Source organism: Paraburkholderia sp. RAU2J, from assembly GCF_003634845.1.
Lineage (GTDB): Bacteria > Pseudomonadota > Gammaproteobacteria > Burkholderiales > Burkholderiaceae > Paraburkholderia > Paraburkholderia fynbosensis.
The window spans coordinates 112,560-167,746 of sequence record NZ_RBXG01000004.1 but is presented as its reverse complement, the minus strand read 5'-3'; the positions used below and the strand labels follow the sequence as shown (position 1 = coordinate 167,746).

General features: G+C 61.7%; 56 protein-coding genes and 12 pseudogenes (2 of these 68 cut by a window edge). 46 read left to right on the top strand and 22 right to left on the bottom strand.

Translation table 11 applies throughout. The features are described from left to right. Positions 1–177: pseudogene (locus B0G69_RS38475) on the bottom strand (reverse transcriptase domain-containing protein); its annotated part reaches 48 nt to the left of the window's first position; the annotation flags it as partial. Between the two features lie 225 nt (positions 178–402). On the opposite strand from B0G69_RS38475, the gene nifA reads away from it, so the two are divergent. Continuing rightward, a complete protein-coding gene (gene nifA, locus B0G69_RS38470; protein ID WP_121325277.1) occupies positions 403–2,238 on the top strand; it encodes a nif-specific transcriptional activator NifA in 1,836 nt (611 codons plus the stop codon). An 853-nt stretch (positions 2,239–3,091) separates the two neighbouring features. Here the strand turns inward: nifA and B0G69_RS38465 are convergent. From B0G69_RS38465 to B0G69_RS38420, 11 genes and pseudogenes are all read right to left on the bottom strand, one after another. Beyond that, complete coding sequence (locus tag B0G69_RS38465) at positions 3,092–3,340, bottom strand: (2Fe-2S) ferredoxin domain-containing protein (protein ID WP_241991730.1); 249 nt, start codon at positions 3,338–3,340, stop codon at positions 3,092–3,094. Between the two features lie 11 nt (positions 3,341–3,351). Further along, a complete protein-coding gene (locus tag B0G69_RS38460; protein ID WP_018423212.1) occupies positions 3,352–3,651 on the bottom strand; it encodes a ferredoxin family protein in 300 nt (99 codons plus the stop codon). Further along, on the bottom strand, positions 3,648–4,958 hold the full coding sequence (locus B0G69_RS38455) for an FAD-dependent oxidoreductase (protein ID WP_121325276.1): 1,311 nt from the start codon (positions 4,956–4,958) through the stop codon (positions 3,648–3,650). The genes B0G69_RS38460 and B0G69_RS38455 overlap by 4 nt, the downstream gene beginning before the upstream one ends. 11 nt (positions 4,959–4,969) lie before the next feature. Continuing rightward, positions 4,970–6,073, bottom strand: a complete 1,104-nt coding sequence (locus B0G69_RS38450; protein WP_121325275.1) for an electron transfer flavoprotein subunit alpha/FixB family protein — start codon at positions 6,071–6,073, stop codon at positions 4,970–4,972. Next, positions 6,070–6,918, bottom strand: a complete 849-nt coding sequence (locus tag B0G69_RS38445) for an electron transfer flavoprotein subunit beta/FixA family protein (RefSeq protein WP_121325639.1) — start codon at positions 6,916–6,918, stop codon at positions 6,070–6,072. Before B0G69_RS38445 ends, B0G69_RS38450 begins: the two co-directional genes overlap by 4 nt. 34 nt (positions 6,919–6,952) lie before the next feature. Then, a complete protein-coding gene (gene nifW / locus B0G69_RS38440) occupies positions 6,953–7,291 on the bottom strand; it encodes a nitrogenase stabilizing/protective protein NifW (RefSeq protein WP_121325274.1) in 339 nt (112 codons plus the stop codon). Positions 7,292–7,314: 23 nt separating this feature from the next. Then, on the bottom strand, positions 7,315–7,449 hold the full coding sequence (locus B0G69_RS42915; RefSeq protein WP_277873622.1) for a hypothetical protein: 135 nt from the start codon (positions 7,447–7,449) through the stop codon (positions 7,315–7,317). Further along, the gene (gene nifV, locus B0G69_RS38435; protein ID WP_121325273.1) at positions 7,446–8,582 is read right to left on the bottom strand and encodes a homocitrate synthase; all 1,137 of its coding nucleotides are present in this window, start codon (positions 8,580–8,582) and stop codon (positions 7,446–7,448) included. The genes B0G69_RS42915 and nifV overlap by 4 nt, the downstream gene beginning before the upstream one ends. Before the next feature lie 396 nt (positions 8,583–8,978). Beyond that, positions 8,979–9,129: pseudogene (locus tag B0G69_RS42600) on the bottom strand (2Fe-2S ferredoxin); the annotation flags it as partial. Between the two features lie 23 nt (positions 9,130–9,152). Next, positions 9,153–9,527, bottom strand: a complete 375-nt coding sequence (erpA, locus tag B0G69_RS38425; RefSeq protein ID WP_121325272.1) for an iron-sulfur cluster insertion protein ErpA — start codon at positions 9,525–9,527, stop codon at positions 9,153–9,155. A 192-nt stretch (positions 9,528–9,719) separates the two neighbouring features. Next, a pseudogene (locus tag B0G69_RS38420) lies at positions 9,720–10,503 on the bottom strand (aminotransferase class V-fold PLP-dependent enzyme); the annotation flags it as partial. Between the two features lie 562 nt (positions 10,504–11,065). On the opposite strand from B0G69_RS38420, the gene B0G69_RS42595 reads away from it, so the two are divergent. The 18 genes and pseudogenes from B0G69_RS42595 to B0G69_RS42580 all read left to right on the top strand — a co-directional run bounded on the left by B0G69_RS42595 (position 11,066) and on the right by B0G69_RS42580 (position 20,145). Next, positions 11,066–11,287 (top strand): hypothetical protein, encoded by a 222-nt coding sequence (locus B0G69_RS42595; RefSeq protein WP_241991729.1) that lies wholly within the window; start codon positions 11,066–11,068, stop codon positions 11,285–11,287. A 554-nt stretch (positions 11,288–11,841) separates the two neighbouring features. Next, positions 11,842–13,437, top strand: a complete 1,596-nt coding sequence (nifB, locus tag B0G69_RS38405; protein ID WP_121325270.1) for a nitrogenase cofactor biosynthesis protein NifB — start codon at positions 11,842–11,844, stop codon at positions 13,435–13,437. Between the two features lie 40 nt (positions 13,438–13,477). Continuing rightward, positions 13,478–13,672 carry a 4Fe-4S binding protein gene (locus B0G69_RS38400; protein ID WP_026226294.1) on the top strand — a complete coding sequence of 65 codons (195 nt, stop codon included), beginning with the start codon at positions 13,478–13,480 and terminating at the stop codon, positions 13,670–13,672. 50 nt (positions 13,673–13,722) lie between these two features. Next, positions 13,723–14,130 (top strand): iron-sulfur cluster assembly accessory protein, encoded by a 408-nt coding sequence (locus B0G69_RS38395; protein ID WP_121325269.1) that lies wholly within the window; start codon positions 13,723–13,725, stop codon positions 14,128–14,130. A gap of 15 nt (positions 14,131–14,145) precedes the next feature. After that, positions 14,146–14,727: a hypothetical protein gene (locus B0G69_RS38390; protein WP_121325268.1), complete on the top strand. Its 582-nt coding sequence runs from the start codon at positions 14,146–14,148 to the stop codon at positions 14,725–14,727. Then, a complete protein-coding gene (locus B0G69_RS38385) occupies positions 14,724–15,560 on the top strand; it encodes a 4Fe4S-binding leucine-rich repeat protein (protein ID WP_121325267.1) in 837 nt (278 codons plus the stop codon). Before B0G69_RS38390 ends, B0G69_RS38385 begins: the two co-directional genes overlap by 4 nt. Beyond that, the gene (locus B0G69_RS38380) at positions 15,553–15,933 is read left to right on the top strand and encodes a nitrogen fixation protein NifZ (RefSeq protein WP_121325266.1); all 381 of its coding nucleotides are present in this window, start codon (positions 15,553–15,555) and stop codon (positions 15,931–15,933) included. The genes B0G69_RS38385 and B0G69_RS38380 overlap by 8 nt, the downstream gene beginning before the upstream one ends. After that, positions 15,930–16,205: a nitrogen fixation protein NifZ gene (locus B0G69_RS38375; RefSeq protein ID WP_121325265.1), complete on the top strand. Its 276-nt coding sequence runs from the start codon at positions 15,930–15,932 to the stop codon at positions 16,203–16,205. Before B0G69_RS38380 ends, B0G69_RS38375 begins: the two co-directional genes overlap by 4 nt. Continuing rightward, positions 16,202–16,573, top strand: coding sequence for a hypothetical protein (locus B0G69_RS38370; protein WP_121325264.1), 372 nt, complete (start codon positions 16,202–16,204; stop codon positions 16,571–16,573). Before B0G69_RS38375 ends, B0G69_RS38370 begins: the two co-directional genes overlap by 4 nt. A 76-nt stretch (positions 16,574–16,649) precedes the next feature. Beyond that, on the top strand, positions 16,650–16,973 hold the full coding sequence (locus tag B0G69_RS38365; RefSeq protein WP_241991728.1) for an aminotransferase class V-fold PLP-dependent enzyme: 324 nt from the start codon (positions 16,650–16,652) through the stop codon (positions 16,971–16,973). A gap of 97 nt (positions 16,974–17,070) precedes the next feature. Further along, positions 17,071–17,289 (top strand): putative nitrogen fixation protein NifT, encoded by a 219-nt coding sequence (gene nifT, locus B0G69_RS38360; RefSeq protein WP_007177241.1) that lies wholly within the window; start codon positions 17,071–17,073, stop codon positions 17,287–17,289. 1 nt (position 17,290) lies between these two features. Beyond that, positions 17,291–17,569: a hypothetical protein gene (locus tag B0G69_RS38355; protein WP_102630868.1), complete on the top strand. Its 279-nt coding sequence runs from the start codon at positions 17,291–17,293 to the stop codon at positions 17,567–17,569. Next, positions 17,556–18,719 (top strand): DegT/DnrJ/EryC1/StrS family aminotransferase, encoded by a 1,164-nt coding sequence (locus B0G69_RS38350; RefSeq protein WP_121325263.1) that lies wholly within the window; start codon positions 17,556–17,558, stop codon positions 18,717–18,719. The genes B0G69_RS38355 and B0G69_RS38350 overlap by 14 nt, the downstream gene beginning before the upstream one ends. 67 nt (positions 18,720–18,786) lie before the next feature. Continuing rightward, positions 18,787–19,005, top strand: a pseudogene (locus B0G69_RS38345) (SIR2 family protein); the annotation flags it as partial. A gap of 55 nt (positions 19,006–19,060) precedes the next feature. After that, positions 19,061–19,348, top strand: a pseudogene (locus tag B0G69_RS38340) (2Fe-2S iron-sulfur cluster binding domain-containing protein); the annotation flags it as partial. Between the two features lie 16 nt (positions 19,349–19,364). Continuing rightward, a pseudogene (locus B0G69_RS42590) lies at positions 19,365–19,448 on the top strand (hypothetical protein); the annotation flags it as partial. Between the two features lie 46 nt (positions 19,449–19,494). After that, positions 19,495–19,827 carry a hypothetical protein gene (locus B0G69_RS42585; RefSeq protein WP_241991769.1) on the top strand — a complete coding sequence of 111 codons (333 nt, stop codon included), beginning with the start codon at positions 19,495–19,497 and terminating at the stop codon, positions 19,825–19,827. A 36-nt stretch (positions 19,828–19,863) separates the two neighbouring features. Then, a complete protein-coding gene (locus tag B0G69_RS42580; protein WP_147440837.1) occupies positions 19,864–20,145 on the top strand; it encodes a hypothetical protein in 282 nt (93 codons plus the stop codon). Between the two features lie 251 nt (positions 20,146–20,396). Here B0G69_RS42580 and B0G69_RS38325 read toward each other — a convergent pair whose 3' ends face one another. From B0G69_RS38325 to B0G69_RS38315, 3 genes and pseudogenes are all read right to left on the bottom strand, one after another. Further along, on the bottom strand, positions 20,397–20,633 hold the full coding sequence (locus tag B0G69_RS38325) for a zinc ribbon domain-containing protein (RefSeq protein ID WP_121325261.1): 237 nt from the start codon (positions 20,631–20,633) through the stop codon (positions 20,397–20,399). A gap of 18 nt (positions 20,634–20,651) precedes the next feature. Then, the gene (locus tag B0G69_RS38320) at positions 20,652–20,960 is read right to left on the bottom strand and encodes a hypothetical protein (RefSeq protein ID WP_347232545.1); all 309 of its coding nucleotides are present in this window, start codon (positions 20,958–20,960) and stop codon (positions 20,652–20,654) included. Positions 20,961–21,251: 291 nt separating this feature from the next. Next, positions 21,252–21,572 (bottom strand): annotated as a pseudogene (locus B0G69_RS38315) (OmpW family outer membrane protein); the annotation flags it as partial. A gap of 277 nt (positions 21,573–21,849) precedes the next feature. On the opposite strand from B0G69_RS38315, the pseudogene B0G69_RS38310 reads away from it, so the two are divergent. The 10 genes and pseudogenes from B0G69_RS38310 to istA all read left to right on the top strand — a co-directional run. Continuing rightward, positions 21,850–22,862: pseudogene (locus B0G69_RS38310) on the top strand (IS110 family transposase). A gap of 959 nt (positions 22,863–23,821) precedes the next feature. Beyond that, positions 23,822–25,219, top strand: a pseudogene (gene hemN, locus B0G69_RS38305) (oxygen-independent coproporphyrinogen III oxidase). Positions 25,220–25,692: 473 nt separating this feature from the next. Further along, a complete protein-coding gene (gene cyoA / locus B0G69_RS38300; RefSeq protein ID WP_241991727.1) occupies positions 25,693–26,589 on the top strand; it encodes a ubiquinol oxidase subunit II in 897 nt (298 codons plus the stop codon). Positions 26,590–26,592: 3 nt separating this feature from the next. After that, positions 26,593–28,599: a cytochrome o ubiquinol oxidase subunit I gene (gene cyoB, locus B0G69_RS38295; protein ID WP_121325259.1), complete on the top strand. Its 2,007-nt coding sequence runs from the start codon at positions 26,593–26,595 to the stop codon at positions 28,597–28,599. A gap of 3 nt (positions 28,600–28,602) precedes the next feature. Continuing rightward, positions 28,603–29,211, top strand: a complete 609-nt coding sequence (gene cyoC / locus B0G69_RS38290; RefSeq protein ID WP_121325258.1) for a cytochrome o ubiquinol oxidase subunit III — start codon at positions 28,603–28,605, stop codon at positions 29,209–29,211. Continuing rightward, positions 29,212–29,544 carry a cytochrome o ubiquinol oxidase subunit IV gene (gene cyoD, locus B0G69_RS38285; protein ID WP_121325257.1) on the top strand — a complete coding sequence of 111 codons (333 nt, stop codon included), beginning with the start codon at positions 29,212–29,214 and terminating at the stop codon, positions 29,542–29,544. It begins immediately after the preceding gene. A gap of 105 nt (positions 29,545–29,649) precedes the next feature. Next, complete coding sequence (locus B0G69_RS38280) at positions 29,650–30,729, top strand: fatty acid desaturase (RefSeq protein WP_241991726.1); 1,080 nt, start codon at positions 29,650–29,652, stop codon at positions 30,727–30,729. A gap of 274 nt (positions 30,730–31,003) precedes the next feature. Continuing rightward, positions 31,004–32,113 carry an HBL/NHE enterotoxin family protein gene (locus B0G69_RS38275; RefSeq protein WP_121325255.1) on the top strand — a complete coding sequence of 370 codons (1,110 nt, stop codon included), beginning with the start codon at positions 31,004–31,006 and terminating at the stop codon, positions 32,111–32,113. A gap of 89 nt (positions 32,114–32,202) precedes the next feature. Further along, positions 32,203–33,003 carry a hypothetical protein gene (locus tag B0G69_RS38270; RefSeq protein WP_121325254.1) on the top strand — a complete coding sequence of 267 codons (801 nt, stop codon included), beginning with the start codon at positions 32,203–32,205 and terminating at the stop codon, positions 33,001–33,003. A 232-nt stretch (positions 33,004–33,235) separates the two neighbouring features. Beyond that, positions 33,236–34,180, top strand: a pseudogene (gene istA / locus B0G69_RS38265) (IS21 family transposase); the annotation flags it as partial. An 18-nt stretch (positions 34,181–34,198) separates the two neighbouring features. Here the strand turns inward: istA and B0G69_RS38260 are convergent. The 3 genes from B0G69_RS38260 to B0G69_RS38250 form a co-directional block, all read right to left on the bottom strand. Further along, complete coding sequence (locus B0G69_RS38260; RefSeq protein ID WP_241991725.1) at positions 34,199–34,711, bottom strand: ankyrin repeat domain-containing protein; 513 nt, start codon at positions 34,709–34,711, stop codon at positions 34,199–34,201. Positions 34,712–34,787: 76 nt separating this feature from the next. After that, positions 34,788–35,396 (bottom strand): hypothetical protein, encoded by a 609-nt coding sequence (locus B0G69_RS38255; protein ID WP_121325252.1) that lies wholly within the window; start codon positions 35,394–35,396, stop codon positions 34,788–34,790. 36 nt (positions 35,397–35,432) lie between these two features. Continuing rightward, positions 35,433–35,852, bottom strand: coding sequence for a group II truncated hemoglobin (locus B0G69_RS38250; RefSeq protein WP_116117449.1), 420 nt, complete (start codon positions 35,850–35,852; stop codon positions 35,433–35,435). Between the two features lie 379 nt (positions 35,853–36,231). Between B0G69_RS38250 and nifH the strand changes: the two genes are divergently transcribed. From nifH to B0G69_RS38180, 13 genes and pseudogenes are all read left to right on the top strand, one after another. After that, positions 36,232–37,113, top strand: a complete 882-nt coding sequence (gene nifH, locus B0G69_RS38245; RefSeq protein WP_121325251.1) for a nitrogenase iron protein — start codon at positions 36,232–36,234, stop codon at positions 37,111–37,113. Between the two features lie 103 nt (positions 37,114–37,216). Next, entirely contained in the window at positions 37,217–38,680 is a 1,464-nt protein-coding gene (nifD, locus tag B0G69_RS38240; protein ID WP_121325250.1) for a nitrogenase molybdenum-iron protein alpha chain, read from the top strand. A gap of 62 nt (positions 38,681–38,742) precedes the next feature. Next, on the top strand, positions 38,743–40,302 hold the full coding sequence (gene nifK, locus B0G69_RS38235; protein WP_121325249.1) for a nitrogenase molybdenum-iron protein subunit beta: 1,560 nt from the start codon (positions 38,743–38,745) through the stop codon (positions 40,300–40,302). 16 nt (positions 40,303–40,318) lie between these two features. Beyond that, positions 40,319–40,668, top strand: a pseudogene (locus B0G69_RS38230) (hypothetical protein). A 598-nt stretch (positions 40,669–41,266) separates the two neighbouring features. Further along, positions 41,267–42,784: a nitrogenase iron-molybdenum cofactor biosynthesis protein NifE gene (nifE, locus tag B0G69_RS38220; RefSeq protein WP_241991724.1), complete on the top strand. Its 1,518-nt coding sequence runs from the start codon at positions 41,267–41,269 to the stop codon at positions 42,782–42,784. Between the two features lie 50 nt (positions 42,785–42,834). Then, positions 42,835–44,226, top strand: coding sequence for a nitrogenase iron-molybdenum cofactor biosynthesis protein NifN (nifN, locus tag B0G69_RS38215; protein WP_121325248.1), 1,392 nt, complete (start codon positions 42,835–42,837; stop codon positions 44,224–44,226). 22 nt (positions 44,227–44,248) lie between these two features. Continuing rightward, positions 44,249–44,662: a nitrogen fixation protein NifX gene (gene nifX / locus B0G69_RS38210; RefSeq protein ID WP_121325247.1), complete on the top strand. Its 414-nt coding sequence runs from the start codon at positions 44,249–44,251 to the stop codon at positions 44,660–44,662. Next, positions 44,655–45,140: a NifX-associated nitrogen fixation protein gene (locus tag B0G69_RS38205; protein WP_121325246.1), complete on the top strand. Its 486-nt coding sequence runs from the start codon at positions 44,655–44,657 to the stop codon at positions 45,138–45,140. The genes nifX and B0G69_RS38205 overlap by 8 nt, the downstream gene beginning before the upstream one ends. 24 nt (positions 45,141–45,164) lie before the next feature. Beyond that, positions 45,165–45,365 carry a CCE_0567 family metalloprotein gene (locus B0G69_RS38200; protein ID WP_121325245.1) on the top strand — a complete coding sequence of 67 codons (201 nt, stop codon included), beginning with the start codon at positions 45,165–45,167 and terminating at the stop codon, positions 45,363–45,365. A gap of 25 nt (positions 45,366–45,390) precedes the next feature. Then, complete coding sequence (gene fdxB / locus B0G69_RS38195; RefSeq protein WP_121325244.1) at positions 45,391–45,702, top strand: ferredoxin III, nif-specific; 312 nt, start codon at positions 45,391–45,393, stop codon at positions 45,700–45,702. A gap of 11 nt (positions 45,703–45,713) precedes the next feature. Beyond that, positions 45,714–46,274 carry a nitrogen fixation protein NifQ gene (locus tag B0G69_RS38190; protein ID WP_121325243.1) on the top strand — a complete coding sequence of 187 codons (561 nt, stop codon included), beginning with the start codon at positions 45,714–45,716 and terminating at the stop codon, positions 46,272–46,274. Positions 46,275–46,572: 298 nt separating this feature from the next. Beyond that, positions 46,573–47,076: a hypothetical protein gene (locus B0G69_RS38185; RefSeq protein ID WP_347232544.1), complete on the top strand. Its 504-nt coding sequence runs from the start codon at positions 46,573–46,575 to the stop codon at positions 47,074–47,076. A gap of 53 nt (positions 47,077–47,129) precedes the next feature. After that, positions 47,130–47,633: a DUF2325 domain-containing protein gene (locus tag B0G69_RS38180; protein WP_241991723.1), complete on the top strand. Its 504-nt coding sequence runs from the start codon at positions 47,130–47,132 to the stop codon at positions 47,631–47,633. A gap of 405 nt (positions 47,634–48,038) precedes the next feature. Here the strand turns inward: B0G69_RS38180 and B0G69_RS38170 are convergent, their stop codons facing one another. The 4 genes from B0G69_RS38170 to nodB form a co-directional block, all read right to left on the bottom strand. After that, a complete protein-coding gene (locus B0G69_RS38170) occupies positions 48,039–48,827 on the bottom strand; it encodes an ABC transporter permease (RefSeq protein WP_071336793.1) in 789 nt (262 codons plus the stop codon). Positions 48,828–48,830: 3 nt separating this feature from the next. Beyond that, a complete protein-coding gene (nodI, locus tag B0G69_RS38165) occupies positions 48,831–49,745 on the bottom strand; it encodes a nodulation factor ABC transporter ATP-binding protein NodI (RefSeq protein WP_071336792.1) in 915 nt (304 codons plus the stop codon). Positions 49,746–50,016: 271 nt separating this feature from the next. Continuing rightward, entirely contained in the window at positions 50,017–51,375 is a 1,359-nt protein-coding gene (gene nodC / locus B0G69_RS38160; protein ID WP_121325241.1) for a chitooligosaccharide synthase NodC, read from the bottom strand. Next, positions 51,372–52,049: a chitooligosaccharide deacetylase NodB gene (gene nodB, locus B0G69_RS38155; RefSeq protein ID WP_121325240.1), complete on the bottom strand. Its 678-nt coding sequence runs from the start codon at positions 52,047–52,049 to the stop codon at positions 51,372–51,374. Before nodB ends, nodC begins: the two co-directional genes overlap by 4 nt. A 490-nt stretch (positions 52,050–52,539) precedes the next feature. Between nodB and B0G69_RS38145 the strand changes: the two genes are divergently transcribed. The 4 genes and pseudogenes from B0G69_RS38145 to B0G69_RS38130 all read left to right on the top strand — a co-directional run. After that, complete coding sequence (locus tag B0G69_RS38145) at positions 52,540–52,878, top strand: reverse transcriptase domain-containing protein (protein WP_199731521.1); 339 nt, start codon at positions 52,540–52,542, stop codon at positions 52,876–52,878. Positions 52,879–52,926: 48 nt separating this feature from the next. Beyond that, positions 52,927–53,451 carry a group II intron maturase-specific domain-containing protein gene (locus B0G69_RS38140; protein WP_158609058.1) on the top strand — a complete coding sequence of 175 codons (525 nt, stop codon included), beginning with the start codon at positions 52,927–52,929 and terminating at the stop codon, positions 53,449–53,451. 79 nt (positions 53,452–53,530) lie between these two features. Continuing rightward, positions 53,531–54,456 (top strand): annotated as a pseudogene (locus B0G69_RS42575) (cytochrome P450); the annotation flags it as partial. A 92-nt stretch (positions 54,457–54,548) separates the two neighbouring features. Then, positions 54,549–55,187: the 5' portion of an IS110 family transposase gene (locus B0G69_RS38130; RefSeq protein ID WP_121325236.1), read on the top strand. 513 nt of this gene lie beyond the right edge of the window; the window shows 639 of its 1,152 coding nt (coding positions 1–639); it begins with the start codon at positions 54,549–54,551; the stop codon falls past the right edge of the window.

The following is a 55,187-nucleotide window of genomic DNA, read 5'->3' as shown; positions in this document are numbered from 1 at the left end:
GTTCTGCCCGAGGAAGTCGAACCCTTGCGAGATGTTTGTGATCCTGGTCTTTTCCGGGGAGAGCGTCAGTCCGCGTTCCTGCGGAAAGACCTCGACCACTGGCTTGACCTCGTCTTCCAGCAACTCTTTCGAGTAACCGGTGATCACAGAGTCATCGGCATAGCGAACCAGACTGAGGTAGCAATCAATGATGGACCACACCTGTAATCGGCTGCACCTGGAGTAGACAAATCGCAGTTGATCGGAGCGACATCAATAGGACTCGCATTCCTGGCGGAATCCGCGCGGCGAGATGGCAAAAGGAGAAAATAAGTAAATCAAGGCACTATAGTTTCACCGTCCTGCCATGAAAAGGCGTTATCTGTAGTCAGACGTGAAATTGGGCGCGAGATCGAGGATGATATGCAACACAATACTCGTAAATCCGAACAAGGTGACAGGGAGGATGGTCACAACAACGGAGACGTCGTCATGCTGCATATCGCTTCCGTATGCGAAAGGCCAAGCTCAAAGTCCGAGACGGACCACGCGGTCCCTATTGTGCAGTGGCACGAGAGCGTGCTTACCGGCATCTTCGAAATATCGAAGGTACTCACCGCCCCCTACCGGCTCGAAGTCACGTTGGCCAACGTCATCGATCTCCTGCAATCGTTTGTACAGATGCGGCTCGGTATCGTCTCTCTCTTCGACGATGATGGCGTACCGGACATTACCGTTGGCGCGGACTGGAGCGAAGGCAGCGATGAGCACTACCGGATGCGCCTGCCGCAGAACGCAATTGACCAGATCATGGCGACGGACAGGCCGCTCGTCGCCGAGAACATAGCGGTGCATTCGGGCTTCAGTGCCGCCGACATGGGCGTGCTCGGTGCTTCCGATAGCATGCGAGTGTCGTTCATCGGCGTTCCTATTCGCATCGACGCGAAAGTCGTGGGCACGCTGACCATCGACCGCATCCTGGATAATGGGGCGAACTTCCGGCTCGATTACGACGTGCGGCTGCTTACCATGATCGCCGACCTGGTGGGGCAGACGGTGAAGCTGCATCGCTTATTCAAGAGCGACCGCGAGCGACTGATGGCGGGGAGGGACGGGCTGCAAAAACAATTGTCCGAGCTCAAGTACCCTGCGCAGGAGCGTAAGAAGTTTCAGGTCGAGGGGATCATTGGCGACAGCCCGGCGCTGCGCGGCCTGCTCGAGAAGATCGCGGTGGTAGCCAAATCGAACAGCACAGTTCTGTTGCGCGGGGAATCCGGTACCGGGAAGGAGCTGGTCGCCAAGGCCCTTCACGAGCTCTCGCCGCGAGCCAAGCGGCCCTTCATCAAGCTCAATTGCGCGGCGCTCCCTGAGATGGTGCTGGAATCCGAATTGTTCGGTCACGAGAAGGGTGCGTTTACGAGCGCCTTCAATTCGCGCAAGGGGCGCTTCGAGCTCGCCGACAAGGGGACGCTGTTTCTGGACGAGATCGGCGAGATCTCGGCCTCGTTCCAGGCAAAGCTGCTGCGCGTCCTGCAGGAGCAAGAATTCGAGCGCGTCGGCAGCAACCAGACCATTAAGGTCGATGTTCGCGTGATTGCCGCCACGAATAAGAACCTGGAAGACGCGGTGGCAAGGAACGAGTTCCGCGCCGACCTTTATTATCGCATCAGCGTGGTTCCCTTGCTGCTGCCGCCGTTGCGTGAAAGGCGCAGTGATATTCCGCTGCTCGCCGTTGAGTTTCTCAAGAATTTCAACAGCGAGAACGGCCGTACGCTGACCTTCGATGCGAGTGCGATTGAAGTATTGATGAACTGCGGTTTTCCCGGCAATGTCCGCGAGCTCGAGAATTGCGTGCAGCGGACCGCGACCCTGGCGCCGGGACTATCGATCGTGAGAAACGACTTTGCCTGCTGCCACGGGCAGTGCCTTTCCGCGATGCTGTGGAAGAGCGGATCGGACGAGATGGCGCTGCAGCCTGGGCCGATCGTACCAGTGCAAGTGAAGCCGGGTACGCCCCCGGCTGAGGCTGCTACGTCGGGCGCAGTTGCGGTCCCGCCTGTCGGCAGCGAGCAGGCTCCGCTAGCGCCTGGCGGTGCAGCCCTCGGAAGTGGTGCGAAGATGACCAACCGCGAGCGTCTCATCGCCGCCATGGAAAGATCCGGCTGGGTGCAGGCAAGGGCGGCGCGACTGCTTGGACTGACGCCGCGCCAGATTGGCTACGCGCTAAGGAAATACGGTGTCGAGATCAAGCGTTTCTGAAAGCACTGTCGGACTTGCGGCGTGTCGGGGCCGCGACATCGCGACTGATGCGAATAGCTCGGACAAGTCAAGCCTGGGTTTGGCCGGACCTTGGCATGATCACGATCGGAAGCGGCCCCCGCGTCGGCGCCAATTCGGTAATCGTCGAGAACAGTCCGCCCGACCTCAGGGGCGGTCGGTATCTCGACTAAGGTGGTGCGAACGCGGCGCTGTCATCGCCGGGTCGACGGCCCTGTCGCGCTCGACCATCAGCTCACGCCGGATGCCGTCAGCGACACAAGCGGTGCTGTTCGATCGCGTTGAATTTCTGGAGACGCGCCCGGAGTCATATGCAGCGGCAGCTGCGCGATGCGGGCCTGCGAAGGGAATGCCGTCGCAAGCGATGGCAGCTCGCCGCAAGCTTGAGCGGGAGTTTTGATGATCACCTCCCGGTAACGAGATCACTTGACTGACATTCTCGGCCAGCTCAGCAAAGCCTCGCAGGCGAGGGCGGTTGAGTGCTCCTCGGTGTCGAGTAAAAACGGCTCTGTTGAAAGCGGAGTGGGGTGTGCCAAGAACGCGAGCATCAATCGACCGATGTTCGCGGAGCTTTACCAAAGATGAAGGAAGGCCCTTCGGAGTCGGCTTGCAGGAGCAGCAGTAAGGCTCGACGGTGGATCAAACTGATATTCGCCCTCAGGAAATCCAAACCCATCATGAACAGAATGTTGAAAGCCGGTCCCGATTGACATCCAGAGTCATATCAGCGAGGCGACTCTGTCGCGCGCCAACAAGATTGCGCGCCGTCTGGGCGCTGTGGGCAGATGACGGGGAGTTCCGGGCAGAAGACACATCTGCCGCTGCGGTTGCGTAGTCAGCCTGGCTGATAGCAAGACAGGAGCACCGCGTCGGGAAAGACGAGCACGTTCGCGCCCTGATCGCACGGGCCGAGACAGCCCGAATACGGGATCGGGACGGTATCGGGCGCCTGGCGTTTCTGCTGTTCCGCCCAGAAGGCCTTCAGCAGCGCGGTCGAGCCCTTGCCACCTGCGCAGGCGCCCCGCGGATGCGGCGGCGACCGGTTCTCGGTGCGAGCAAACACATGTCGTTCTGGTCTGGCCATGGCGTTGTTCCTCAACCGAACTTGAACAGGATGCCGTGACCACCGCGCGGGTAGTCCCACTCGATATTTTGGTGGTCGGTACAGAGGATGCGGCAACTGCCGCATTCGAGGCAGCCGTCGGTGATCAGCGTCACCGCGCCGTTGCCTTCGGCCTTGTAGCACGAGGCCGGGCAGACGAAGGTGCAACTCTTCGCGCTGCATTCGCTCTGGCAGACGTCGGCATCCTTGATGTGCACGTGCGGCCGTCCTGCATCGACGCGGTAACGGTTCTGGAACAGCTTTTCCTCTACGTTGACGGGTAGGGTGCTCATCGGAAGGCCCTCAGGAGTTTGTAGGCATCACTCACGATGCCGGAAAGCGAACGGGCTGTGCGGAAACTCGAAAAAATCTCGCGCTCCTTGCTTTTCTTGTCCTTACCGTCGACCGTGATCATCGTGCGCGCGGCGCGGGCCATGAGGTCGGGGTAGGTCGTGAAGAACTGCGGATTCTGGTGTAGCACGGCCGGCATGTCGCGGTACTTGTGCAGGTCTTTCATCACGAAGCTCTGATCGAGCGCGGCCTTGTAGGCCTTGAGCGTGCCGGCGCGGTAGCCGTGGCCCGCGGCTTTCGCGTGGATCACCGTTTCGGCGGCGAGGCGTCCCGTGGTCATCGCAAGATTCGATCCTTCTCGGTGCGCGGCGTTCACGAAACCGCCTGAATCGCCAACGATCATCCAGCCGTTGCCGTAGACCTGCGGGATTGCGTGAAAACCGCCTTCGGGAATCAGATGCGCGCAATACTCCTTCATCTCGCCGCCCGCAATCAGCGGTGCGATCGACGGGTGCTGCTTCATCTTTTCGAGGAGCACGTAGGGGCTCGTGCGGTTGGGGTTTTTCTTGAAGTCGCTCAGCATGCAGCCCACGCCTATGGTGAGCGATTCCTTGTTAGTATAGAGGAAGCCAGTGCCCATCATGCCGTCGGTGATCCTGCCGACCATCTCGATCACGACGCCGTCGTCCTCGCCGACGTTGAAGCGCTGGCGGATCGTCTCCTCTGGCATGAAGAGAATCTCCTTGACGGCGAGCGCAACGTTGCCGGCCCCGATCTCTCCATGAAAACCCGCCTTGCGCGCGAGCGTCGAATTCACGCCGTCGGCGAGCACCACCACGTCGGCATAGACATCGCCGTGCTCGCGGTCGCACTGCACGCCGACCACCCGGTCGCCATCCATGATCAGTTCCTTCACCGTGGTCTCGCAGAGCAGCAGTGCGCCGGCTTCGCGCACTTTCGATGAAAACCACCTGTCGAACTGCGCGCGGATGATCGTGTAGCGGTTATAGGGCGGCTTGTTGTAATCCTCGCTGCGCACATGTGTACCGACAAACGACGTATCGTCGAGCATCCACATCCGCTGCTCGATGATGTGGCGCTCCAGCGGCGCATCGTCGCGGAAGTCCGGGATGATCTCTTCGAGCGCCTTCGCGTACAGGATCGCACCCTGAACGTTTTTGCTGCCCGGATATTCGCCCCGCTCGATCTGCAGCACTTCCAGACCTGCCTTGGCCATCGTGTAAGCGGCAGCGTTGCCGGACGGACCGGCGCCGACCACAATCACATCGAACTGTGAAGGTTTTCTCATCGTGATTCTCCTCAGGCAGCCTGCTCGCGGCGCCGGGTCAAATGCTCCACAAAAGCCTGCTTCAGCGCGGGCAACACTTGCAACGCATTGCCGACAATCCCGTAGTGTGCAAAATCGAAGATGGGTGCGTTCGGATCGGTGTTGATCGCCACGATCACGTCTGCGCTTTCCATGCCCACGCGGTGCTGGATCGCGCCGGATATGCCGGCGGCGATGTAGAGCTTGGGCCGCACCGTCTTGCCGGTCTGTCCCACCTGGCGCTCCCCCTCAACCCAGCCGGCCTGCACGCATGGCCGGGTCGCACCCACTTCGCCGCCGAGCACGTTCGCCAGTTCGAACGCCAGCTGGAAGTTCTCCGGGCTCTTCAACCCCTTGCCGCCGCTCACGATCACATCGGCATAGGGCAGGTTGATCCGGTTGCTGCTCGCATCCGGGATAAAGTCGAGCAGCCTCGTGACGATGTCCGTCTCGATCATCCCCAGCGTTCCATGGACGATGTTGCCGGTGCGTTCGGCGTCGCGCAGCGGCATCGGCATCACGCGCGGGCGCACCGTCGCCATCTGCGGACGGTACGCGAGCGTCATGATCGTGCACAACAGCGAGCCGCCGAAGGTGGGGCGCGTCGCCGCCAGCGCCCGCGACGCGGGATCGATGTTGAGTTCGGTGCAATCGGCGGTCAGCCCGGTCAGCAAGGTCGTCGCTACGGAGCCGGCGAGGTCGCGGCCCATCGACGTCGCGCCCAGCAGCAGGATCTCGGGCTGATGCCGGTTGACGAGGTCGGTCAGCCCTTTCGTGAACGGCTCGTTGCGATAGCCTTGCAAGATCGGGTCGTGGACGATGTACGCATCGTCCGCGCCGTAAGTGAAGGCTTCTGCGGCGAACTGTTCGAGCGGTTCATTCGCGCCGCCGAGCACCGCGATGCCCACTCGGCTGCCGAGCGTGTCGGCCAATTTGCGCGCTTCACCGAGCAGTTCCCACGAGACGCTGTGCACGTGTCCACGGTCGTGCTCGATAAAGACCCAGACGCCTTTGTAGGCCTTCAGGTGTTCCGGCAGTTCGAGGTTGCGTCCTGCGCGGCCGGCGGGTTTCTTCGCGGGGGCGGCAGGTGCGTTCATGACCCCTCCTTCATCAGCAGGTCAGCTTCCAGGGTTGGATGGCGCGTGAAGATCTTTTGCAGCAGGTTCACCGACACGTCGCACAGACTCGATGCGTCGAGGTCGAGCATCTCCGCTTTCTCGCTGCGCGGCGTGGGTCCAAAGACTTTTCTGACCGCTGTCGGCGAGCCCTTCAGGCCGATCTTGCTGAGGTCTTCGATGCCGGCCTGTTCGCAGTTCCATTTGTGCACCGGATAGCCGGCCGCATGAATCATCGCGGGCAGCGTCGCAAAACGCAGTTCGTTGGTGTTCTCCAGCATTGTGATCAGGCACGGCAGCGCAGTCCTGAGCACCTGCACGCCGCCCTCAGCGCGTCGCTCGACAGTGATCGTGCGCGCATCGAGAACGGTCTCGACGATGCGCGACACGTAGGTCAGCAGTTGCAGCCCGAGGCGTTTCGCGATACCGGGGCCGACTTGCGCGGTGTCGCCGTCGATCGTCTGCTTGCCAGTGAACACGATGTCCACCGCCTGCTCCTTCGCGATCTGCTGGATACCCGCTGCCAGCGCGTACGACGTAGCGAGCGTATCCGCGCCAGCGAATGCACGGTCGGTGAGCAGCACGGCGTCGTCCGCGCCGAAGCTGATGCACTTGCGCAGCGCTTCCTCGGCCTGCGGCGGGCCCATGCAAAGCAACGTGACCTTGCCGCCGAAGCGGTCCTTCAGTCGCAGCGCCTCTTCGAGTGAAAACAGGTCATACGGGTTGACGATCGCCGGAACGCCCTGGCGCATGATCGTGTTGGTGACCGGATGAACGCGGATCTGCGTCGAGTCCGGGACCTGCTTGATGCAGACGACAATGTGCATGGTCTTAACGATGTGCATGGTCTTGCTCCGCCTGTCAGGCAAGGGTGCGCGCGGGCAGCGACGCGCGCAGACTGTCGAGTGAAACGTGCTGCCGCCCATTTGTGTCCCGGAACATCTTGAACACTTTTTCCTGCGCCGGCGTGGAGGTGACGAAGTCGCCGTAAGCCTTCAGCAGCAGCGCGTGATATGACGCGAACAGGGCGGTTTCGTCGCCTTCCGGCAGCGCGTCCTGTTGCTGGATGTACTGAAAGAAGCGCTTGAGGATGTGCAGTCGACTCACGTTGACGACCTTCTGGTCGAACGGAATGCCGAAGAACTGCAGGAAGTCCTCGGCTGAGGACAGCGCCTTGAGTTGCTGGATAAAGCTTTCCATCGCGTTTACTCCTTGCAAGCGGATCAGGATAGGTGTGGACAGAACGTCGGCTCGGCGAAGTACTTGTCGCAGGCGCCGCTGGTGGCGCACGGCGTCGTCGTGCCCGACTGTTCGGGTCGCGCGACGCACTTCGTGAAGCCGACCACAACGCCGCTCATGACAATTCTCCGACGGTGTAGCGCAACTCGATCAGGAAGCGATACAGGTCGGCGGCGCTGGGCGTTTGCTTGTGCTGGGTGGCATGGTGGCGGATACGGGTCAGCAGCAGCACGAGCAGCTTTTCACTGACGGCCAGGCCGAGCGCGTCATAAGCCCGGCGCACGCTTTGCGAACCCGAATGCTTGCCGAGCACGACCGAGCGTTCGCGACCGAGTTCGGCGGGATCGAAGCTCTCGTAGGTCGATGCATTCTTCGCGAGCCCGTCTGTGTGGATGCCGGACTCGTGCGTGAATACGCTGGCGCCGACAATGCTTTTGTTCAGCGCGACCGGGCGTCCTGACGCACGTTCGACAAGCCGCGAGATGCTCAACAGCGCGGTCGCGTCGACGCCGGTGTTGCGACCCATGATATGGCGCACGCCCATTACGATCTCCTCCAGCGCGGCATTTCCGGCGCGTTCGCCGAGACCATTGACAGTGGTGTTGGCGTGGGTTGCGCCGGCGCGCAGTGCGGCAAGGGTGTTCGCGGTCGCGAGTCCGAGGTCGTTGTGCGCGTGGATTTCGATTTCCAGATCGACTGCGTCGTGCAATCGCGCAATCGCTTCATAGGTCGAAAATGGATCGAGGACGCCGAGCGTGTCCGCAAAGCGGATGCGTTGCGCACCGCACTGTTGCGCGTGCCGCGCCACGTCGGCAAGGAACGAGGGGTCCGCGCGCGAGGCATCCTCCGCGCCCAGCGAAACCTTGCGGCCGCTTTTGACGGCGGCGCTGATCACGCGATTCACCTGCGCGAGCACCCACGAGCGCGGCTGGTGCAATTTGTGTTGAAGGTGGATATCGGACACGGGAATGGACAGGTGAATGATGTCGGGATTGCAGCACAAGGCCGACGCCAGGTCCGCGTCGGTGAGACGGCCCCAGACCATCAGATCGGCGTCGAGATTCAGCGCGACGATGGTCTGGATGCAATCGATTTCCTCGGCACCCATCGCGGGGATACCGATTTCCAGTTCGGGTACGCCGGCGCTTGAGAGCGCCTCGGCAATCGCGCATTTTTCGGCAACCGTGAATGCGACGCCAGCGGTCTGTTCGCCGTCGCGCAGTGTGGTGTCGTTGATGATCGGATTCGACACGGAAAGTTGTCCTTTAGGCATTTGATCATACGGTTTGCAAGTACTGTGCCATGCGCGGCTAGTGCGAATAGCCGCTTGCTGCGGGGCTTTCCGGTGTTCGCTGGCGCTGTGATGAAGCGGTTCCAACGAAGACCTGTCGCGAATGTCCTGTTTCGAACGGCCAGGTGTAGCGATGAATACGGCGCTGCAGAAAGCGATGCGCGATGCGATGGGCGTGGTCAGCCAGGATGTGCGGATGCGGTCGGCGCGATGCAAACGCTGTAGGGATTGGCTATCCATAGCGACCGCGATGCGGGAAGATAAACACAGGCGGCGGCTATCCGCGCGGCTATGCGCTCGCGGCGATTGACCGCTATGGCGCTTGAAGAGGCCGCACAGCGCTAAGGACGCATGCCCTCAATGCTCACGCGCGAGGTCGCGCGTATGTGGCGGCAGTTCGATCGTCAGGTCGGCGTCGCAGCTTCACGCAGCACGCGAGACGCGATTGCACGTCAACGCCCCACGCATTGTCGAACTGGTTGTTCTCCTCGTCGTCGGGAGGCGCCAGTCAGTGAGATTTTCATGATTGCCTCACACGGAAAACGAATTGCCGCAGCCACAGGTGCTCTGCGCATTGGGGTTGTGAATGACGAAGCGCGAACCTTCCAGGCCGTCTTCGTAGTCGACGCACGCGCCGGGCAGGTATTGCTGGCTCATCGAATCGACCAGCAGCGTGACGCCGTCCGTGACGGTCTGCATGTCGTCGTCCGCCACCTGGTCGTCGAACGCGAAGCCGTACTGCAAGCCCGAACAGCCGCCGCCGGACACGTATAGCCGCAGTTTCAGGTTGGGATTGCCTTCTTCCTCGATCAGCGAGGCCACTTTCGCAGCGGCCTGAGGCGTGAATTCGAGTAGGCCGGGCATGACGCCGGGTGTGGCGGAAGCCGGTTGGGTGAGCGTTTCCATGGAGGTTCCTCTCAGGCTTGAATGGACTCACTTCGGGTTAGACGAGCAGGTCGGTTGCTCGGCGAGTTACAGGTCGTCGGCTGCTGCGCCTCGAATCGTCTGGCGCGAGCGAAAGTCAGACACGGCCGCCTTGATCGCGTCCTCGGCAAGAACCGAGCATTGGATCTCGACCGGCGGCAATGGCAGTTCCTCGACGATCTGATGCGTGTACAACGTCCCCGAGCGCATGCTGCGCTCGTGGACGCCGCCGTGCATTTGGCACGCGATCCGCATGCGCGGCCGGAGCTCCGCGTACAGCGCGCCAATGCCTTTGGGGCCGTCGATCTTGTGAGCCGAGAACGACATCAGATCGACCGGCAAAGCGGCGAGATCGATCGGCACCTTGCTGGCGGCCTGCGCGGCACATGTGCGGCAGGATGCCCCGGGCGCGGCAGAGCGCGCCGATTGCGGCGATGTCCTGGATCACGCCCGTCTCGTTGTTGACGAACATCACCGACGCAAGCACGGCGCCCGGCTGGAGCGTTGCTTCGAACACGGCGAGGTCCACGAGACCGCTTTCTTGCACCGGCAACACTGTGATCTCCAAGCCATCGCGATCAAGTTCGAGCATCGCGCCGAGCACCGACTGGTGCTCGGTCGTGAGCGTCACCAGGGGATTGCCTTTGGCGCGATGAAGGTGCGCGGCACCCTTGATCGCGAGGTTATTCGATTCCGTCGCTCCGGAGGTCCAGACAATCTCGTGCGGGTCCCCGTTGACGAGCGAGCTGACCTGCTCGCGGGCCGGTTCCACCGCTTCTTCGCCGACCCAGCCGTAGGCATGCGAACGGCTGGCGGAATTGCCGTACATCTCGGTCCGGTAAGGCAGCATGCGTCTGATCACGCGCGGATCGACCGGCGTGGTGGCGACATGATCCAGATGCACCGGGTTGGCGCCGCGCGGATGCAGGCCGGTACTGACGCGTTGGAAATCCGACATCGCAGGCTCCTGAAAGCGGGTAATGCGACCTTCATGGCAACTTCCATGCCAGTGGATTTTCACGCTGTAGTGGCCTCTTTCAGCTGGGCCGCTGTTGTTTCGCTGTTGTTTTTGTGTCGATGCGCCCGACGAGCGAAGATTGCCGCCGTTCCTTTTGTCTGATTTGTCGTTACGCGCGCGGGATTCACATGTGTCTTTGCATCGATCGTGCGCCTTGCGCTGGTACATCGAAAGCGCGCAGCGCACGAAGGGGAAGATAATGGTGAACATTCAGGCAAGCGTTGCCCGGCAAGCGCTGGACGGCGTCTACGAGGTGAGAAGACGCTGGTTTCGTCGGTCGATGTGGCGAAAGCCTTCCGCGAGTCCCTGAACTATCTTGTGCAGACGATGGAGTGGCGGCGCGCCTTCGTGGTGCTGGCCGAACCGGACGGGCAACTGCGCGGCCTGAGCGCTACGGGTCTTTCGCGTGACGAGCAGCAGCGTCTTCAGTTCCTGCCCGGCGAAGGCACCGGCGGCCGCGCGCGAAGGAGCGGCATTGGGGTGATCGTGCCCAACGTGAACGATGAACCGGCTCTACTGTTTGCATGGGTGGCGCGGACCAGATACCGGGGCGTGCATCGCCATGCTCGCGACGCCAATCCACGCCGACCGGCGCACTCTCGGCGTGCTCGCTGTCGATTGCGTGAACCCCGATGCAAGCCGGCTGTTTGCCGACGACCTGCATCCGGTGATGATTGTCGCGACCCTGACGGGGCAGGCGTTGCTACTCCAGCGCAGCGTATGAGCGGCGCACGACAGCATGCAGGATGACGTCGGGCGCATGCGAAAGGCGATCAAGCCCACTTAACAGATCGATCAGGTGTCGGTGTGTCGGCGGCGATGCAGGCGGTGTTCGCTCAGGGGCGGACGACCACACGTTCGCGACATCGCAAGCCGGGGAAGCCAGGGGGTGAACGCGAACGATTGATCTGGGCGATGGAACGCTGCGGCTCGGTCCAGGAAGGCGGCGCGCTTGCTGGGGATCACACCCCGGCAGATGGGCTATGCGCTGCATAAATGCTCTGTTGAGGTTCGCCGAATCTGGCCAGGATAGAGAATGCTTCGCCTGCCCAGTTTGTGCGGGTCCATCTCGCTGGTTCAGAACATGCTGTCCGGGTCGTGTGAGATTTGTCGCAACACCGACACGACGCAACGAAATTGTAGGGATACGTCGCGCGCCGGGATCAAACAGAACTGCGAAATATATCCTAACTCGTTGATTCCTGGCGTTCTTGTCGAGTGGCATGGATCTGGCTCTATGGCTTGCGCGCGGCCGCCGTTGGTTGCGAGGAGATATCCATGCAAGCGAGTTCAAATGCGAGCGACTTGGCCGCAACCGCCTATATCAGCATCGGGCAGATTAAACCTCTCGGCGCGAAGAGCGAAGACCCGTCCACCGGTGGCGGCTGCGGCACGCACGGTGGCGAGGGTAAGGCCAGTTGCGGCGCGCCGGGTAGTCTCGACGACTTGCCGCCGGACATCTGGGAGAAGGTCAAGAATCACCCGTGCTACTCGGAAGAAGCCCATCATCACTATGCGCGCATGCATGTGGCGGTGGCGCCGGCTTGCAACGTCCAGTGCAACTACTGCAACCGCAAATACGACTGCGCGAACGAGTCGCGTCCCGGCGTGGTCTCTCAGAAGCTAACGCCGCAACAGGCAGTGAAGAAGGTCGTGGCCATCGCAAGCGAGATTCCCCAGATGACGGTGCTTGGCATCGCCGGTCCCGGTGATTCGCTGGCGAGCCCGAAGAAGACCTTCGAGACGTTCCGGATGCTGCAGGAACAGGCGCCGGACATCAAGCTGTGCCTGTCGACCAATGGCTTGGCGTTGCCCGACCTCGTGGACGAAATCTGCAAGTACAACATCGACCACGTGACAATTACCATCAACATGGTCGACCCGGCGGTGGGCGAGAAAATCTATCCGTGGATTTTCTGGAAGCACAAGCGCGTGATCGGTTACGAAGCAGCCCGCATCCTTCATGACCGGCAGATGAAGGGTCTCGAGATGCTCACCGCACGCGGCGTGCTGACCAAGATCAACTCGGTGCTGATTCCAGGCATCAACGAGGAGCACCTGATCGAGGTCAACCGCGACGTCAAGAAACGCGGCGCGTTCCTGCATAACATCATGCCGCTGATCTCGGAGCCCGAGCACGGCACTCACTTTGGCCTGAGCGGCCAGCGCGGACCGACTGCGCAGGAACTCAAGGCCGTGCAGGACGCCTGCATGGGCGGCGCCAACCTGATGCGTCATTGCCGCCAGTGCCGCGCGGATGCGGTTGGCCTGCTGGGCGAGGACCGCAGCGAGGATTTCACGCTCGACAAGATCGAGCAGATGGAAGTGGTCTACGACCTCGACCGCCGCCGTGAATATCAGCAGCGCGTCGAAGCCGAGCGTCAGGCGCAGCACGACGCGAAGCAAGAAGCGCTGGCTGTCTCTCGCGAGATCGACGTCGCCGACGACATGAAGGTGCTGGTCGCGGTCGCAACGAAGGGCGGCGGCCGGGTCAACGAGCACTTCGGCCACGTCACGGAGTTTCAGATCTTCGAGGTCTCGGCAGCCGAAGCGCTGTTCGTCGGCCATCGCCGGGTGGACCTGTATTGCCGGGGCGGTTACGGCGACGACGAGCAACTACCGTCGGTCGTGCGTGCGCTCCACGACTGCCACGCGGTGCTGGTCGCGAAGATCGGCGCCTGCCCGAAAGACGAACTGGCGCAAGCGGGCATCGAGCCGGTCGATCAGTACGTCGGCGAATTTATCGAAAAAGCAGTGCTTGCTTGGTTCAACGACTACCGCAGTCGCATCGCCAGCGGCGCCATCGTGCACCGGGACCGCGGCGATGCTTCGATCCGCCAGGGTGCTTACACGTCGTCAGCCTCAGCGGCGTGACACCCCACCCCCTTCCAGACAGGACAACAGGAGAGCCTCCATGCCTCTGAAGATTATTGCGTCCACCTGTACGGGATGCTCGGCCTGCGAACCGGAATGCCCCAATGTCGCGATCAGCGAGAAAGGCGGCGTGTTCGCGATCGACCCCAAGAAATGCACCGAATGCGAAGGCCACTTCGACGACCCGCAGTGCGTCGCCGTGTGTCCCGTGGACGGCTGCATCGTTCAGGTTTGAGTCTGGCTCGTGGCCGGGCCGGCCATTCATCCATCAGGAGACTACGCATCATGCTGTCCAACGTAACTGTTACGAGCGCCGCCGAGAAGTTCATGCGTCGTATCGTGCGCTTTTCGGGCCTGCCGGCTGGCGCCGGCTTTCGTCTGGTGGTGAGCGCCGGCGGCTGTTCCGGCTATACCGCGAAATTCACCGCCGAGCCGGCGCTGCAACCAGGCGAGCAGGAACTCGACATCAACGGCCTGCGCGTATTCCTGCCGGCTGAGAGCCGGCTGATGCTCGAAGGCATAACGATCGATTTCGCCGACACGCCAACCCAGTCCGGCTTGATCTTCTTCAATCCGAACCAGGCCGCTTGTGGTTGCAGCAGTAGTGCGGAGTCGGCGCCCCCAGGCGTGGCGACCATCGATGTCAGCGCGATTGGCCGCGGGCGGCCGCCGCTGCCGCGTCAGATCACCTGAAGAGGAGCGATGGCGATGGAGTCCGGCGACCGTGCCCTCGACGACGCAATGACCGCGTTTGCGCAGAGCGCGATTGGCGGCGGCTTGCCGTCAGGCGTCAATGCATTGATCGCCGAGGCGGGTCGGTTGCGCGAGCGCCCCGACGAGGCGCTCGCGCTGTTGCAACGCGCCCGCGCCGCCGCGCCGCGCCATCCGGTGCCGTTGATCGCGCTGTACCGTTTTTACTTCTACGGCCATCAATTGGCGCAGGCGCGTGCGATCGGCGAAGACGCGCTGGCGGTCGCCCGTACCGCGCTGGGCTCAAATGTCGGCGACGAACCGCTTGCGGCCGCGATCGTGACCACGCGTTATGACGCGGCTGCGCGTTTTTATCTGTTCACTCTGAAAGGCCTCGTGTACCTCAACATGCGTCTCGGCGACTTTGAAGAAGCGCGCACGCTACTGCGCGAATTGCGCCGGCTCGATCCCGAAGACCGGGTGGGGGGCGCGCTGCTTTCGCATGTCTTGGATCGTCATGAGACCGGCGCCGGGTCCCACGATGCAATGGATGCGCTGAGTGCGTATCCGACGCGCGGCTGGATGGGGACCCAACCATGAGCGTAGAGAACGTGCGCGTACCAGGCGGCGACATTGCACCGCGCCACTGGCAGGGCGGCCCGCTCGACTGCGCCGGCTGCGGGTACGTGCGGTTCCGCGAGTTGCCGGCAGAGCACGGTTGCGGGCCAGGTCACGCGTGCATGCAGGATGCGTACGCGCGCCGCATTGAGCGCTTCTTTCACTGGCATCCTGAACTGGCCAACAAGCAGCTTGCGCATCCGTACTTCGAGGTGCGCGCAATCGCCGCGAGTCACACCGATGTGTTTTGTCTGCCCGCATTGCTCGGCGACCCGGACGAGATGGTCCGGCTGCAGCTCGCGTTGCGATTGCCGCAGGCGCAACTGGCGCGCTTGATCTACGATCCGCATCGCGAGGTGCGGATTCGCGTGGCGCAGCGCGTGTCGCCTGCTGCATTGGTCGGCATGCGGGGCGATTCCGACTACGGCATGCGCAAGTGGGTGGTGCAGCGTCTGCCGCTCGCGCTGCTGCCGCAGATGATCGGCGACGCTGATCGCGTAGTCCGGATGCGACTGGCCGAGCGTCTTGATATGCCCGCGCTGCTGCGTATTGCCGACGACAGCGAGGCCGAGGTACGCCGCATCGTCGCTGAGCGTCTGCCCGCGACGCTGCTATCGCGCCTCGCGTTCGATCCCGATTGGCGAGTGCGCTGGGAAGTCGCGCGGCGCGGCGCTGGCGAAATCGTGGCGTCGCTGGTGGATGACGTTGACGAAGTGGTGCGCGCGCCTCGCGCGGAAGCGCCGGCAGCGGGCGAGGTCGCGAACCTGATGACCACCGGACAGACGCAACGATCAGCAGGAGTGAAGCATGGCTGACATCAACCGCGACGACGACCTGATCGAGGTCGCGTTTCCTCCGCGCTTCAACTACGGCGAGCGCGTGATCGCACGCTCGGTGATCCGCAACGACGGTACGTACAACGGCAAGGACATCGGCGAAGTGCTGGTGAACAAGGGCGAGTTCGGCTACGTCACCAGCATCGACACCTTCCTTCAGCGGTTCTATATCTACGCGGTGGATTTCGTCGAGAGCGGCCACCGTGTCGGCATGCGCGCGAAAGAGCTATGCACGCTGGACAACCTGCCGGACGACGTGCTGCAAGGCTTCGGCGAGCGGGCCGAAGCGCTGCACAAGATCGGCACGCGGGTCCAGCCGGAAACGTCGCAACCGCAGGAGCCGTCAGCATGAGTATCGAACCGGTTCAGCCTGCTTATCAGTGGGGCATGCGCGTGATCGCGCTGGATGACCTGTGCAACGACGGCAGCTTTCCGGAGCGCGGCCAGGACGATTGTCTGGCCGAGGCGGGTACGGTCGGCGAAATCGTCAACGTCGGCCAGGTGGTTGAGAGCGGCGAGCCGGTCTATCTGGTGGAGTTCGGCAACTGTGTCGTCGGATGCAAGGAGAATGAAATCGCGCCCGCGCCCGCCGGCCTGCTACCCGAAGAAGGAGCCATGTCATGACGGTTCAGGCGAGCGCGCCAGAAGCGGCGCCGCCGCGCGACGGTTTGCGCGCGGGCCGCCCGTTCGACCTGACCCAGCGCCAGATCGAGCAAGCGTTGCGCGAGCGTACCCGCTACCGCTATGTGGTGCCGCGCGTGCTGCGCGATGGGCAGGGGTTCCGTGTCGAGAGCCCGTGCTGCTCCCGCAATGTCGACGCGAATGGCGGGCTCATCGACATAGCCTGGCTCACGCGCGATGAAGACGGTATGTGGCACCTCAGCGCGCGCGATCATGCGTCGCACCGATGGATGCCCCAGCATGAGAGCACCGATCTGGCCGAGCTGCTGGACACGCTGTGCATCGATCGCGAATGCGTGTTCTGGCCGTGAAGCAAACTAACGGAGCGGGCGACGATCTATCTCGACCACAACGCGACCATGCCGCCAGCCTCCGCCGTGGCAGGCGATGCTGTCCATCCTGACGGATGTGTGGGGCAACGCGTCGTCGCAGCATGCCGTCGGGCAGCAGGCGAAGGGCACGCTCGCTGCGGCCCGCGCGACGATCGCGCGAGCGCTCGGTTGCAAGCCCACAGAGTTGATCTTCGCCAGTGGTGCCACCGAAGCCAATCACCTGGCCGTGTGCGGGCTGCACGCGGCGGCGCCGGAGGGCCGGCACCGTGGCGTATTCAGCGCGATCGAACATGCAGCGCACCTGAAGCTGGCGCGTGCGCTGGCTGCACGCGGCGGTGCGGCTGTCGCTCGGCGAAATCACTACGGCGCAGGACATTGAGTACGTGCTCGCCCATCTGCCACCGTTGCTTCGTCCACTGCTGGAGGAAGCAGCGCATTCCGCTTGAACCTGTCATCAATCTCCGGAGTCCGCAACCATGAAAGTCATGATCCGCAAGGACAGCAAGGGCGCGCTGAGCGCCTACGTGCCAAAGAAGGACCTGGAAGAGCCCATTGTCGCGATGGCGCAGCCCGGGATGTGGGGCGGTCTCGTCACGCTCGCGAACGGCTGGCAACTCGAATTGCCCGCGATGGCCGACGATACGCCGCTGCCGATCACGGTCGAAGCCCGGCGCATTGCTGGCGTGGAGGAGTGAGATGAGCCTGAACGCCGAGCAATTGGACTTCGCGGCGGACCTGCTCCGCACGGCACCGACGCTACGCGACGCCGCCGCGCAATGGCACGAACGTTATCCCGAGGTGCGCACAATGCATGTCAGCGCAACGGTGATGCGCGACGAGACAGCAGCGCTTCGGTTCGGTGTGCGCAGTATCTATTTCGCGATGTCGGCCGGGCATTGCAGGTCCATCACGCAGCGGCCTGAAGAGGCCGATGCGTTGATCCTGACCGAGGAGAAGGCGCATGGAAATCGATGAGATCGCGCTGAGCGAACCGGCTTGCGCCGCGCGCGAGATCGATCTCGTCAACGCGGTGCTGCAATCCTCGCGTTGGAGCGACGGGCCGATGCTTGATTCGTTCGAGCGCGCGTTTGCGGGCTGGGTTGGCCGGGAGTATGCGGTCGCGGTCGCGAGCGGCACGATCGCCACCTGGATTGCGTTGCGCGCGATGGGGATCGGCCCGGGAGACGAGGTGGTCTGCGCGTCGCACGCCTGGCATCAGGTGGCGCAGGCGATCACGCTGGCGGGAGCCGTGCCGGTGTTCGCCGACATCGACTACTGGAGCGGTTGTCTGAGCGCCGAAAAAGCCGCGCAGAAGATCGGCCCTCGCACGCGCGCGATCCTCGCCGGCAACACCAACGGCCACCCGGCCGCGTGGGCGCTGCTGCGCGAACTGGCCGACGCGCAGCGCTTGCGGCTGATCGAAGACAGTACTGAGGCGTTGGGCTCGCGCTACCGGGGCCGCAACGTGGGCTGTTTCGGCGACGTATCTGTGTTCGACTTCTCCAGCCCGTCCGCGCTGTGCACAGGAGCGGGCGGCATGCTTGTCACCGACGATGACGAACTCGTCCATGAACTGCGCTATCTGCGCGAGCGGCGCGTCACGGACCGCGCGTCCGTCTCGGTCGGCTCGTGGGTGCCGCTGCAGGCGGGCATCAGTGATCTGACCGCCGCGCTCGGTCTCGCGCAACTGGCCGAACTCGACACGCGCCTCGCGCAGCGAAAGCAGGTCGAGACCTGGTATCACGAAGAGATGCAAAGCTTCGAAGGGATCAAGCCGGCCTACGTGGCCGAGGACGTCGAAGAAGTGCACTGGATGCTCTATGTTGTGCATTTGGGCAAGCGTTTTACGCAGAGCGCGCGCGCCCAGATGATCGACGACATGAAATCTTGCGGCATTGAGACGGTGGCCTACAGCCATCCGCTGCATCAGCAGTTTCACTACATGAACGCGGGCGATGCGATCGGCCGCAAGAGCGGCCTGTTGCCCGACACCGAGCGCATCGGCGATCGCGCGCTGGCGCTGCCGCTGCACACGCTGCTCGACACCGACCAGGTCAAGTACATCGTCAAGACGCTGAAAGACACCGCGACCAACGTGGGCGCCGGCGCCGCCATTTATCTGTGAGGCGCACTCCATGACCGTTTCAGTCCAGACCATCGCCGAACGCCTGTGTGCGGGCGGCGTCATTCCGTTGTTTCTGGGCTGCCGTTTCGATGACCAGCTCACACGCAGTTTCGCGCGCCAGATCATGAAGCGCTCCTCCGACATGCACTGGGCCGTGCTGCCCGACGAACCGACGCGTATGGAGGCGCGCTTTCTCGAAGAGCAGGGCATCACGTGCATCGCGATGCCGCTGGGCGGGTTCGCCGAAGCGTTGGTGGATGCCTTGCAACCCGCACTGGCCGCGTGAAGCGTGGCCGCTATTCATCGTTCTTCATCCGTAGCCTTTTATCAAGATCGCCATCATGACCACACTGACCGTACTGCCTTCGGGCAAGACCTACGACGTTGCCGCCGGCGCGACCCTGCTGCAGGCACTGCTCGCCGTAGGCGAGAGCATCGAGCACAAGTGCAACGGCAAGGCCGACTGCGGAACTTGCCACCTGTTCGTACAGGAAGGGCGCACGAGCCTGTCGAAGATCCAGCGGCTCGAAAACGACAAGCTCGATAGGCTCGTCGGCATCGGCTCCAAGTTGCGCCTCGCCTGTCAAGCCGTGCTGGCCGCAGAGCCGGTGACCATCGAACTGCTGACTTCGTCTGAGCGGCGAGATGACCGCGGTCGAATCGCTGGTGGTCGACGTGGCCATCGTCGGCGCGGGTCTAGGCGGCCTCGCGCTGGCGCGCGTACTGCATGCGCAGGACGTTTCCGTCGTGGTCATCGAAGCGCGCGAGGGCGGCCGTGCTGACGCAATGTTGCGAAGCCACCGGCCAGACGCTGGGCCTCGTTCCGGCCTGGTTCTGGACCGATGCGGAGCCACCCATCACCGCGCTGCTCGACGAACTCGAACTGGGTATGCCGAGCGTGCGGCAGCACGACCCCGGCGATGCGCGTTGGCTCACCGACCCGAACCGCGAACCGCAGCGGCGCGAGGGGCCGCTTGGGACGCATGCCGGGGCGCGCCGCATCGCAGGCGGGACGGCGCGTCTGGTCGATACGCAGGCTGCCGCGCTTCCGGCAGCCTGCGTGCGGACCGGCAGCGCGTTGCTGATGCTGCGTGACCGCGGCGCCTAGCTTGAACTGCAAACCGGAAGTAGCGCTGCGACACGCGTGCTGCGTGCCCGCCGGGCGGTACTCGCGTTGCCGCAGCGGCTGGTGGCGGCGCAGGTCAGGTTCGATCCGCCGCTGCCCGCGCTGCTTGCTGACGCGCTCGCGGCCACACTGACCCTGCTGAGCGCGGCGCTGGCGTTCAACAACACGTCCTGCGCGTTGTCGAACTTCCCTGACGAGCACCAGCCGGACGCGGCGCTGCTACGTGCGATCGCGCTCGAATTGAACGCGCGTCTCGTGCATGCCTGTCCGGACAACGATCCTGCGGCCGTGCCGGCATGACCCGCAGCGCCGCTATCGAAACCAGCGCGCGGCTGGCGATCATCGAGCGGGCCGGCACGGCGCCGATGATCCTGACCGAAGGCGTGGATCCGGGTAGCGTCGAGATACGGGCAGATGCCCTTCGCGCGTTCCAGCAGGCTGTCGGCGGTGGCCTGATCCAGCGTGCCGGCCATGAAGACGGTGAGACTGAGTGCCATCCCGTAGGCGCCCTCGAGGTTCATATACATCGACAGCGCGATTCCCCGTTCGGCTCAGCGCAGCAGCTTGCGGCGCTCGGCGGCCGAATAGTTGCTAAGGTGCCCTTCGCGCGCCGCCTGACGCCGCGCGCAGGAAATGATCGCGCGGCTCTTGCCGGGCGAGGCCGGCGCGCTGACCTGCTTGTCCAGCGCGGTGCCGCCGCATTGCGGGCAGACGGGCGTGTGGCCGGCGCGCACCAGCGTTTCGAATACGTGGCCGCAGGCCGCGCAGCGGTAGTCGTACAGGGGCATAGTGATCAGATCTCCGTTTCAGGTGGATGGGGCGCAGCGGATCGCCCGTTGGTGCGAGCTGTGGTCCGTCATTGCGGCGCAGCCTTCGTGCGGCATGTCCGGGGCCGGTGCGTGCGCGCCGAGCCCGATCCAGGTGTGCACCAAGGCCACATTGAAGCCGACCATGCGGCGCTCGTCGCATTGCATCAGCAGCCGGCGGATCAGCAGCGGCTCGGCCAGCAACAGCGCCAGCGCGACGTTGGCGTCGATCGTTTCCGGCACCACTTCGCTCGACTTGATGCGCGGTGCCGCGCGGTAGAACCTCTCGCTGACCGGCCGCGGCGCCATGAAGGCCCGCAGCGTGCGGCGATCCAGAGCCAGCTCAGTAGGTTGCGCCCGTCGAGTGTGTGGCCGGCTATGCGCAAAAGGGCTTTCTGGCGCGCATTGCCGGAGCAGCCGGGTTTTCGGGTGAGGTGGGCCATTGTCGGGGTTCTCAGGTTTGACGCAGCAGTTGCAGGCAGTCGAGGCTGGCCGCCATGTCGATGGCAGTGAAATCGTCCTGGTAACGCACAGCCGGATCGGCGCCCAGCCCGAGCAGCGTGCGCACTTAACAACGGAACCGGACACTAGCTGCGCTCGCTAGAAATTCATCCCGACGCCTATTCCCAGTACCAGTGGGTCGATGTCCAGTCGGCCCAATGAACTGCCGCCGACCGAGGCGTCGGTGTGCATCCAGATCTTCTTGATATCCGCGTTGAGAAAGACGGTCTTCGTGATCTGCACGTCGACGCTAGCCTGCACCGGACCGAAGCTGCGGCGTGACACCTGGATGCCTTCGGGGCCCGCGCTCAGGCCGTCGTTGTAGAAGTACGTGTAGTTGACTCCCGCGCCGATATACGGTCGGATCATGCCAGCATGGTTGAAGTGATATTGCAGCAGCAGCGTCGGTGGCAGCAGCCCGCACTTCGAACAAACCGGTAGCGCACAGGCTTGCCACGATCATCACGGCCTTAATCATGTGCTTCATCGCTTTCCCTTGTTGATGTATGCGGGGAATTGTCGACGCGCAAATCAGGGCTGCCCTTGCGTAGGATCAACCGGTCCCGAGCCCGAAGTCAAGATGCGACATCGGGTCACGCGTCGGAACGTCGAGATAGCGGGAGACTTGAGGCTGATGGCATGGACTCCCGCCCCCTTCGGGGCGACACTTACCTCACCAATTCCCGGGAGAACGTCAATGCCTGCACTTACCATTGGCCTGGATGTCGCGAAAAACGTGTTTCAGATTCATGGCGTCGATCGCCATAGCAAAACGGTAATACAGCGGAAACTTCGCCGAGCTGAGGTGTTGAAGTTCTTCGCAAAAGTGGAATCCAGTCTGGTCGGTATCGAGGCCTGTCACGGCTCCCATTTCTGGGCCCGTGAGCTAACCTCGTTGGGACACACGGTCCGCCTGCTGCCGACACAATATGTGAAGCCGTTTCTGCTCGGTGGCAAGAACGACGCGAATGACGCGGCGGCGATTTGCGCGGCAGTGACGCGCTCAGGCATTCACTTCGTTGCGATCAAGAGCGCTGAACAGCAGTCGCTGCAGTCGGTTCATCGCATGCGCCAACGGCTCATCCAGGAGCGGACAGCGAAATCGAATCAGATCCGGAGCATGTTTGCTGAAGAGGGTGTGATCTTCCCGGTCGGACTTCCGCAATTGAGAAAGGGAGTGGTTGAACTCGTCAACAATCCCGATTCCCCCATTACCGCTTTGCTCAGACGGCTTGGCTCGATGTACCTCGAGCAACTGAAGGCACTGCAGCAATGGCTCGACGAACTTGCTGCCGAGATAGCGAGATCTTCAAGAGCAATGAAGCCTGCCAACGGCTCGCTACCGTTCCAGGAATCGGGCCCGTGATCGCGACCGCGCTCGTCAGCAGTGTCGGTGATCCGTCCCAGTTCAGGAACGGCCGGCAGTTTGCGGCCTGGCTGGGGCTGACGCCGAGGCAAAAATCCAGCGGAGGCAAAACCAGGTTAGGCGGTATCACAAAACGCGGCGACACCTATCTGAGAACCCTGCTTGTACAGGGCGCCCGCGCGGTCATGCACTTCGTGAACCGTCGCGACGATCGGCACAGTCGCTGGATCAAGGCTGTGATGCAACGCCGCCACGTGAGCATTGCTGCGATCGCCCTGGCGAACAAGACGGCGCGCATTGCCTGGGCAATATTGACAGGTAACGGCTGCTTCCGAGTTGCGTAACAGGCAACAGATATTGAGTATTGCTTTATTTCTTTCGCGATTGCGCAAGAAGCAGCAAGCATGGCGAACCGGTCGGACCGGCGCTTGCAGATCCTGATATATCCGGCGGCTGCAGTACGAAGCCAGAAGGCCGATGAGGAGCAAGCGCGCAAATTTCCATGATGGCTCGTGCAGCAGCAAGCACATCAGAAGCCGAATGTATGGGCGCAGTCGTGACCTTCAAAGTGCAAACCGATCTTGCTCATAGGCGGGAGTCCATGTACGGACTATTTCCTTCAACCGCATTGACTGGTACCCAAGATGTTTCTCGCACCGGGAGACACCGATTTCGCAGCCATTGCCGGACTGCCTGCAGCCGCCGAACGCCACAGCCATGCGCGATGCTCCGCAGTTGAGATCAATCTGGCGGGTGCGAAAACGCCGCGCGACACGCGTCGTACCCAGTGCCCGACCATTCAGGCTGTACGGCAGATCGTTGGTAATTCGTGCCGCGGCCGAAGCCAGTCAGCTTCCCGAAGAAGCCGTTGTCAAGGCTATCTAACGCACCCGACCCGCCCGGACCTGACGCCTTCCCGTCCTGGATGCCCTTCCGGACGCTCGGCCGCAGGCTCTGCCGTCACCATCAACACAAGCTCGCCGGGGCGTGCCGTCCCGTTGCCCGGTCGCAGGCACGTAATTTCAGGCGGCCGGCTTCGCGAGATTGCGCGCCTGAGCGTAGCGCTATTCCAGAACGAACGTCCGTGTATATCACGAACACGTCCCGCGCCTCGCCTCTCACCTACACAGGACTATCGCGCTCACGACACCTCGTATTGATACAGATCAGCGCTTTCCGGGCTCCATGCAGGACAATCGGGGCAGCCGTGTTCGCCGCGCTGTCCGCGCGGAAGGTTCTGGAGATGGGGATGAACAAACGAATACACCGCGAAGCAGACTATCAGCCGAAGCAGCGCACGCGGATGCGGGAAGCAGCATCCCGAGCGCCTGACAGTCCGGAGATTCCCGCGGAGGTGGTTCGCCACTTCGACCGTTCGGGGCCTCGCTATACCTCATACCCCACCGCAGATCGAGTTCATCCCGGGTTCGAGGAGCGGGCATACGAACGTCAGCTTGCCGCTCGTGCTACTGCCGAGAATAATCCGCCGCTCTCGCTATTCATCTGCCGTTTTGCAGATCACTCTGCTACTTCTGCGCATGCAACAAGGTCATTACGCACGACCATGGCTGCAGCGCTAGATATCTGAGCTACCTCGTTCGTGAGATGGACCTGGTCGCGTCACATCTCGGACCTAACCGGCGAACCGTGCAGCTGCATCTGGGAGGTGGAACGCCGACCTTCTTCCCTGTTGCCGAGCTCGAAGAGCTTGTCCAGCAACTGCAGAACCGCTTCGCGTTCTCGATCGACGCAGAACTTGCCATCGAATTTGATCCGCGAACCGTCAGCAGCAAGACGCTTTCACCACTCGCGCGCCTCGGCTTCAACCGAGCGAGCTTCGGCGTACAGGACTTTGCTACCGACGTTCAGCAGGCCGTCAATCGCATCCAGCCACTCGATGTGGTGGAACGCGCACTCGCGGCGCACGCGATGCGGGATTTCCCTCAATTAACGTCGACCTGATCTACGGTTTGCCGCAGCAGACTGTCGCCAGTTTTGCCCACACATTGGACGAGGTGATCCGGCTGGCGCCCGATCGCGTCGCCCTCTACAACTACGCGCACCTGCCAGACCGCTTCAAGGCCCAGCGATTAATTGACGCAGCCCGATTGCCATCGACCGAGGAGCGCCTGCGCATATTTATGCTCTCGGCCCAGCGCTTTCTCGATGCCCGATACATCTATATCGGTCTCGACCATTTCGCCAGACCCGACGACGAGCTGAGCATTGCGTTGCGCAACGGTAGCCTCCATCGCAATTTCCAAGGCTACACGACGTACGCGGAGTGCGATCTGGTCGGCTTCGGTGTGTCGGCCATCGGCAAGATCGGCAGCGCTTACAGTCAGTCGACGAGCTCGTTGCAAAGCTACTACCGATCACTCGATGAAGGCTGGTTGCCGGTCGAACGCGGAATTGCCCTATCGCCTGACGATGCGTTGCGTCGGGAGGTGATCATGACGCTCATGTGCAGCGTGCCGCTGAATTTCGCGGCGATCTCGCTAGGGCATCAGATCGACTTCGTCCGCCATTTCTCAAGTGAGCTTACCGCCCTGGAACCATACCGGGAGGCGGGACTGGTGAGCATCGATGGAAACGCCATCTCGATTCCCCCAAAAGGCCGGTTCTTCGTGCGCGCAGTGGCATGGTGTTCGACGGTTATCTTGAGCGCCCCTCGAGCGCGTCCTGGTCAAAACTGATCTAGCGGCACGACCGCCGGTGGCTGGCGCAAACAACGCGACGAGACGTGTTCGTCGAACTCCGAAATAGCAACGCCAAGGTGGGTATTCGCTGATCCGGATCAGATTGTCCCGCACATCGCGAATGCTGCGAGTGTTGCATTACCCGCAAACCGTACCGTCAGCAAGGTGTTCCCCTGTTCACACGGGCGCCGTAAAGTCTGTCCTTCGTTCCGCGCCACGTGCCCGTTACGACCCTCGATTGCCAGATCGAGGCGCTCGCAGCCTGGCTCTGCTTCAGTTCAGCCATGAAGACATGGGCGATCGCCTGATTTAGCCCGCGCGCTGCGTCAGTGCACCGCACCCCGCCGCTTTGTTCGTCCTTGATCGACATCAATCACAAAGCTGGCCGGTTGTCGGACCATGATGCTGCGAGTGTGATGCCGCATGCGTCAAGCCAGCTTCAGGTCAAAAGTGCCCCAACCCGGACTTAACCACTATGACAGACAGAAAAGCCTTAAGGAAACGGTCGATAGCCATCGTCGCAACATTGAGCGCCTGCCTATCGGGATGTGATCTGACTGTGCTTGATCCAAAAGGGAGCGTCGGCGCGGCCGAGAAGTCGCTGATCGCCACCGCCACGTGGGCGATGCTGACGGTCGTGATCCCGGTGATCCTGCTGACGCTGTTCTTCGCGTGGCGCTACCGTGCGTCGAACCGTCACGCGGTCTATGCACCCAAATGGGCGCACTCGACGGCGATCGAGATCGTCGTCTGGACGATCCCCGCCCTGATCATCCTGTACCTCAGTATCCTGACGTGGCGCACCACGCATGAGCTCGACCCGTACCGGCCGCTGCAGTCGAGCGCGAAGCCGATCGACGTCGAGGTGGTCGCGCTCGACTGGAAGTGGCTCTTCATCTACCCGGACCTCGGCATTGCGTCGGTGAACCAGCTCGCCGTGCCAGTCGATACGCCGGTGAATTTCCGCATCACGTCGGACTCGGTGATGAACTCATTCTTCATCCCGCAACTCGGCACCCAGGTGTATGCAATGGCCGGCATGCAGACCCGTCTGCACCTGATCGCGGATGCCCCGGGAAATTTCGAAGGCATGTCCGCCAACTTCAGTGGCAAGGGATTCGCCGACATGAAGTTCCGCACGCTCGCGACGAGCGCCACCGACTTCGACGCATGGGTGCGGAAGGCCAAGGCTTCGCCGGACCGCCTGAGCATGGACGAATACGCCGAAGTCGCGAAGCCGAGCGAGAAGCAGTCGGTGCGCTACTTCTCATCGATCGACCAGCACCTGTTCCGCAACATCGTTGCCCGATACAACAACGGCAACGTCACGGCCTTCCGCGACGCCGCCTGTCGCACGCAGACCACGGAGTAAGCCATGTTTGGAAAACTTACGCCCGGCGCGATTCCGTTCGATCAGCCGATCATCATGGGCGCGGCCGCGTTCATGGCGCTCATCGTGCTGGCAGTCATCGTCACGCTCACGAAGCTCGGCCGCTGGAAGTGGCTCTGGACCGAGTGGCTGACAAGCGTCGATCACAAGAAGATCGGCATCATGTACATCATCGTCGCGGTGCTGATGCTCATGCGCGGATTTGTCGACGCCGTAATGATGCGGCTTCAGCTCGCGATCGCGTTTCACGGCCCCGGTTACCTGCCGCCGCACCACTACGACCAGATATTTACCGCGCACGGTGTCATCATGATTTTCTTCATGGCTATGGCGCTGATGGTGGGCCTCTTCAATCTTGTCGTGCCGCTGCAGATCGGCGCGCGCGACGTCGCCTTCCCGTTCCTGAATTCGCTGAGCTTCTGGATGACGGCGATCAGCGCGATCCTGATCAATCTGTCGCTCGTGATCGGCGAGTTCGCGCAGGTCGGCTGGCTCGCGTATCCACCGCTGTCGGAGCTGCAGTTCAGTCCCGGCGTCGGGGTCGACTACTACATCTGGAGTCTGCAGCTCTCCGGCGTCGGTACGCTGATTACCGCGATCAACTTCTTCGTGACGATCGTCAAGCTGCGCGCGCCCGGCATGACGCTGATGAAGATGCCGGTGTTCACGTGGACCGCGTTGTGCTCGAACGTGCTGATCATGGCAACGTTCCCGATCCTAACCGTGACGCTCGCACTGCTCGGCCTCGACCGCTACGCAGGCATGCACTTTTTCACAAATGAGCTCGGCGGAAACGCGATGCTGTACCTGAACCTGATCTGGGCGTGGGGCCACCCGGAGGTGTACATCCTCGTGCTGCCCGCGTTCGGCATCTACTCGGAAGTGATCGCGACCTTCGCGAAGAAACCGCTGTTTGGCTACAGAACGATGGTCTACGCGTCGTGCGCGATCACGGTGCTCGCATTCCTCGTGTGGGCGCACCACTTCTTCACGATGGGTTCCGGCGCGGACGTTAACGCGTTCTTCGGCATTATGACGATGGTCATCGCGATCCCCACGGGCGTGAAAATCTTCAACTGGCTGTTCACGATGTACCGCGGTCGCATCGAGTTCACCGCACCCGTGCTGTGGACGATCGGCTTCATGGTCACGTTCACGATCGGCGGCATGACGGGCGTGATGATGGCGATCCCGGGCGTGGACTTCGTGCTGCACAACAGCCTGTTCCTGATCGCGCACTTTCACAACGCGATCATAGGCGGCGTCGTGTTCGGCTATCTCGCAGGCTTCCATTACTGGTTCCCGAAGGCGTTCGGCTTCAAGCTTAACGAGAAGCTCGGCAAGCGGGCGTTCTGGTGCTGGCTCGTCGGTTTCTACGTGTCGTTCGTGCCGCTCTACGTGCTCGGCTTCATGGGCATGACCCGGCGCCTGAATCACTACGACAATCCGACCTGGCATCCTTGGCTGTTCGTCGCCGCATGCGGCGTGGTGCTGATCGCACTCGGTGTCGTGCACCAGATCGCCCAGGTCGTCGTGAGCGTGATCCATCGCAACGAGCCGGAATACGGCGACCTGACGGGCGACCCGTGGAACGGCCGCACGCTCGAATGGGCCACCGCGTCGCCGCCCGCTGTCTACAACTTCGCGCGCATACCGGTCGTCCACCAGCTCGACGCGTTCGCGCACATGAAGGAAAGCGGCGCAGCAAATGCCGCACTGGCGCATTACGAGGACATCCACCTACCGTCGAACACCGCGGACGGGTTCCTGATCGGCGCATTCAGCCTCGTGCTCGGCTTCGCCGGCGTCTGGCACATCACGTGGCTCGCCGTGCTGGCCTTCGTCGCGATCGTCGCCGCGCTGATCGCGCGTAGCTTCCGCGACGACCATGGCTACGTGATTCCGGCCTCGCGCGTGCGCGAAATCGAAGCACGACGCGGCAGCGCACCCACCCCGGCCGACCTTGAATTACCCGAATCCGCGGAGACCTGATCCATGACGCAATCTGCATTACTCGTCCATCACGGCAGGTCGAGCGCTGACCACGGCCCAACGCCCACCGTGTTCGGCTTCTGGCTGTACCTGATGACCGACTGCATGCTGTTCGCGTCGCTGTTCGCCGTGTTCGCCGTAATGGCGCACCAGTTCGCGGGTGGCGCGTCCGGACGGGACCTGTTCGACATCCCGGGTGTCGCATTTGAAACTGGCGCGCTGCTGCTGAGCAGCACCACCTACGGCTTCGCGATGCTCGGCGCGCAGCGCCAAGGGCGTGGTGCCGTGATCGGCTGGCTCCTCGTGACGTTCGTGCTTGGCGCGCTATTCCTCGCGTTCGAGCTGCGCGAGTTCTCGCACCTGGTCGCCGACGGTGCTGGGCCCAGTCGCAGCGCCTTCCTGTCGTCGTTCTTCACGCTGGTTGGCACCCACGGCCTGCACGTGACAGCCGGCCTCGTCTGGATGGCCGTGCTCGTCGTGCATGTCGTCCGCTCGCCTGAACTGTCCGGTCGCGACCTCACGAGTCTGACATGCCTGAGCCTCTTCTGGCACTTCCTCGACATCGTGTGGATCTGCGTGTTTTCGTTTGTCTATCTCGGGAGCATGCTCTAAATGGTCCATTCACACTCGACGTCCACGACCGCCTCGCGTGGTGACGTCGCCGGTTATATCACCGGTTTCGTGCTTGCCGTGGCGCTGACTGCTGGCTCATTCTCGATCGTCACGCAACGGTTGCTGCCGTCCGGCTCCGCGATTATGGCGCTCGCGTTGCTGGCGTTCGTGCAGATCGTCGTGCAACTGGTGACGTTCCTGCATCTCGACCTGTCGCGCGGCCAGCGCTGGAACGTGCTGGCGTTATGCTACACCGCGCTCGCCGCGCTGTTCCTGATCTTCGGCACGATCTGGGTGATGCACAATGTCAGCATGAACATGATGTCGCGCTGACTCGCCACCAGCGCGAAACTGTCTGGTCATATCATCGCGGACACGGCATGCAGCCGTCGGCCGCGTGCGTAGTGTTGTGCTGCACCGTTCTACCGGTCTTTCTTCATGAACAGTCCGAATCACCTCGTTCCCGCCAATGAGCCATTGCCCCATCGCAAGGTCATCCGCTCGTGGCTGACACCGTTCGCCGAACGCCGCACCGCCTACGCGCTTCTGCTGCTCGTGTTCGACTACGTTTTGCTATTGTGTGCGCTCGCCGCGAGCGTGTTCGCGCACGGGTTCGTGCTGAAGACCGTATTCGGATGCATGGCGGGCTTCGTCATCGGACGGCTCTTCGTCATCGGTCACGACGCATGTCATGAGAGCCTGACCCGGCACCGCACGCTCAACCGCTGGCTGGGCCGGATCGCCTTCCTGCCGTCGCTCACGCCGTACAGCCTGTGGCAAGTGGGTCACAACGTGGTGCATCACGGCTACACGAACCTGAAAGGCGTCGATTTTGTGTGGGCACCGCTGACGATCCAGGAATATCGCGCCTTGAGTGGGCCACGGCGCGCACTGGAACGTATCTATCGCAGCGGCTGGGCGCCCGGTCTCTACTACATGATCGAAATTTGGTGGACGAAGATGTTTTTCCCGTCGCGGGCCGCCATGCCGACGCGGCGCCCCGTGTTCTTCCGTGACTGCACGCTGGTATCGGTGTTCGCACTGCTGTGGATCGGTGCGCTCGCGTGGATCGCTCGCGCGACGCAGCGGGGGGTGGTCCCGTCAATCGCATGCGGGTTCGGGGTGCCGTTCCTGTTCTGGTGCGCGATGGTGGGTTTCGTCGTGTACGCGCACCACACGCATCCGCAAATCCGCTGGTACGACGATCGCGCGAAATGGGGGCGTTCAGATCCGTTCGTATCCACGACGGTGCACTTGACCTTTCGCTGGCGTTTTGGCGCGCTGCTTCATCACATCATGGAGCACACCGCGCATCACGTCGACATGAGTCTCCCTCTATACGGGCTCGTCGGTGCTCAGCGAACCCTCGAAGCGATGCTTCCGGAACGGATCGTCGTGCAGCGGTTTTCGTGGCGTTGGTACTTCGACACCGCACGAGGCTGCAAACTATACGATTTTTCGACTGATCAGTGGACCGATTTCGCTGGTCGCGCGACGCACGTCCCTCTTACTAATTGAATCGGTCGTAAGAAAAATGTCACACCGTACGGCAAAATTCGCCCTGTTATCCTTCTGGCTTTGCAGGGAATCAGTGCAAGCCGTAACGCGTAAAAAAGCCTGCAGGCCAGCACTACCATAAGCCGGGAAGACGATTAATACGAACACTGCGGTTCGCTCGGGGGCCTTCATCTAATCCCGCAACTCGGGGTTCCGTGCTTTCGCTCGGCGTTCGTTACGTGCGGCCACTTCAGGTCGCGTTCAATGCAATTTGAATTTAATAGCGAGGGTAAAAATGCCGGATATCAGCGGAAATGCGACAGCAATTGGCGAGGCAAACACTCAGCAAATGTGTGCTGCCCTGACCGTTCAAACCTATGTAAATAGCGTTCTAGAACAGCCCCAGGTGGATTTTTCTGGCATCGACGGTCTGTCGCAATACCAGACACAAATCAACGACGGGCTCACCACCGCGAAAGGCCATGCGATCTATTATCTGGACACGCTGCAGCCCAGCCTGATCGAAAACATGGCAAACATCGACAACTACTACCAGCTCAACAAAGCACTACCGGCGACGCTGCCGGCAGGCTCGACTGTTGCTGAGTGGACAGCCGCCCTCACGGCGGTGCAGCAGGAGTCGGTGAAATACCAAGGCGCCGCGAACCAGATTGTCACCAACCTCCAGACGCTTGGCGCGAATCTAACGACGGACTCAGCGGACTTCACAACCACCGTTACCAATATGAATAGTGCGGTTGGCGGAGCAGACGGGATTCTCGCCATCATCATAGGGGAACTCAGCAAAGCTCAGGCAGAAATCGACGGCGCAATCGCCGGAATCGTTCTGAGCGGGCTGACTGTCGTAGGCGGCGTATTTGTCATCTGCGTAGGGGCGATCACTGAGTTTGTCACCGCTGGCGCGTCTACCGGTGCAGTGATCGGCGGCGTTGGCATTGTCTTGGCGGGAGTCCTCGGTGAAGCCGGCGCGGCAGCCGGGCTCGTCGCAGCGAATAAGGCGAAGGCGTCGCTGCTCACCGAACAAGCGGACCTGAAGGAAGAGGTAAAGCTCGCTACGGCGATGAGTGGCGGCTACACATCACTTTCTACGCAGGTCAATGGTGCCATTACTGCAGCATCGGCGATGGCAAACGCGTGGGAAAGCATCACATCTGATCTGGGCGACATCATCGCCGATTTGAACAAGGGGATTTCGAGTGCGGACGAGATCCGCACCCTGTTCATAAACGCGGCAAACGGCGAAATCGGGACGCTCCTGGCGGACATCCAGACGGTCAAGGGCCAAATGGCTGGCGTAACCGTGCAATCGGCCGCCGCGCATCAGACCGTAAGCGATCTCATCGCGAAGGTCGCCAATCTGCCCGCCTCAGCAGGAGTGGCGTAACGCGATCCGCCAGCCCGTGCTGCGGCCTCCGTCGGGATTGATTCCAACGGAGGCGGCCCCCTCATACCACAACGAAGGAAAGAGACAACATGGGTCCTTTTTCACAGACTTTGGCCGCCCTGAACAGTAGTGTCTCCAAATTGCGGTCCATCCAAGAATTGCCCGGCGACGCGGTGCCAATTCAGAACTCCGTCTGCAATTCTCTTATCGGCATTCTGAAGGACGCCGCTCCTTTTCAGACGGCCCTGCTCGGCTATACCGGTTCGGCAATCACCGCGCTGAATGGTGCGCTCGCTGACCTTAAAAAAGGTGCAAGTCCGGGCTCGATAGCCAAAACTGTCTCGGACGTCGCTGCCACCATCAGTACGTACCAACAAAGCGCGACATCACTACTCACCCAATCGAACGCTGCCGCGGCTCTCATGTCGTCGTCGTTTACGCAGCTAGCCCACGTCGAAGGCTCTATCCAGAGTCAGATGACGACTTTGCAGGCACAGGAAGGCGCGGCACGGGGCCAATTGGCTGCCGCACAAAAGCGTTACTACTATCTCCTTGCACTGGGGCCATTCGGTCTACCGGGCCTTGCGGCTGCGCTTGGTCTTTATCTCAAATGGAAAAGCGATGCTGCCGCGATTCAGAATCGCATCAACTCGCTATCGAGTCAGATCGGCGTGCTGCAGGGTTTGGTCACGGCGTGCAAGACATTGGCCACCGCCGAGGCCTCCAGCCTTAGCGACCTGACAAATCTGAAGACCGCGATCGATGACACTGCCGCAGACTTCACCGTGATTATTAACGATCTCGATCAGGACCCGTCTCCCTCCGTCGTTGAGCTTCGTTTAACCACGTGTATCGCAATGCTCGGCGTTCTACAGGCCGACGCTTCCTGATAGTTCGAAGCTTTCGCGCTGCTCAATCGGTGGCGGAAGCCACCGATGAGTGGCAACCAGCGTGCCATACTGAACGCATCTCAAGACGTGCCACCGGGGCTCGGGGTGAACATACCGTGTTTACGCCGACCGAAAATTCGGCCACATGTAGGGATCGCGCCGACTGAAAATTGAGCCGGGCAATCAACCTATCCTGCTAGTTTTTCTGGCAGGGTGTTTGGGGATGATCCCGCTGACGATGATTGGCAAGGTGCGGTGGATGTTCCACCGCCAGAACAAGTCGGTACGCGAGATAGCACGTCTCACAAGCCTGTCGCGCAACACGATTAGTAAATATCTGAACATGGATGTTCAGGAGGAGCCGAAGTATCAGCGGCGCTCCCAGCCGACCCGGTTGACGCCGTTTCATGAGGCGCTGGTGCAGGCGCTCAGTGTCGACGCGCGGCGGTCGAAGAAGGAGCGGCGCACCGCCTAGATGCTGTTTCAGGAGATCAAGGCGGGCGGCTACGACGGCTGTTACTCGCGGGTGACCGATTTCATCCGGGGCTGGCGGCAAGGCGAAGGCAAGGCGGTTTCGAAATCGGCGTTTGTGCCGTTGCGATTCGAGCTGGGCGAGGCATTCCAGTTTGATCGGTCCGAGGAAGGACTGGTTGTCGGCGGCATTTACCGCAAGCTGCAGGTGTCGCACATGAAGCTATGTGCGTCGCGGGCGTTCTGGCTGGTTGCCTATCCGAGCCAGGGGCACGAGATGCTGTTCGATGCCCATACGCGCTCGTTCGCGGCCTTCGGCGGGATGGCCCGCCGGGGCATCTACGACAATATGAAAACGGCCGTAGACAAGGTTCACAAAGGCAAGGGTCGCAAAGTAAATCCGCGTTTCGCAGTGACGTGCTCGCACTACCTGTTCGATCCGGACTTCTGCAACGTCGCCAGTGGCTGGGAGAAAGGCGTCGTCGAGAAGAACGTGCAGGACAGCCGTCTGCGCATCTGGATTGAGGCGCGTGCGCAACGCTTCGGCAGTTTCGCTGATCTGAATGCATGGCTGGCGACCCGGTGCCGGTCGTTGTGGGATCAGGTGAAGCACCCGGACTATCGTGACCTGAGCGTCGCCGACGTGTTCGAGCAGGAGCGCGCCCATCTGATGCCGATGCCGACACCGTTTGACGGTTACTGTAAGACTCGCTAACAAAGCCTGTCATCCGAAAGCAGGCAGCAGTTGCAGCCCGAGGTCGGCTGCCATGTCGAGCGCGCTGCGGCCATCCGGTGCGCACAGTTCTGCGTTCGCCCCATGCGCAAGCAGCATCCGCAGGACGTCGAGGCGAGCGCTCGCGGCTGCCTGCATCAGGCATGTGATGTCGTCGTCGTTCACATGGTCGATCGGCGCGCCGGCGTCGATCAGCCGCAGGATGGTCGCGGGGCCGCCGTGCAGGCACGCGAACCAGAGCGCATGGTTGCCGTCGTCATCGAGCGCGTCGGCGCGTGCGCCGAGTGCGAGCAACGCTTCGACGACCGCGTCCTCGCCATGCTGCGCGGCGCGCATCAACGGCGTTTCGCCGTTCACGCAGCGCGAATGGGGATCAGGGAAGCCGTGGTACGCCAGCCAAGTGGAAAGTGCGGCGGGCACGATCGTTTCGAGTTGTGCATCGGGGTTCCGGACAACGCGCGAGGCCAGGCGTTCGCGGACGACGAAAGCAGTGTCGGTGTGCATGATCATGGTCGCGTTCGGGTGCAAGGGAACATCGGTTGGCGCAGCCGCGCGGGCGGCAGCCGCAGGGACCCGCGCCTCAGACGGGCCGGTTCTCGTTGGGGTTGCGCACCGGCCCCATCAATTCAAGTCCTTCGCTGTAGGTGATCGTGTCGAAGGTCACGTCGAACTTGATGGCCGCGTCCGCTACCGCATCCAGCTTGCCGCCTGAGTCCTTTTTCTTCAATTCGTTCTTTTCAAGGTACAGCAGTTCGAGCATCTCGTTGTAGACGGTGGACTCGAGAATCGGCAGCACATAGAACATCGCGCCCTTGTACGGCACCTGATATCGCTTGCTCAGGTCGATGTTGTCGCAAAACAGAAAGTACTTGCCATCCGCCGAGAGTGTGTCGCTGAGCACCTCGGCCACGTCCTTCAGATGCTCGAAGCTCAACAGATACCCGGCGAAGAACGGCAAGTGCTTATGGCCGATCGTCGCGCATGCCATCACCTGATCGCAGGTCAGCTCCGGCGGCCGCGCTTCGTCGGCGAGCTTTGGGGCAAACCGCAGCGCAAGTTCGCCGCGGAAGCCGACCCGGTCGAACCTGTTCGTCAGCCCCTTGAGAACCGGGTTGAGCAGACGGCCTTCATGTTCGAGACGGGCGAACGCGGTGTCGTCGAGCTCTTTGTGCGCGAGTGTTTCGGTCATCACAGATCCTTGGGTTAAACAGCGTTGAAGATGGATTCACGTCTGCGTATTGCGCATCCGGTCGGCGATTTTGAAAAAGGCCTGCATCAGGTCATCGCGTAGCACCGGATCGACACCCGTCTCGTCGAACGCGGCGCGCATGCAAGCTAGCCACGCATCCCGTTCGGCGGTGCCGATCGCGAATGCGGCATGACGCATGCGCAGCCGTGGTTGGCCGCGCTGTGCCGAGTACCGCTTGTCGGCGCCGAGCCATTCGCACAGATACAGCACCAGCACGGCCTTCGTCGAAGACAGGTCCGGGTGATGCATCGCGCGAATGCGCTGCGCGTCGGCCCGCGTATCCATGTGCTGATAGAACGCATCGACCAGGCGGATGACGGCGGTCTCGCCGCCTAGACGGTCGAAGTGCGTCTCGCGCGGCACGGGTCGCGAAGGTTGGGTGGCTGGTGTGTCCATGGCGCGATCAATGCAATAACCGAACCAGGCCGCAACCCGGCGATTGTCCGGCTGCACGCAGGCCAATACGACAGAAATCGCACGACAAACGCGCCCGAATGGTTTCATTGGCGACGAAGTTCGCGTGGTTTGTCGCGAAAGCGACAAGACAGAAGAGGAGTCCGCAAAAGTCCCGAACCAACCGCCGCAGCGCGGCGGGGCGGACGCGTCGCAGTACCGCTGGTGACGTGGCACAGAAGCTGCGTTTGGAGTCCAGCGCGGACACAGGTCCGGCCGATGCGTGACTCGATATAAGAAGACCCATACAGGCACGACAGGCTGACATGGTCGCGGTTACGCAACCCTGGTTTCAACCCTTCTTCCTGAATGGAGAAATGCAATGTCTAAACTTCGGCAAATCGCTTTCTACGGTAAAGGCGGTATCGGCAAGTCGACCACCTCGCAGAACACCCTGGCAGCCCTGACTGAACTCGGGCAGAAGATCCTGATCGTCGGCTGCGATCCCAAGGCCGACTCTACCCGCCTGATCCTGCATGCAAAGGCGCAGGACACCATCCTGTCGCTAGCGGCCGAAGCCGGCTCGGTGGAGGACCTCGAACTCGAGGACGTGATGAAGATCGGTTACCGCAACATCCGTTGCGTGGAGTCCGGCGGTCCGGAACCGGGCGTCGGCTGCGCGGGCCGTGGCGTCATCACGTCGATCAACTTCCTCGAAGAAAACGGCGCCTATGATGGCGTGGACTACGTGTCGTACGACGTGCTCGGCGACGTGGTGTGCGGCGGTTTCGCAATGCCGATTCGTGAGAACAAGGCGCAGGAAATATACATTGTGATGTCCGGCGAAATGATGGCCATGTATGCGGCCAACAACATTTCAAAGGGCATTCTGAAGTACGCGAACAGCGGCGGTGTGCGGATCGGCGGGCTCGTGTGCAACGAGCGTCAGACCGACAAGGAACTCGAACTCGCCGAAGCGCTGGCGAAGATGCTCGGTTCGAAGCTGATCCACTTCGTGCCGCGCGATAACATCGTGCAGCACGCCGAGCTGCGCCGCATGACGGTGATCGAGTTCGCGCCCGATTCCAAGCAGGCGGAAGAGTATCGCCAGCTCGCCACCAAGGTGCACAACAACGCGGGCACCGGCACGATCCCGACGCCGATCACGATGGATCAACTGGAAGACCTGTTAATGGAGCACGGAATCATGACGTCCATCGACGAATCGCAAGTCGGCAAGCCTGCAGCGGAACTGACCGCCTAAGCGAGCGCCGCTACGCTCGGCCCGGTGTTCTTCTTCACGCGATGAACCGGGCCGTGCCGGCTAACCGCTGCCAGGCTCGATACTCACCCTATGGAGCATTCCCATGAGCGTCACTGTTGAAGAGCGCAAGGCCGCGAACAAGGCCCTGATCGATGAAGTGCTGAAGGCCTATCCGGAGAAGATGGCCAAACGGCGCGCCAAGCATTTGGGCACCTTCGAGGACGGCAAGCCCGACTGTGGCGTGAAATCAAACATCAAGTCATTGCCGGGCGTGATGACGATTCGCGGTTGCGCGTACGCCGGCTCGAAGGGCGTGGTCTGGGGGCCCATCAAGGACATGATCCACATCAGTCATGGTCCGGTCGGTTGCGGCCAGTACTCGTGGGCCGCGCGTCGCAACTACTACATCGGCACTACCGGTATCGACACCTTCGTGACGATGCAGTTCACGTCGGACTTCCAGGAAAAGGACATCGTCTTCGGCGGCGACAAGAAGCTCGACAAGATCATCGACGAGATTCAGGAACTGTTTCCGCTGAACAAGGGCATCTCGATCCAGAGTGAATGCCCGATCGGCCTGATCGGCGACGACATCGAGGCCGTCTCGAAGAAGAAGAGTGCGCAGTATGAAGGGCACACCATTTTGCCGGTGCGCTGCGAAGGTTTTCGCGGCGTCAGCCAGTCGCTGGGCCACCATCTGGCTAACGATGCGATTAGAGACTGGATATTCGACAAGGCCGATCCGGACAAGCGGCTCGAATTTGTTTCGACGCCTTATGACGTTGCGATCATCGGCGATTACAACATCGGCGGCGATGCCTGGTCGAGCCGGATTCTGCTCGAAGAGATCGGCCTGCGCGTGATCGCGCAATGGTCGGGCGACGGCTCGATCGCCGAGCTCGAGAATACGCCCAAGGCCAAGCTCAATTTGCTGCATTGCTACCGCTCGATGAACTATATCAGCCGGCACATGGAAGAGAAGTACTGCATTCCTTGGGCGGAATACAACTTCTTCGGCCCGTCGATGATCGAGAAGAGCCTGCGCGAGATCGCCAGCCACTTCGACGACAGCATCAAAGCCAACGCGGAGAGGGTGATCGCCAAGTATCGTCCCCTGGTCGATGCGGTGAACGCGAAGTTCAGAGCGCGCCTGCAGGATAAGACCGTGATGCTGTTCGTTGGCGGCCTGCGTCCGCGCCACGTGATCGGCGCCTACGAAGACCTCGGCATGAACGTGGTCGGCACCGGCTACGAATTCGGCCACAACGACGACTATCAGCGCACCACGCACTACGTGAAGGACGGCACACTGATTTACGACGACGTGACCGGCTACGAGTTTGAGAGGTTCGTCGAACAGGTCCAGCCCGATCTGGTCGGCTCCGGCATCAAGGAAAAGTACGTGTTCCAGAAGATGGGCGTGCCGTTTCGCCAGATGCACAGCTGGGACTATTCCGGTCCATATCACGGCTACGATGGCTACGCCATTTTCGCGCGCGACATGGACATGGCCATTTCCAGCCCGGTGTGGGGGCTCGCCAAGGCGCCCTGGAAGAAAAACCCCTAAGCGCCGGCCACCGGACTGATCACCGGCCGGCAGGCCATTGAATTGAATATCAGGAGCATCCCGTGCCCCAATCCGCAGACCAGATTCTCGACCAGGAACTCCTGTTCCGTGAGCCCGAGTACCAGAAAATTTTCCGCGCGAAAAAGGAAAACTTCGAGTTCAACCATTCAGACGAGCAGGTCAAGCAGATCGTCGAGTGGACCAAGAGCGAAGACTACCGGCAAAAGAACTTTGCACGCGACTCGCTCACCATCAACCCGGCCAAGGCCTGCCAGCCGCTCGGCGCAGTGTACGTGGCCAACGGCTTTCACAAGACGCTCAGTTTTGTGCATGGCTCGCAGGGCTGTGTAGCGTTTTACCGCTCGCACTTCTCGCGTCACTTCAAGGAGCCGACCTCGTGCGTCAGCTCGTCGATGACCGAGGACGCGGCGGTGTTCGGCGGCATGAACAACATGATCGACGGCCTCGCAAATGCGTACAACCTATACAAGCCCGACATGATCGCGGTCTCCACGACCTGCATGGCGGAAGTGATCGGCGATGACCTCGACGCGCTTATCAAGAACAGCAAGCAGAAGGGCAGCGTGCCGGAAGACTATGACGTGCCGTTCGCGCACACGCCGGCCTTCGTCGGCAGCCACGTGACCGGCTATGACAACGCGCTCCTCGGCATCCTCAAGCACTTCTGGGACGGCAAGGCCGGCACAGCGACGCCGCTTGAGCGCGTGCCCGACGACAGCGTCAACTTCATCGCCGGCTTCGACGGCTACGTGGTCGGCAACATGAAGGAAATTCGCCGCATCTTCGATCTGTTCGGCGTGACGGTGAACATCATCTGCGACCCATCCGAAACGTGGAATACGCCGACCGACGGCGAGTTCCGGATGTACGAAGGTGGCACGACCAAGGAGGAAGTCGAGCGCTCGTTGAACGCGAAGGCGACCTTCGTGTTCCAGGAATACTGCTGCGAGAAGACCAGCAAGTTCATTGGCGAGCATGGCCAGGAAGTGGTGGTGCTGAACTCGCCGGTTGGCGTCGCGGGCACCGATCAGTTCCTGATGGAAATCTCGCGCGTGACCGGCAAGCCGATTCCGGCGCAACTGGAGAAGGAGCGAGGCCAGCTCGTCGATGCGATGGCCGACAGCCAAGCTCACCTGCACGGCAAGCGCTTTGCGCTCTTCGGCGACCCGGACCAGATGCTGGGCTACACGCAGTTCCTGCTGGAACTCGGCGCCGAGCCGGCTCACGTGCTGGCGACCAACGGCAACGAAACCTGGGCTGCGAAGGTGCAGGCGCTGTTCGACGCGTCGCCCTACGGCGCCGGCTGCAAGGTGTATCCGAAACGCGATCTGTGGCACATGCGCTCACTGCTGTTTACCGAGCCGGTGGATTTCCTGATCGGCAACACCTACGGCAAATATCTCGAGCGCGATACCAAAACGCCGCTGATACGCATGGTGTTCCCGATCTTCGATCGCCACCATTACCATCGCTTCCCGACCTGGGGCTATGAAGGTGGGTTGCGGGTGCTGGTCACGCTGCTGGACGAGTTCTTCGAAGCGCTCGACGCCAACACGATCGACGTGGCGAAGACCGACTACAGCTACGACATCATTCGCTGACGAGGAGAGCGCGGCCATGGCAGACACAGCAGATGCATCGGGCGCGGCAGATGCAGTTCTGGTCAAGATGACGCAGGACGGCCGTAACGTCGAGGTCAACAGCGGCTAGGTTTGCCTGGCCGGTGTGGGCGAGGCCGACCACCTCGTCCCGCTGCTCGAACACCCGAACCGGCAGATGATCGCCCAAGTGCTGCCCGGGGCTCCGCGCATGTGGCCGGCCGGTTGCCATTGACGCACGAGGAGATTGCGATTGCACAGGGTGCGATGTCGGCGGCTCGGTGGCAGTTCGACGCGAGCCCGGCGGGTATCGCGCCGCGGTTACCTCGCGCGGTGTGGGCGAAGATTGCGGCGGAGGATGTCCAGTAGCGGGGCACCGCTGAAAGCGAAATTGCTGCGCTGTGTGTAGCTAGCCTGCGTGACGAACCTCAGCGAGGGAGCGGGGCATGATCTATGTAGTCGCGCAGTCTGACTCAGTGCCGCTGCGTGCCTGGTTTGCCTACGACGACTTTGAGCGCGAGGTGGCGGCGTCCGACCCGTTGAGCCTCGCGGAGATCAATGACGAGGTAACGCCGCGCGAACTGCTCGCGCTGGTCGACGACGTTTCCGATGCGAACGGACGGGCAGAGTACCTGTCGATCTGTGCGGTGGGGCTACGCGAAAGCTCCACGGATGCGCCACGCGCTGACTGCTTACCTGGCGGTTCGCGACCCCTCGGGGCCGGATGCGTTGCTGAAGGCGCGCGCGAATGCGATCGCACGGTTCCTGCTCCATACGGAACGGCAAGGCAGGCAGTGAACGTGTGTTGTGGTTCTCTGTGTCGCGAACCGTCTGTCGCAGACCGTTCAAACCCGCCATTGCGATGCGCGCGAGCGACTGCTTCAGCGCCAATTGGCACGTTTTCAAGGCGTTTCCCGGTGGTATGGAACTTGCCACTAGAGAAACGTCCATCCATCAGGAGCACGTCATGTCTGCTTCGCTCAATGCCCAAATCGCCGAAGTTTTCGACGAGCCGGGTTGCGACAAGAATCAAGGCAAGAGCGAGAAGGAGCGCAAAAGGGGCTGCACGAAGCAGCTTTCGCCGGGTTCGGCCGCAGGCGGGTGCGCGTTCGACGGCGCGAAGATCGCTTTGCAGCCGGTGGTGGACGTCGCACACCTCGTGCACGGGCCAATTGCCTGTGAAGGTAACTCGTGGGACAACCGGCACGCCGCTTCGTCCGGTTCGCAACTCTATCGCACCGGCTTCACCACCGATATCAACGAACTCGACGTGGTGTACGGCGGCGAGAAGCGCCTGTTCAGGAGCGTGCGCGAAATCATCGAGAAATACGATCCGCCCGCAGTGTTCGTCTACCAGACCTGCGTCACTGCGCTGATCGGCGACGACATCGAGGCAGTCTGCAAGCGCGCCACCGAACAATTTGGCAAGCCGGTGATTCCGGTCATTTCCCCCGGTTTCGCCGGGCCGAAGAATCTGGGCAACAAGCTTGGCGGCGAGGCGATCCTCAACTATGTGATCGGCACGCGCGAGCCCGAGTACACGACGCCGTATGACATCAACGTCATTGGCGAATACAACCTGTCGGGCGAACTCTGGCAGACCAAGCCGCTGCTCGACGCGCTGGGCATCCGTATCCTCTCGTGCATCTCCGGCGACGGGCGCTACAACGAGATCGCAAGTTCGCATCGCGCCAAGGTCAACATGATGGTCTGCTCGAAGTCGATGATCAACATCGCGACAAAGATGCAGCGGCGCTACGGCATCCCTTACTTCGAGGGCTCGTTCTATGGGATCGGCGACATGAGCGACACGCTGCGCCATATTGCCAGCCTGCTCGTGCAGCAGGGCGCGCCGGACGATCTGCTCGAGCGGACCGAGCGCCTGATCGCCGCCGAGGAAGCGCGCGCGTGGGAGCGCATCGCGCACTACAAAGCGCGCCTTACCGGCAAGCGGGTGTTGCTCATCACAGGTGGCGTGAAGTCTTGGTCGGTGGTTTCCGCGCTGCAGGAAGCAGGGCTCGAAATCGTCGGCACCAGCGTCAAGAAGAGCACTAAGGAAGACAAGGACAAGATCAAGGAGATCATGGGTGGCGACGCCCACATGATCGACGGTATGACGCCGCGCGAGATGTACGCGATGCTCAGGGACGCGCGGGCCGACATCATGCTGTCGGGTGGCCGCTCACAGTTCGTCGCACTGAAGGCCCGCATACCGTGGCTCGACATCAATCAGGAACGTCACCACCCTTATGGCGGCTACGAAGGGATCGTCGAGCTGGTGCATGAGATCGACCGCGCGATCTACAACCCGGTGTGGCAACAGGTGCGGATCCCTGCTCCGTGGGGCGACGACGGGGGAGCGCTGGGTGTGGTCCAAGCGCAAGCCGCGCGCCCGCTGTCGAGCGCCGCGCACGGGGGAGCGCTCGGTGTGGTCCAAGCGCAAGCCGCGCGCCCGCCGTCGAGTGCCCCGGGGTGGGGGCGATGAGCCTCGAACCCGGTATACCGAACGGACGCCCCCGAACTCGAGAACATGCCATGGCCGATGTCGTCGAATCTGTGAAAGCCTGTGCGGTCAATCCGCTCAAGATGAGCCAGCCGCTGGGCGCGAGCCTCGCGTTCCTTGGGCTCGATGCCTGCATGCCCGTGATGCACGGCTCGCAGGGCTGCACGTCGTTCGGCCTCGTGCTGCTGGTGCGCCACTTCAGGGAGGCGATCCCGCTGCAGACGACAGCCATGGACGAAGTCACCGCGGTGCTCGGCGGCTACGAGAACATCGAGGCCGCGCTGCTCAACATCCGCAAGCGCGCTGCGCCGAAGGTCATCGCGATCTGTTCAACAGGTCTCACCGAGACCGAGGGCGACGACGTGGACGGCTATCTCGTTACCGTGCGCAAGCGCAAGCCCGAACTCAACGACACTGAGATCGTCTATGTGTCGACCCCCGACTATGTCGGCGCATTCGAAGACGGCTACCGGCATGCGATTACCGGCATCGTCAACGCGCTGGTCAAGGCGTTGCCAACGGTGGCCAATCAGGTGACGCTGCTGCCCGGCAGCCATCTGTCGCCTGGCGACATCGACGAACTGCGCGAGATCATCGAAGCGTTCGGCTTCGATGTCATTGTGCTGCCCGACATTTCCGGCTCGCTCGACGGCCATATCGCACCGGACTGGCGCGGCACCACACTGGGCGGTACCACGCTCGCGGAGATCCGGGCCGCGGGTGCATCGGCGTTTACGATCGGCGTGGGCGAGCAGACGCGCGACGGCGCGGAGGCATTGCATGCTATCGCCGGCACACCGTTCGAAGTGTTCGGGCGGCTCACCGGACTGGAACCCAACGATCGTCTGCTGCAATTGCTCGCGCAGCGCTCCGGACGACCCGTTCCCGCGAAATACCGGCATCAGCGCAGCCAATTGCTCGATGCGATGCTAGACGGCCATTTCTACACTGGAGGCATCAAGGTCGCGATCGGCGCAGAGCCCGATCTGCTGTTCGCGGTCGGCAGCATGCTGCACGAGATGGGCGCGCAGTTGCACTGCTGCATCAGCACGACGCGATCGCCCGCGCACGCGTTGCTGCCCGCTGATCAGGTCGTGATCGGCGATCTCGAAGACATGGAGCGCGCCGCGGCGGACTGCGACCTGCTGATCACCCATTCGCACGGCAGGCAGATGGCCGAGCACCTGCAAAAGCCGCTCTTCCGGATCGGTTTTCCGGTCTTTGACCGGGTTGGAAACGCACATCGACGCTACGTCGGCTACCGCGGCACGATGAACCTGATCTTTGAGATCGCCAACCTGATGATCGAGCAGATTCCGCATCACGATCCGGGCGACTGGCCGCTGCCGCAGGCCGCTATCGATCTGGCCGCGCGCGATCCGGCGCGGGAAGCGAACATTCCTGTCGTCGCGGCCGGTGCTTGACCCACCTAAAGGAGCACACAGCATGAAGATCGCGTTCGCCACCCAGGACAGTCAGTTCGTCGATGCGCATTTTGGCTGGGCGAGGAGCATCGTCACCTACAACGTCACACCGGACGGTTACCAGTTCGTCGAGGCGTTCGACTTTGGTGGCAAGCTCGAAGAGGACGGCGACGAGGACAAGCTCGCGCCCAAGCTCGAAGCCGTCAAGGATTGCGCGATCCTGTACGTCGCCGCAATCGGCGGCTCGGCCGCGGCGCGAGTGGTTGCGCTGAAGATTCACCCGATCAAGGTGCCGCGGCCCGAGTCCATCGGGGAGATTCTCGGCAAGTTGCAACAGGTGCTGAAGGGCACGCCGCCGCCGTGGCTGCGCAAGGCGCTGGCGAAGGATGGCGAACGTGTATACGACTTTGAAGACGATGAGGTATCCCATGACTGAATCATCCTCAATTCCGTCCAAGGCCAGCGACGAAATGCTGCTGGTCGCACCGTTCGTGCAGCAGCTCGTCAGGCAGTTGCGCGCGCAGGACACCCACGGCGTGTGGGACGGAAAGACCGACCTGCAACTGCTCAAGCCGTACATCCACACGCCGGAGGAACGCCGCGCGATTCCGATCATGGGCGACCCCGACCCCGAAACGCTGTGGCGGCTCGAGCTTTTCTATAGCGCGATTGCGGTGGCGATCGAGCGTGAGACCGGCCAAATGGTTTCGCCGATGATGAAGATGAGCCACGAGGGCTTCGGCCGCATGGTTTTGCTCGCGGGGCGGCTCGTTGTCGTCAACAAGCAGTTGCGGGACGTACACCGGTTCGGCTTCGCTTCGCTGGAGAAGCTCGCCGAGGCGGGCGCAAAGCTTCTCGACGAAGCGGTCGAGGTGATCCGGACGTACCCCGCCGTCGCACAGTACGGCGCCTGAAGGAATCGTGAGGGGACCGAGACGATGAGCACCGATGCCGATGAACTCAAGGCGCACCTGAAGAAACTCAACGCGCAAGCGACCCAGGCGAAGTTGGACCTGCACGACCTCTCAGAGGAACTCCCGACCAACTGGGAGAACATTCTCGCTGTCGCCCAGCGCTGCCATGACGCCCACGCCGCGCTGATGGCAGCCCGCAAGGCTGCCGCTGCGGCAGCGGCCTGAACCAGCGAAGCCACGGAGCCACATCATGAGCGCTACCTTCAGCGTTACGCTGCCGAGCGGCGCCACCTGGACGCCGACCTTCGTCAACCGGCTCGACGAAGAAAAATGCATCGGTTGCGGACGCTGTTTCCGTGTCTGTCCGCGTGGCGTGCTGCAACTCGTCGGGCTTGACGAGGACGGCGCGCACATCGCGCTGGACGGCGACGGCGACGGCGAAGACGACGAGTACGAGAAGAAGGTGATGACTATCGTGCATCGGGAACTGTGCGTCGGCTGCACCGCGTGCGCGAAGATCTGCCCGAAGAAGTGCTACACGCACGCGGCGGCCGTTCTCTGAGCGATGACGTGATGAACGCCTATACAGCCCTGATGGCGTACGCGGTGGATGCGGGTGATCCCACCGTGCTGGCACTGGCCGGCGTGCTGTCGAGCGGGTTCGAGCACCACGGCGTCGATGTGCTGCCGATGCGCGGACTGGACGCCGACCAGACGCGCGCGATGCTCGCGCGCTGGTTCCCGGGTGCCGGGCCGGCGCTCGGTCTTAGGTGTGCGTTGTCGCCCGCCACGATGCCGCGTGACGACGAACTCGAAGATCTGGTGGCGTTGCTCAATCACTATGCCGATCCGCGCGCCGGCCCGGCAGACGAGGCGAACTGCGTCGCCCATGCCTTGGCCTGTGCGAGCCTCGGACAAAACCACCTTTGGCAAGACCTGCTTCTGCCGTCGCGGCGCGTGCTGTCCGCGTTGATTAGCCACTGGTTTCCGCGGCTGGCCGCGAAGAATACGCATGACATGAAGTGGAAGAAGTTCTTCTACAAGCAACTGTGCGAGCGCGAGGGCCTGTTCCGCTGCAAGGCGCCGAGTTGTGGCGTCTGTTCGGACCATGCGCTTTGCTTTGGAGCGGAGTAGGCAAAAATGCCCGGCTCGGGCCCCTGTTGAGCAGGTGCGTCGCCGGTCCGCTTTGCCAGGCTTCTTCGGTAGATTCACAGTGAGAAGGCGCGGGACTTGCGTAAGCATGCTCATCGTTATGGATTCAGGCATTCAACCGAGAAAATCGAACCACAAACCTTACACATCTATGGATTCGTTCCGACCTGCTGCGTCCCCGGGGCCCCGCCCTCGCTGTACACCGTGCACCCGGGCTTGCCGTCTGTCGCTGCAATGCCCCGTTGCGGAGTCGCAGCAGCAAGGGCCGCGCGCCCGGGCATTGCCGCCCGCCTGCGTGCCCGCGCTGCTGCAACCGCCGCACCCGTTACTCGCGATCTGCGACGAAGCGCGGTTGCGCGATCTGACGCTGTACCATTTGCAGCGGCTCAGGCTTATGCCGCTGTTTGCACGCGTCGGTCACCGCTTCGATTGTGTCGCGTCGCGGGTGGCCAACTTCGTGGTCGAGCCCTGCGGCGTGCTGCTGTATTGCGGCGAGCGGCATGCGCATCTGCAGGCGGACTCCGGGCCGCCGTTGCTGCTTGACGAAGAGGGCCGAGAACCATGGCTGGTTCAACTTTGGCACGCGTTCGACGACGTCGGTTTCCCGCCCGCGCTGCGCGCCGACTTCCGGGGCGGGGCGGAGGCGCTGTCCGAGCATCGGCTGGCGCCGCACGCTCGTCATGCCGGCCGGACGCGCTACACATACGACACGGTGCGTAGCTGGTTTCTTACCCCGGCAGCGGGCGAACGGCTTGCGGGCCATGCCACGAGGCGCTCGCCATGAGACCCATGCCGCCTGCCGTTGCCGTAACGGTGCGATCGGAAGAGCAGCCCGTCATGAATCAGAACCGTGGCACATGCCTTCCCGACAGCAGTGCGAGCCTGTCGCTGGAGCGCGCGCGGGCACATGTCGCGAGCCTGCAGCACGAGTTGTTCGCGGTTGAGCAGGCGCTGCTCGACGACCGCGCATTGACGCGCGCATTGAGCGGGCGTCGATGGGTTTATGTGGGCGGGCAGCCAAGCATCAACGCCGTGCTGCGTGCGCTGGTGGATGCGGCGGGAGGCGAGTTCGTTCATCACACCGGGACCATCGACGACGATGGCCGTGCCGAAGGCTTCGAGGCTTTGCTGTCAGGCGCCTACCGGGTGCTGTGCCCATTGGATCTGATCGACCCGGACTCGCTGGTCGCGCTGCGGCGGTTGTGCGCGCGTCACCGCACGCCGTGGTCCGCCTTGCGTTCGTCGAGCGTGACGAGCTTCATTGCGGGCGTGTTGCGGGCTCAGCCTGCCCAGCCGCGCGGCGTGGTCGCAGCGTCGCGCTGCTGCCTGAGGCACGGCTGACGTCGTCATAACTTTAAATGCCGCGAGATGTGGGCAAAACTTGCCTTTGACGTGGTCTTTCCACAAGAGGGCCTGCCATGTCGGATTCCGCATAACGCTACGGCCTTTTCCTCAACGTCGAGAACCCCGACGGCGACGCGCGCGATGCGCTGACGCAAGCGGTGCGTAACGCGCCGGCCGCCCGAAGTTCGGCTACCACGAGGTGTGGCTCGCCGAGCATAACTACAGGTCGTACGCGAACAGCAGCGCGCTGGCGCTGCTGTTCGCCCACATCGCGGCTCGTTTCCGTTGCCATATCGGGCTGCGGGGATATTGTCGGCGCATGAGTCGCGTGCGCGGATGCACGAAGCGTTCGCATTGATACGACATGGTGTTTTCCCACTCATTCGTACTGGCCATAGCAGATTAAGACATGAGGCGTCGACGTAACAGCGCCACTGACAGGAAGAACGGCAACACCGTGCAAATGCAGAGAGCGCCAATATGCAGGGCAACATAGCTCACCGGGCGTCCGAGCATCGGGGGACGGATAAGGTCGACGGAATGTGCCAGCGGTAAGAAGCGCGCTACGTCACAAAAAACGGCAGGTAGCTTACTGATCGGGAAGATCACGCCGCTCAGGAGCACCATGGGCGTGAGAACGAGCGTTTGATAGAACACGAAGTAATCGTGACTGGGTGCAAGCGCCGCGAGGATCATCGCCAGACTCGCGAAGGCGAGGCCAGTCAGGGCGATGGCAGGCGATGCGTAGAGAATGGATGACCACGCTGCATAACCCAGCACGGTGGCTACCACCATGACGGCAATGCCGGCAAAAAAAGCCCTGGTGGCGGCCCATGCCAGTTCACCGAGAACGATATCGCCGAGCGTGAGCTGTGTACAGAGGATCGCTTCCCACATGCGCTGAACATGCATGCGAGAGAAAGCTGCGTAAATCGTTTCGAAGGTCGCGGCGGTCATTGCGCTCGTCGCGACCATACCCGCCGCGAGAAACGCGATATAAGATGCGCCATCGACGCGACCTACCATTATCCCGAAACCAAAGCCGAGGCCGAACAGATAAATCATAGGATCGGCAAGGTTACCGAGAATCGAGGCAAACGCGACTTTTTTCCATGCCAGATAGTTGTGGCGCCACACTGCAACCCAGTTCCACAGGTTTGCGGGCAGGGCCGCTGCATAAAACTCTCTCATCGTTCACTCCTTCATCCCGCGCCCGGTTAGCTGCAAAAAGACATCCTCGAGATTTGCTGGACGCTGTAAAAGGCGCAGCGCCGTGCGCCCGCGCAACTGTATGCACACCCGTTCCGGATCGGACACATAGCAGAAGAGGGTCTCACCACTGACCTCGATACGCTGCGCGTGCGGCGCGATCAACGTGCGCAGCTCATGCGGATTGCCGCCGTGGATCTCGATCACGTGGCTCCCGATCTGTTCTGCGATCAGCGCGCGAGGCCCGCCTTCGGCGATCTTTCGACCCTCCGCCAGCACACACAGTCGGTCGCACAACCGCTCGGCCTCTTCCATGAAATGGGTGGTCAAGAGGATCGTGGTGCCGCGCGCCAGCAGGGAACGCAGCCGTTCCCAGATCAGGTGGCGAGCATGCGGATCGAGACCCGTTGTTGGCTCGTCCATGACCAACAACTGTGGATCGTTGATCAGCGCGCGAGCCAGCATTAGCCGCCGCTTCATGCCGCCGGATAGCTCGGTGACGCGCGCATTGACCTTGCTTTCGAGGCGGGCGAATTCGAGCAGCGATGGCACGACCGCTTCAATTTCACGTGTGCTCATGCCAAAGTAGCGGCCAAACACCAGAAGGTTCTCGCGCACGGTGAACCCGGGCTCGAGGTTGTCGAATTGCGGCACTACGCCAATGCGCATACGTGCCGAGCGAGCGCGAGCCGGCACTGGCTCCCCGAGCACGATGATCTTGCCTGCGTCGGGCGGCGCCATGCCGAGAACCATACGCACCGTCGTGCTCTTGCCCGCGCCATTTGGCCCTAGCAGGCCGAAGCACTCTCCAGGCGCGACGCTGAACGATAATCCGTCGACTACGATCTTGTTGCCATATGACTTCCTCACGCTAGCGAAGCTGATTGCTGCCTTGGACATGGGGATAAGAAGGAAAATTACGCGCTCGTCTTGGAGAAAAAGAAGCCGTTCTGCTGCCGCGGCCCGATTGAAAACGCCCTGTCCGATAGAAGATCCTTACCTGCTGCGGAATAGTTACTCACAATGGAGTACTAGGACTCCGGTGAATGCACTCGCGTTGGGAAGGCGCCAATTGAGCCATTGCGTGAGACGATCGCACTCAAGCGGGCCGCTGCCGATGGTGCGCGGTTCTGGGTTGGCGCAAGGGTCGAGGTCCTATATGTACGATTAACTAATTGCCATCGAATGCTTCGTCAGACGTTGCTAACGTTGAGGACTCACACGCGTGATCCGGTCGACGGTGCGGAGTCGCAACTCTTGACGCTGAAGTCACGTTCGGCTTCGTAACCGGATCCGGAGTATCGGGCTGTTTTTCTCGAACGTTCGATACGTTGCCTGAAGAGCCACGGGACAGCCAATCGCTATTGCTCAATGTGCACAGCGCATAGGCTTTCAGCGGGAGCAAGAGAAAGAGGTTAATGGGTGTGTGAAGAGAAAAGCCAAGAAATCGAATCTGGCGAGCGCGAACCGATGCCACGCTACAGCGGATCATCGTCAATGATGCGATTATCAGGGCAGTCCACCACGGCACTGTCGCTGTCAATGCGAGCTGCGCGAGCGCCGCTAGAAGCGATAAGGCGAGAAATAGCGAGCCCACATTCAGTCCGATCACGTCCAGCGTAAGGTAGCGATCGAGACAGGGCAGCAGGCGCAGCGAAAGCAACGTGTCCCGATAAGTACTGCGCGCCCAGCGCAGTTGTTGGCGCAGATACGCCCCCAGTCTGTCCGGAACGACTGTCGCCGCAATGGCGTCCGGAACGTACTCGGTCCGATAACCTGCGGTCAGCATGAGAATCGTGAGATGGCGGTCCTCGCCGAAGTCGCTCGGTTTCCCGCGAAAAAACTGCGTCTCGTACTGGTCTAATAGCAAAAGAAGCACGGACCGTCGGTACATGGTACACGGACCGCAGCAACACATAACAGCGCCGAAGCGAGCCTGTGCCGCGCGTTCTTCGTTGCAAGCCAACCAGTACTCCATATCGATCAGGCGGGTCAGCCAAGTGTCGCTCCGGTTGCTGGCCGTCAACTGCCCCATGGCGGCGCCTATCGTCGTGTCTCGCATTGTCAATACGAGCTTCTTGACGACATCGGGCGCCAGCGTCGTGTCCGAGTCGACGTTGAGTACCAGTTCCCCGGATGAAGAGCGTATCGCGGCGATCTGTGCCTTGCGCTTTCCCATATTTTGGGGAAGCGTAATGAAGTTGAATCTCGGGTCGCGTGTGTACGCATCGTATACCGGCCTCACAGCGTCGAGATTCGCAGAACCATCATCAACCACATAGACCCGCAGTTTTCCGGCGTAGTCCTGGTTTGCAATGGACTCCAGGCACGCCGAGAGTGTGCGCGGTTGCTCGTTAAAGCACGGCACGATGACGTCCACGTCCGGCAGAAAGTTGGAGTCGGCGGCATTGGGCGACTTCGGCGGACCACTCGTGGGTAGACCATGGAGGGCCTGTGCGCTTTTGTAAACAGTCGAGAGTAGTGCATACAACAAAACCGGGGCAGTGCTGATTGTGGCAATGGCATTCATAGATGTCGGTTTGGCCAGTGTGGTTGGGGTAGCGAGCTGATTACAAATCCGCAGTCATGCAGTTCTGGAATCAGGCGGGAAAGCGCCATGAGGGTCTGGTCGCGCAGCCCAGCATGACAGCACCGTCCTGACTCGCCGGGAGGACATCCGTCGTGCAAGAGCACAATTGCGCCAGGCCGGACAGAGGCCAGCACTGCGCTGACAATCGCATCGACGCCGGGGCGAGACCAGTCACGCGGGTCGACCGACCAGTCAAGAGCCGCCAGCCCCGCCTTTGCCGTTTCAACGACCACTTCGTCCGTCCATATTCCGTAAGGGGCACGCATATGCCGAACTGTGGCCTGGGGACACGCCATCCGGATGATCCTGTTCGCGTCCAATATTTCGCGTCGTACTTCATCAGGTTCGCATCTGGACAAATCCGGATGAGTCATCGTGTGATTGGCAATCTCGTGTCCCTCGGCGATCATTCGCTGGATCAGCTTCGGCTGGTCCTCTACGTACGCACCGATGACGCAGAACGTTGCTGGCACCCGATGTTCTGCCAGCACATCGAGGACGTCCGGTGTGCAAAGTGGATTAGGGCCGTCGTCAAACGTCAAGTAGACGTCGCGGCGTCCGGCGCGATCGTGGCACTCGTCGCGCGCCTCGGATACGCAATCGAGGACCTTCACAGATCTGGCCCGTTTCGCTCAATTATCGAGCCAGTAGGCGGCTCCACGGTCGATCGTCCCATCCGGAAGGCCGCGACGGGCACGGTTTCGGTAAGCTTAGGTGGCGTGTCGAGAGATACATCCGAAAGTGTGGGCATCATGGAGACATACCTAAATCTGTCGTACTACTTAGGTTTATAAATATGAAGTTCGATCAATCAACTGCGATTTCCATTTCCGCGACGACGGGTTTCACTGTGCAACACAACACTTGATTTGTAAAATCGATTGTGTTGATACCTTTCATCTATAACGTGGATACGTTGAGAAATGCGTTTTACAGTAAGTGGATGAAATGGATGATAGATCTTGCCCAACCCAAATGATCGTTGGGCGCGTGTGCAGTTCGCGATGACCGTCCCGACGGTGTCGGACAGAATCGCGCAGATGGTAGCCAAACGATATCTGAAACCAATCGCGGAGCCAGTGTTTCAGTAGGACGTCTAAGGATATCGTCCTGTCCGGTCGGCGCATCAAGCACTTTCGGCTGCACGGCAGCGATGCTGGCGTTACGCTTGGGTGCTCGATCTCGACATCGAAGGTTCTTGACCATGTTGATCACGAACTCATGATGGAAGCGGTGCGGCAGCATGCTCGTTGCACATGGGTGGATCTGTACGTGGAACGCTGGTTGAAGGCGCCAATGATGAGGGGGCAGGAAATGGTGTCGCGGACGCAGGGCACGCCGCAAGGTGGTGTCGTCAGCCCGGTACTGTTTAATCTCTATATGCATTATGCCTTTGATACCTCGATGGCGAGGCACTTTCCGGATACGTCCTTCGTGCGGTAGGCCGACGATGGATTGGTCCACTGTAAAAGCGAAGCCGAAGCCAGACGGTTGCATGCGGCAATCGGTGCGCGTCTCAAGGCCTGTGGCCCGGAATTGCGTCCTGAGAAGCCGAGGATCGTGTACTGCCGGAATGGGAATCGCAAGAAGGACTATCCCAACACGAGCCTTAACTTTCTCGGATACACCTTCCGCGGTCGGCTGGCCAAAAGCAAGCGCGGCATTTACTTCGACAGCTTCAGTCCTGCGCTCAGTAGCAAGGCCGCGAAACGCATCCGCGAGCAAATGCGGGTGTGGGGTATCGGCCGCTGGACGGATGCTGCGTTCGAAGATATTGCACAGCGGGTCAATACCACCTTGCGAGGATGGTGGAACTACTACGCGGCGTTCTATATGAGCGTGTTCAAGCGTGTGATAGGCCACCTCAACCACATTCTGGCGACATGGGCGGTGCGGAAGTACCGCCGTTTCAAGCGAAGTCGCGCTAGGGCCCGGATATGGCTCAGGCGATTGGTGGAACCTGCCCCGGGCGTCCTGTACCACTGGAAGCTGGGGGTATTGCCATCGGCTGGATGACAAGAGCCGTATGAACCGAGAGGTTCACGTACGTGATCTGTGAGGGCCCGGCGGGGAAGTTCCGCCGGGCTACTCGACACTTCGCCAAGGAGTCGATGTGAAGTACGCGTTCATCGAGCGCTATCGACGCCACTGGCCGGTCTCGGTGCTATGCGAAGTGCTGGGAGTCAGTCCCAGCGGATATCATCAGCGCCGGCAACGCACTGCACAGGCCAAGCCGCCCCGGGGCCGCGTGAGTAACGACGCACTGCTCGCAAACCTCAAGGCGATTCACACGCAGACCAAGGGAGAGTACGGCTGGCCTCGCATGTGGAAGGAACTGCTCACGCAAGGCGTGCGCGTGGGCAAAGAGCTGGTTCGCAAGCGGACGGCGCAGCATGGCATTCGAGCCCGCCACAAGCGCAAGTAAATTGCGACGACGAACTCGAACCATCAATGGCGTGGTTCCGGCGCCGTCCTGACGCCGGCGCAATCATGCATAGCGACCGGGGTAGCTATTACGTGATCATCGCCGCAGCAGGACATGATACGGTTTCGTCGTCCATATCGGTCGCGATGTGGGCGTTGAACCGCTTCCCTGAGCTACTGCCGCGACTACAGGCCGATCGTTCGCTGATTCCACAGTTTATTGACGAAACCCTTCGCTACGCATCGCCGATGCGTCATTTCATGCGTACAGCGACTGCCGACACCAACGTCCGAGGTCGGACAATCCGAAAGGGCGATTGGCTGATGCTCTGCTATGGCTCGGGAAATCGTGACGAGCAAGTCTTCCCTGAGCCGTTCGTATTCAATATCGACCGCAAACCGAACCGGCATCTCGCTTTCGGCGTCGGCGCCCACGTGTGCCTGGGTCAGCATCTCGCGAACATGGAAATGCGCATCTTGTTTGAGGAACTGGTTCCGAGGTTGCGGCTAATCGAGCCGGCGGGCGAGAATGAATTTACAGCATCAATTTTCGTTAGCCATCCAAAGCATCTTCCAGTTCGTTGCGTGTCGCAGTGACCGCCTAGATGCTATGTGGGAGGGCAGCGAGAGGAAGCCCGACTGGAGTAAAACGGGACTTGCAGACTCGTTTTCTCCGAAGGAGCACGCAAATGGATGCGCCTGACACAGCCCTCCGTGGGCAGAATACGACGGCAGGTGGCCGCCTGTACATGGCTTTTGAACTGGGCGAGAAGAACTGGAAACTCTCACTGGGTAATGGCCAGCGCGCGCCCAGCCGCTGTACGGTCGCCGCCGGTGATACCAGGGCGGTTCTCACCGCCATCGCCAACGCCAGGGTGCGTTGCCATCTCGGCGCCGACGCACCCGTTTACAGCTGTTATGAAGCAGGCCGCGACGGCTTCTGGCTGCACCGCTGGCTGACTGAACAGGGCATCGTCAATCTCGTGGTGGATTCGGCCAGCATCGAGGTGAACCGCCGTGCGCGGCGCGCCAAGACAGACCGGCTTGACAGCGACAAGCTGCTGTCGATGCTCATGCGCTATTACGCGGGCGAGCGGCGGGTATGGGCGGTGGCACGCATCCCCACGCCTGAGCAGGAAGATGACCGCCGCCTGCACCGCGAACTCGAACGCCTGCGGAAAGAGCGTACCGCGCACACCAACCGGATCCGTTCCCTGCTGGTACTGCACAACCTTCGGGTCAGGTCTGTCGGCGGTCGCATCTGGGCCCACTGGTGGACCCGTCAGCGCGAGCTGCTGGCGCCCGGTCTGCGCGACGAGATTGAGCGC

Bases quoted from the DNA above. Each gene is read 5' to 3' on its own strand.
- nifA (WP_121325277.1), top strand. From the start codon at position 403: ATGCAACACAATACTCGTAAATCCGAACAAGGTGACAGGGAGGATGGT.
- B0G69_RS38465 (WP_241991730.1), bottom strand. From the start codon at position 3,340: ATGGCCAGACCAGAACGACATGTGTTTGCTCGCACCGAGAACCGGTCG.
- B0G69_RS38460 (WP_018423212.1), bottom strand. From the start codon at position 3,651: ATGAGCACCCTACCCGTCAACGTAGAGGAAAAGCTGTTCCAGAACCGT.
- B0G69_RS38455 (WP_121325276.1), bottom strand. From the start codon at position 4,958: ATGAGAAAACCTTCACAGTTCGATGTGATTGTGGTCGGCGCCGGTCCG.
- B0G69_RS38450 (WP_121325275.1), bottom strand. From the start codon at position 6,073: ATGAACGCACCTGCCGCCCCCGCGAAGAAACCCGCCGGCCGCGCAGGA.
- B0G69_RS38445 (WP_121325639.1), bottom strand. From the start codon at position 6,918: ATGCACATTGTCGTCTGCATCAAGCAGGTCCCGGACTCGACGCAGATC.
- nifW (WP_121325274.1), bottom strand. From the start codon at position 7,291: ATGGAAAGCTTTATCCAGCAACTCAAGGCGCTGTCCTCAGCCGAGGAC.
- B0G69_RS42915 (WP_277873622.1), bottom strand. From the start codon at position 7,449: ATGAGCGGCGTTGTGGTCGGCTTCACGAAGTGCGTCGCGCGACCCGAA.
- erpA (WP_121325272.1), bottom strand. From the start codon at position 9,527: ATGGAAACGCTCACCCAACCGGCTTCCGCCACACCCGGCGTCATGCCC.
- B0G69_RS42595 (WP_241991729.1), top strand. From the start codon at position 11,066: ATGAACCGGCTCTACTGTTTGCATGGGTGGCGCGGACCAGATACCGGG.
- nifB (WP_121325270.1), top strand. From the start codon at position 11,842: ATGCAAGCGAGTTCAAATGCGAGCGACTTGGCCGCAACCGCCTATATC.
- B0G69_RS38400 (WP_026226294.1), top strand. From the start codon at position 13,478: ATGCCTCTGAAGATTATTGCGTCCACCTGTACGGGATGCTCGGCCTGC.
- B0G69_RS38395 (WP_121325269.1), top strand. From the start codon at position 13,723: ATGCTGTCCAACGTAACTGTTACGAGCGCCGCCGAGAAGTTCATGCGT.
- B0G69_RS38390 (WP_121325268.1), top strand. From the start codon at position 14,146: ATGGAGTCCGGCGACCGTGCCCTCGACGACGCAATGACCGCGTTTGCG.
- B0G69_RS38385 (WP_121325267.1), top strand. From the start codon at position 14,724: ATGAGCGTAGAGAACGTGCGCGTACCAGGCGGCGACATTGCACCGCGC.
- B0G69_RS38380 (WP_121325266.1), top strand. From the start codon at position 15,553: ATGGCTGACATCAACCGCGACGACGACCTGATCGAGGTCGCGTTTCCT.
- B0G69_RS38375 (WP_121325265.1), top strand. From the start codon at position 15,930: ATGAGTATCGAACCGGTTCAGCCTGCTTATCAGTGGGGCATGCGCGTG.
- B0G69_RS38370 (WP_121325264.1), top strand. From the start codon at position 16,202: ATGACGGTTCAGGCGAGCGCGCCAGAAGCGGCGCCGCCGCGCGACGGT.
- B0G69_RS38365 (WP_241991728.1), top strand. From the start codon at position 16,650: ATGCTGTCCATCCTGACGGATGTGTGGGGCAACGCGTCGTCGCAGCAT.
- nifT (WP_007177241.1), top strand. From the start codon at position 17,071: ATGAAAGTCATGATCCGCAAGGACAGCAAGGGCGCGCTGAGCGCCTAC.
- B0G69_RS38355 (WP_102630868.1), top strand. From the start codon at position 17,291: ATGAGCCTGAACGCCGAGCAATTGGACTTCGCGGCGGACCTGCTCCGC.
- B0G69_RS38350 (WP_121325263.1), top strand. From the start codon at position 17,556: ATGGAAATCGATGAGATCGCGCTGAGCGAACCGGCTTGCGCCGCGCGC.
- B0G69_RS38325 (WP_121325261.1), bottom strand. From the start codon at position 20,633: ATGCCCCTGTACGACTACCGCTGCGCGGCCTGCGGCCACGTATTCGAA.
- B0G69_RS38320 (WP_347232545.1), bottom strand. From the start codon at position 20,960: ATGGCGCCGCGGCCGGTCAGCGAGAGGTTCTACCGCGCGGCACCGCGC.
- cyoA (WP_241991727.1), top strand. From the start codon at position 25,693: ATGACAGACAGAAAAGCCTTAAGGAAACGGTCGATAGCCATCGTCGCA.
- cyoB (WP_121325259.1), top strand. From the start codon at position 26,593: ATGTTTGGAAAACTTACGCCCGGCGCGATTCCGTTCGATCAGCCGATC.
- cyoC (WP_121325258.1), top strand. From the start codon at position 28,603: ATGACGCAATCTGCATTACTCGTCCATCACGGCAGGTCGAGCGCTGAC.
- cyoD (WP_121325257.1), top strand. From the start codon at position 29,212: ATGGTCCATTCACACTCGACGTCCACGACCGCCTCGCGTGGTGACGTC.
- B0G69_RS38280 (WP_241991726.1), top strand. From the start codon at position 29,650: ATGAACAGTCCGAATCACCTCGTTCCCGCCAATGAGCCATTGCCCCAT.
- B0G69_RS38275 (WP_121325255.1), top strand. From the start codon at position 31,004: ATGCCGGATATCAGCGGAAATGCGACAGCAATTGGCGAGGCAAACACT.
- B0G69_RS38270 (WP_121325254.1), top strand. From the start codon at position 32,203: ATGGGTCCTTTTTCACAGACTTTGGCCGCCCTGAACAGTAGTGTCTCC.
- B0G69_RS38260 (WP_241991725.1), bottom strand. From the start codon at position 34,711: ATGCACACCGACACTGCTTTCGTCGTCCGCGAACGCCTGGCCTCGCGC.
- B0G69_RS38255 (WP_121325252.1), bottom strand. From the start codon at position 35,396: ATGACCGAAACACTCGCGCACAAAGAGCTCGACGACACCGCGTTCGCC.
- B0G69_RS38250 (WP_116117449.1), bottom strand. From the start codon at position 35,852: ATGGACACACCAGCCACCCAACCTTCGCGACCCGTGCCGCGCGAGACG.
- nifH (WP_121325251.1), top strand. From the start codon at position 36,232: ATGTCTAAACTTCGGCAAATCGCTTTCTACGGTAAAGGCGGTATCGGC.
- nifD (WP_121325250.1), top strand. From the start codon at position 37,217: ATGAGCGTCACTGTTGAAGAGCGCAAGGCCGCGAACAAGGCCCTGATC.
- nifE (WP_241991724.1), top strand. From the start codon at position 41,267: ATGTCTGCTTCGCTCAATGCCCAAATCGCCGAAGTTTTCGACGAGCCG.
- nifN (WP_121325248.1), top strand. From the start codon at position 42,835: ATGGCCGATGTCGTCGAATCTGTGAAAGCCTGTGCGGTCAATCCGCTC.
- nifX (WP_121325247.1), top strand. From the start codon at position 44,249: ATGAAGATCGCGTTCGCCACCCAGGACAGTCAGTTCGTCGATGCGCAT.
- B0G69_RS38205 (WP_121325246.1), top strand. From the start codon at position 44,655: ATGACTGAATCATCCTCAATTCCGTCCAAGGCCAGCGACGAAATGCTG.
- B0G69_RS38200 (WP_121325245.1), top strand. From the start codon at position 45,165: ATGAGCACCGATGCCGATGAACTCAAGGCGCACCTGAAGAAACTCAAC.
- fdxB (WP_121325244.1), top strand. From the start codon at position 45,391: ATGAGCGCTACCTTCAGCGTTACGCTGCCGAGCGGCGCCACCTGGACG.
- B0G69_RS38190 (WP_121325243.1), top strand. From the start codon at position 45,714: ATGAACGCCTATACAGCCCTGATGGCGTACGCGGTGGATGCGGGTGAT.
- B0G69_RS38180 (WP_241991723.1), top strand. From the start codon at position 47,130: ATGAATCAGAACCGTGGCACATGCCTTCCCGACAGCAGTGCGAGCCTG.
- B0G69_RS38170 (WP_071336793.1), bottom strand. From the start codon at position 48,827: ATGAGAGAGTTTTATGCAGCGGCCCTGCCCGCAAACCTGTGGAACTGG.
- nodI (WP_071336792.1), bottom strand. From the start codon at position 49,745: ATGTCCAAGGCAGCAATCAGCTTCGCTAGCGTGAGGAAGTCATATGGC.
- nodC (WP_121325241.1), bottom strand. From the start codon at position 51,375: ATGAATGCCATTGCCACAATCAGCACTGCCCCGGTTTTGTTGTATGCA.